Annotated in this window: 43 protein-coding genes and 1 pseudogene; 18 read left to right on the forward strand and 26 right to left on the reverse strand. The window is 62.3% G+C overall.

Translation table 11 applies throughout. The features are described 5' to 3' along the window. Positions 1-153 precede the first annotated feature (153 nt). Entirely contained in the window at positions 154-1,404 is a 1,251-nt protein-coding gene (locus GWG65_RS36190; protein ID WP_275200219.1) for a nucleoside transporter C-terminal domain-containing protein, read from the reverse strand. Positions 1,405-1,563: 159 nt separating this feature from the next. On the opposite strand from GWG65_RS36190, the gene GWG65_RS36195 reads away from it, so the two are divergent. After that, the gene (locus tag GWG65_RS36195; protein ID WP_275200259.1) at positions 1,564-2,802 is read left to right on the forward strand and encodes an MFS transporter; all 1,239 of its coding nucleotides are present in this window, start codon (positions 1,564-1,566) and stop codon (positions 2,800-2,802) included. Positions 2,803-2,930: 128 nt separating this feature from the next. On the opposite strand, the gene GWG65_RS36200 is transcribed toward GWG65_RS36195, so the two are convergent. The 5 genes from GWG65_RS36200 to GWG65_RS36220 form a co-directional block, all read right to left on the reverse strand. Next, complete coding sequence (locus tag GWG65_RS36200; RefSeq protein WP_275200220.1) at positions 2,931-3,689, reverse strand: SDR family oxidoreductase; 759 nt, start codon at positions 3,687-3,689, stop codon at positions 2,931-2,933. Between the two features lie 26 nt (positions 3,690-3,715). Then, the gene (locus GWG65_RS36205) at positions 3,716-4,474 is read right to left on the reverse strand and encodes a proteasome-type protease (RefSeq protein ID WP_275200221.1); all 759 of its coding nucleotides are present in this window, start codon (positions 4,472-4,474) and stop codon (positions 3,716-3,718) included. A 190-nt stretch (positions 4,475-4,664) separates the two neighbouring features. Continuing rightward, entirely contained in the window at positions 4,665-5,513 is an 849-nt protein-coding gene (locus GWG65_RS36210; RefSeq protein ID WP_275200222.1) for a transglutaminase family protein, read from the reverse strand. Positions 5,514-5,682: 169 nt separating this feature from the next. Beyond that, complete coding sequence (locus GWG65_RS36215) at positions 5,683-6,627, reverse strand: alpha-E domain-containing protein (RefSeq protein ID WP_275200223.1); 945 nt, start codon at positions 6,625-6,627, stop codon at positions 5,683-5,685. 4 nt (positions 6,628-6,631) lie between these two features. Further along, positions 6,632-8,050 (reverse strand): circularly permuted type 2 ATP-grasp protein, encoded by a 1,419-nt coding sequence (locus GWG65_RS36220; protein WP_275200224.1) that lies wholly within the window; start codon positions 8,048-8,050, stop codon positions 6,632-6,634. Positions 8,051-8,274: 224 nt separating this feature from the next. Here GWG65_RS36220 and GWG65_RS36225 point away from each other — a divergent pair, with 224 nt between their 5' ends. From GWG65_RS36225 to GWG65_RS36235, 3 genes are all read left to right on the forward strand, one after another. Then, complete coding sequence (locus GWG65_RS36225) at positions 8,275-9,012, forward strand: molybdopterin-binding protein (RefSeq protein ID WP_275200225.1); 738 nt, start codon at positions 8,275-8,277, stop codon at positions 9,010-9,012. A 126-nt stretch (positions 9,013-9,138) separates the two neighbouring features. Continuing rightward, positions 9,139-9,666 (forward strand): xanthine phosphoribosyltransferase, encoded by a 528-nt coding sequence (gene gpt / locus GWG65_RS36230; protein ID WP_148742438.1) that lies wholly within the window; start codon positions 9,139-9,141, stop codon positions 9,664-9,666. A gap of 101 nt (positions 9,667-9,767) precedes the next feature. Continuing rightward, positions 9,768-10,385: a hypothetical protein gene (locus GWG65_RS36235; RefSeq protein WP_275200226.1), complete on the forward strand. Its 618-nt coding sequence runs from the start codon at positions 9,768-9,770 to the stop codon at positions 10,383-10,385. A 45-nt stretch (positions 10,386-10,430) separates the two neighbouring features. Here GWG65_RS36235 and GWG65_RS36240 read toward each other — a convergent pair whose 3' ends face one another. Further along, on the reverse strand, positions 10,431-11,453 hold the full coding sequence (locus GWG65_RS36240; protein ID WP_275200227.1) for a methionine synthase: 1,023 nt from the start codon (positions 11,451-11,453) through the stop codon (positions 10,431-10,433). Positions 11,454-11,556: 103 nt separating this feature from the next. On the opposite strand from GWG65_RS36240, the pseudogene GWG65_RS36245 reads away from it, so the two are divergent. The 3 genes and pseudogenes from GWG65_RS36245 to GWG65_RS36255 form a co-directional block, all read left to right on the forward strand. Then, positions 11,557-11,739, forward strand: a pseudogene (locus GWG65_RS36245) (thiol:disulfide oxidoreductase); the annotation flags it as partial. 127 nt (positions 11,740-11,866) lie between these two features. Further along, the gene (locus GWG65_RS36250; protein WP_275200228.1) at positions 11,867-12,475 is read left to right on the forward strand and encodes a 2-hydroxychromene-2-carboxylate isomerase; all 609 of its coding nucleotides are present in this window, start codon (positions 11,867-11,869) and stop codon (positions 12,473-12,475) included. Then, entirely contained in the window at positions 12,475-13,452 is a 978-nt protein-coding gene (locus GWG65_RS36255) for an NADPH:quinone oxidoreductase family protein (protein WP_275200229.1), read from the forward strand. Before GWG65_RS36250 ends, GWG65_RS36255 begins: the two co-directional genes overlap by 1 nt. A gap of 146 nt (positions 13,453-13,598) precedes the next feature. Here GWG65_RS36255 and GWG65_RS36260 read toward each other — a convergent pair whose 3' ends face one another. The 8 genes from GWG65_RS36260 to GWG65_RS36295 form a co-directional block, all read right to left on the reverse strand. Further along, positions 13,599-14,489, reverse strand: a complete 891-nt coding sequence (locus GWG65_RS36260; RefSeq protein WP_275200230.1) for a crotonase/enoyl-CoA hydratase family protein — start codon at positions 14,487-14,489, stop codon at positions 13,599-13,601. Positions 14,490-14,629: 140 nt separating this feature from the next. Next, positions 14,630-16,051 (reverse strand): amidase, encoded by a 1,422-nt coding sequence (locus GWG65_RS36265; protein WP_275200231.1) that lies wholly within the window; start codon positions 16,049-16,051, stop codon positions 14,630-14,632. After that, a complete protein-coding gene (locus GWG65_RS36270; RefSeq protein ID WP_275200232.1) occupies positions 16,044-17,216 on the reverse strand; it encodes a M20 aminoacylase family protein in 1,173 nt (390 codons plus the stop codon). The genes GWG65_RS36265 and GWG65_RS36270 overlap by 8 nt, the downstream gene beginning before the upstream one ends. Positions 17,217-17,229: 13 nt before the next feature. Next, positions 17,230-18,735 carry a M81 family metallopeptidase gene (locus GWG65_RS36275; protein WP_275200233.1) on the reverse strand — a complete coding sequence of 502 codons (1,506 nt, stop codon included), beginning with the start codon at positions 18,733-18,735 and terminating at the stop codon, positions 17,230-17,232. 206 nt (positions 18,736-18,941) lie between these two features. Further along, positions 18,942-20,591: an ABC transporter ATP-binding protein gene (locus GWG65_RS36280; RefSeq protein ID WP_275200234.1), complete on the reverse strand. Its 1,650-nt coding sequence runs from the start codon at positions 20,589-20,591 to the stop codon at positions 18,942-18,944. Between the two features lie 159 nt (positions 20,592-20,750). Next, entirely contained in the window at positions 20,751-21,638 is an 888-nt protein-coding gene (locus GWG65_RS36285) for an ABC transporter permease (RefSeq protein WP_275200235.1), read from the reverse strand. A 23-nt stretch (positions 21,639-21,661) separates the two neighbouring features. Beyond that, positions 21,662-22,603, reverse strand: a complete 942-nt coding sequence (locus tag GWG65_RS36290) for an ABC transporter permease (RefSeq protein ID WP_275200236.1) — start codon at positions 22,601-22,603, stop codon at positions 21,662-21,664. Positions 22,604-22,798: 195 nt separating this feature from the next. Then, positions 22,799-23,929, reverse strand: coding sequence for a M20/M25/M40 family metallo-hydrolase (locus GWG65_RS36295; RefSeq protein ID WP_275200237.1), 1,131 nt, complete (start codon positions 23,927-23,929; stop codon positions 22,799-22,801). A 271-nt stretch (positions 23,930-24,200) separates the two neighbouring features. Here GWG65_RS36295 and GWG65_RS36300 point away from each other — a divergent pair, with 271 nt between their 5' ends. Both GWG65_RS36300 and GWG65_RS36305 read left to right on the forward strand, forming a co-directional pair. Continuing rightward, the gene (locus GWG65_RS36300) at positions 24,201-25,811 is read left to right on the forward strand and encodes an ABC transporter substrate-binding protein (RefSeq protein ID WP_275200238.1); all 1,611 of its coding nucleotides are present in this window, start codon (positions 24,201-24,203) and stop codon (positions 25,809-25,811) included. 226 nt (positions 25,812-26,037) lie between these two features. Continuing rightward, a complete protein-coding gene (locus tag GWG65_RS36305; RefSeq protein WP_275200260.1) occupies positions 26,038-27,648 on the forward strand; it encodes a glycosyltransferase family 39 protein in 1,611 nt (536 codons plus the stop codon). 192 nt (positions 27,649-27,840) lie between these two features. Here the strand turns inward: GWG65_RS36305 and GWG65_RS36310 are convergent, their stop codons facing one another. Beyond that, on the reverse strand, positions 27,841-29,091 hold the full coding sequence (locus GWG65_RS36310) for a multidrug effflux MFS transporter (protein WP_275200239.1): 1,251 nt from the start codon (positions 29,089-29,091) through the stop codon (positions 27,841-27,843). Positions 29,092-29,452: 361 nt separating this feature from the next. Here GWG65_RS36310 and GWG65_RS36315 point away from each other — a divergent pair, with 361 nt between their 5' ends. Beyond that, positions 29,453-30,751 carry a hypothetical protein gene (locus GWG65_RS36315; RefSeq protein WP_275200240.1) on the forward strand — a complete coding sequence of 433 codons (1,299 nt, stop codon included), beginning with the start codon at positions 29,453-29,455 and terminating at the stop codon, positions 30,749-30,751. A gap of 721 nt (positions 30,752-31,472) precedes the next feature. Here GWG65_RS36315 and GWG65_RS36320 read toward each other — a convergent pair. Then, the gene (locus GWG65_RS36320; RefSeq protein WP_275200241.1) at positions 31,473-31,763 is read right to left on the reverse strand and encodes a nucleotidyltransferase domain-containing protein; all 291 of its coding nucleotides are present in this window, start codon (positions 31,761-31,763) and stop codon (positions 31,473-31,475) included. Positions 31,764-32,014: 251 nt separating this feature from the next. Here GWG65_RS36320 and GWG65_RS36325 point away from each other — a divergent pair, with 251 nt between their 5' ends. From GWG65_RS36325 to GWG65_RS36340, 4 genes are all read left to right on the forward strand, one after another. After that, positions 32,015-32,515: an XRE family transcriptional regulator gene (locus GWG65_RS36325; protein WP_275200242.1), complete on the forward strand. Its 501-nt coding sequence runs from the start codon at positions 32,015-32,017 to the stop codon at positions 32,513-32,515. A 274-nt stretch (positions 32,516-32,789) separates the two neighbouring features. Then, complete coding sequence (locus GWG65_RS36330; protein WP_275200243.1) at positions 32,790-33,080, forward strand: type II toxin-antitoxin system ParD family antitoxin; 291 nt, start codon at positions 32,790-32,792, stop codon at positions 33,078-33,080. Next, positions 33,070-33,381 (forward strand): type II toxin-antitoxin system RelE/ParE family toxin, encoded by a 312-nt coding sequence (locus tag GWG65_RS36335; protein WP_275200244.1) that lies wholly within the window; start codon positions 33,070-33,072, stop codon positions 33,379-33,381. Before GWG65_RS36330 ends, GWG65_RS36335 begins: the two co-directional genes overlap by 11 nt. Positions 33,382-33,420: 39 nt before the next feature. Beyond that, positions 33,421-33,633: a hypothetical protein gene (locus GWG65_RS36340; protein ID WP_275200245.1), complete on the forward strand. Its 213-nt coding sequence runs from the start codon at positions 33,421-33,423 to the stop codon at positions 33,631-33,633. A gap of 53 nt (positions 33,634-33,686) precedes the next feature. Here GWG65_RS36340 and GWG65_RS36345 read toward each other — a convergent pair whose 3' ends face one another. Further along, the gene (locus GWG65_RS36345) at positions 33,687-34,829 is read right to left on the reverse strand and encodes a hypothetical protein (RefSeq protein WP_275200246.1); all 1,143 of its coding nucleotides are present in this window, start codon (positions 34,827-34,829) and stop codon (positions 33,687-33,689) included. Positions 34,830-35,030: 201 nt separating this feature from the next. Then, entirely contained in the window at positions 35,031-36,524 is a 1,494-nt protein-coding gene (locus GWG65_RS36350; RefSeq protein WP_275200247.1) for an SEC-C domain-containing protein, read from the reverse strand. Between the two features lie 614 nt (positions 36,525-37,138). On the opposite strand from GWG65_RS36350, the gene GWG65_RS36355 reads away from it, so the two are divergent. After that, entirely contained in the window at positions 37,139-37,447 is a 309-nt protein-coding gene (locus GWG65_RS36355; protein WP_275200248.1) for a hypothetical protein, read from the forward strand. A gap of 9 nt (positions 37,448-37,456) precedes the next feature. Further along, a complete protein-coding gene (locus tag GWG65_RS36360; protein WP_275200249.1) occupies positions 37,457-37,684 on the forward strand; it encodes a hypothetical protein in 228 nt (75 codons plus the stop codon). Between the two features lie 437 nt (positions 37,685-38,121). Here the strand turns inward: GWG65_RS36360 and GWG65_RS36365 are convergent, their stop codons facing one another. From GWG65_RS36365 to GWG65_RS36375, 3 genes are all read right to left on the reverse strand, one after another. Further along, a complete protein-coding gene (locus GWG65_RS36365) occupies positions 38,122-39,132 on the reverse strand; it encodes a hypothetical protein (RefSeq protein WP_275200250.1) in 1,011 nt (336 codons plus the stop codon). 224 nt (positions 39,133-39,356) lie between these two features. Further along, entirely contained in the window at positions 39,357-39,755 is a 399-nt protein-coding gene (locus GWG65_RS36370; protein WP_275200251.1) for a hypothetical protein, read from the reverse strand. A gap of 199 nt (positions 39,756-39,954) precedes the next feature. Continuing rightward, on the reverse strand, positions 39,955-40,500 hold the full coding sequence (locus GWG65_RS36375; RefSeq protein ID WP_275200252.1) for a hypothetical protein: 546 nt from the start codon (positions 40,498-40,500) through the stop codon (positions 39,955-39,957). 319 nt (positions 40,501-40,819) lie between these two features. Here GWG65_RS36375 and GWG65_RS36380 point away from each other — a divergent pair, with 319 nt between their 5' ends. Together GWG65_RS36380 and GWG65_RS36385 are read left to right on the forward strand one after the other, a co-directional pair. Beyond that, on the forward strand, positions 40,820-41,140 hold the full coding sequence (locus GWG65_RS36380) for a hypothetical protein (RefSeq protein ID WP_275200253.1): 321 nt from the start codon (positions 40,820-40,822) through the stop codon (positions 41,138-41,140). Beyond that, positions 41,140-42,363, forward strand: coding sequence for a hypothetical protein (locus GWG65_RS36385; protein WP_275200254.1), 1,224 nt, complete (start codon positions 41,140-41,142; stop codon positions 42,361-42,363). The genes GWG65_RS36380 and GWG65_RS36385 overlap by 1 nt, the downstream gene beginning before the upstream one ends. A 168-nt stretch (positions 42,364-42,531) precedes the next feature. Here GWG65_RS36385 and GWG65_RS36390 read toward each other — a convergent pair whose 3' ends face one another. The 4 genes from GWG65_RS36390 to GWG65_RS36405 form a co-directional block, all read right to left on the reverse strand. After that, positions 42,532-42,750, reverse strand: coding sequence for a hypothetical protein (locus GWG65_RS36390; protein WP_275200255.1), 219 nt, complete (start codon positions 42,748-42,750; stop codon positions 42,532-42,534). Positions 42,751-42,930: 180 nt separating this feature from the next. Continuing rightward, positions 42,931-43,278 carry a HepT-like ribonuclease domain-containing protein gene (locus GWG65_RS36395; protein ID WP_275200256.1) on the reverse strand — a complete coding sequence of 116 codons (348 nt, stop codon included), beginning with the start codon at positions 43,276-43,278 and terminating at the stop codon, positions 42,931-42,933. Beyond that, positions 43,279-43,575 carry a nucleotidyltransferase family protein gene (locus tag GWG65_RS36400; RefSeq protein ID WP_275200257.1) on the reverse strand — a complete coding sequence of 99 codons (297 nt, stop codon included), beginning with the start codon at positions 43,573-43,575 and terminating at the stop codon, positions 43,279-43,281. Between the two features lie 331 nt (positions 43,576-43,906). Continuing rightward, complete coding sequence (locus GWG65_RS36405; protein ID WP_275200258.1) at positions 43,907-48,127, reverse strand: tail fiber domain-containing protein; 4,221 nt, start codon at positions 48,125-48,127, stop codon at positions 43,907-43,909. Positions 48,128-48,301: the final 174 nt, after the last annotated feature.

A 48,301-nucleotide genomic window follows, 5' to 3' on the forward strand; every position in this document is an offset into this window, starting at 1 on the left:
TAATCGTCCACACGTGGCGGAAGGAAGCTTGGCTGATCCCGGCTGATGCCGGTCTTGAAAGTGCGATTCGCCATGCCGAATCGTACCCTCGTTTGCTCAAATGAAGATGAAATTCTTGCCCAGTCTCTACGCTCCATCCGGGCTACGGGTGCCTTACGTCACCACCCCCACGATCGCTCCCATCAAACACGTCGTCAGCGTGCCCGACACGATCGACTTCAGCCCGAGCGCGTTGATCTCCTCGCGCCGTTCCGGCGCCATCACCCCTAAGCCGCCGATCATGATGCCGAGGCTGGCGAAATTGGCGAAGCCGCACATCGCATAGAGCATGATCAGCCGCGAACGCGCATCGAGTGCGTCCGGTCCGAGTTTTGACAGGTCGACATAGGCGATCAGTTCGTTGAGCACGGTCTTGGTGCCCATCAGGCTGCCGGCCGTCACCGCCTGATCCCAGGGCAGCCCCATCAGCCAGCACACCGGCGCCATCACCAGGCCAAGCAGCCGCTGCAACGAGATCGCGGCGCCGCCGATGTTCGGCAGCAGGCCCAGAATGGCATTGACGAGATAGACCAGCGCCACCAGCACCAGCAGCATGGCGACGATGTTGATCAGCAGCTCGATTCCTGCGCTGGTCCCTTTCACGATCGCATCCATCGTGCCGGAGACGTGCATTTCCGGATCCTCCAACGCGCCGCCGGTACGCTTGTCCGAGGTTTCCGGCACCATGATCAGACTGACGAGGATTGCAGCCGGCGCGCCCAGCACCGAGGCGATGACGAAATGCGCGGCGGCATCTGGAATCAGCGGCGCCAGCAGCGTCGCATAGAGCACCAGCACCGTGCCGGCGATGCCGGCCATGCCGCCGGTCATCACCAGGAACAGCTCGCTGCGCGTCATCTGCGCCAGATATGGCCGAATGAACAGCGGGGCCTCGACCATGCCGAGAAAGATGTTGGCGGCGGTCGATAGACCCACGGCGCCGCCGACCCCGAGCGTGCGTTCGAGCAGCCAGGCCATTCCGCGCACGACCGGCGGCAGCACCCGCCAGTAGAACAGCAGCGTCGTCAGCACGCTCATCACTAGCACGATCGGCAGCGCCTGGAACGCCAGGATGAAATCGGCGCCCGGCGCCTTCAGATCGAACGGCAGGGGGCCGCCGCCGATATAGCCGAACACGAAGGAGGAGCCGGCGCGCGAAGCCGCCGAGATCGCGCCGACCGCATCGTTGATGGCCCCGAAGGCATGCGCGACGACGGGCAGCTTCAACAGGACGAGCGCGGTGACGAAGGTGACGACAAGGCCGATCGCGGCCTGGCGCGCCGAGACCTTGCGGCGATTCTCCGCCAGCGCCCAGGCGATCAGTAGCAATGCGAAAACGCCGAGTGCCGATTGCAGGCGCAGCATGATGTCCCCAAACCCTCAATGATTATGGCCGCGCGTGCGTTGCAAACGCAATGCCGGGAAAGCAGGGAAACGTCCCGCTGTTGACAAGCAGCCCCGTCTCGGCCACGCGGGGCACGTCGATATCAGGAGGCGGATGGTCCGCGCGTGACCAGCGAGGCAATGCCACAGCAGCCAGTTTCAGCGAATCCGCCGGTCAGCGCCCGCATGCTCCTCGCCCACCGCGCCTTCCTGTTCTTCCTGCTTTCGCGCAACCTGTCGCGCTTTTCCAGCCAGATCGCGGCGGTCGCGATCGGCTGGCAGATTTACGAGCTCACCGGCTCGGCCTTCGACCTCGGCATGGTCGGCCTCGTGCAGTTCCTGCCCACCGCGCTGCTGGTGTTCGTCGCCGGCCACGCCGCCGACCACTATGAGCGCAAGCGCGTCGTCCAGCTCTGCCAGCTCGCGAATGCCGCAACCGCGTTCTATCTCGCCGTCAGCACCTATCTGGGCGCAGTCGGCGAGGTGCAGATCTTCGTGGCGAGCTTCGTGCTCGGCGTTGCCGGCGCTTTCGAAAGCCCGACCACCGCGGCGCTGCTGCCGCTGATCGCACCGCAAGGCTCGCTCCAGCGTGCAACCGCCGTCGCGAGCGGCGCGGCGCAGGTCGCGACCATCACCGGGCCGGCACTCGGCGGCATCGCCTATGCCGTCGCGCCGCATCTGGCCTACGCCGTGATGGTGCTGTTCTGGATTGTTGGGATGATCCTGACCGGTTTCATCCGGCCGCGCCCGCAGGCCGTCGCCAAGGGTACGGTGGACGCCGACAATATCTTTGCCGGCGTTCGCTTCATCCGCAGCAATCCGGCGATCCTCGGCACCATCTCGCTCGATCTGTTTGCGGTGCTATTCGGCGGCGTCACCGCGCTGTTGCCGATCTATGCCCGCGACATCCTCCAGACCGGCCCGACCGGGCTCGGCATCCTGCGCGCCGCGCCGGCCGTCGGCGCGCTGGCGATGACCATGGTGCTGGCGCGTCACGCCATTTCGCGTCACGTCGGCCTGCGCATGTTCCAGGCCGTGATCGTCTTCGGGGTTGCCACAATCGTGTTCGCGCTGTCGTCCTGGATGTGGCTGTCGGTGCTCTCGCTCGCCATCCTCGGTGCCGCCGATACGATCAGCGTTGTGATCCGTTTCTCGCTGGTGCAGCTCGCGACACCCGACGAGATGCGCGGCCGCGTCGGCGCGGTCAACTTCCTCTTCATCAACGCCTCGAACCAGCTCGGCCAGTTCGAAAGCGGGGTGGCGGCCGCGCTGCTCGGCGCCATGCCCGCCGCCGTCCTCGGCGGCGTCGCCACCGTCGCGGTGGCGCTGCTGTGGATGAAGCTGTTTCCGAGCCTGCGGAAGGTGGAGAGTTTGGAATAGGGCTACGCCCTCTCCGCCGTCATTGCGAGGAGCTCTTGCGACGAAGCAATCCAGACTGTCTCCGCGGCAAGATTCTGGATTGCTTCGCTGCGCTCGCAGTGACGATTGTGGAGGCGCCGCGTTTTTATCTAGCCCCGTCCCACGAACGGCATCTTGGTCGCCATCACCGTCATGAACAGCACGTTGGCGTCCAGCGGCAGACCGGCCATGTAGGCGACGGCGTCGCCGACCGCCTTGGCGTCCATCCGCGGCTCGTGCTTCATGGTGCCGTCGGCCTGCATCACGCCGGGGCCGGCCACCATGCGGTCGGTCATCGGCGTGGCCGCATTGCCGATGTCGACCTGGCCGACCGCGATGTCGTACATGCGCCCGTCAAGGTTGGAGGCCCTGGTGAGGCCCGTGATGGCGTGCTTGGTCGAGGTGTAGGCTGCCGAGAACGGCCGCGGCGCGTGCGCCGAGATCGAGCCGTTGTTGATGATGCGCCCGCCCCGCGGGGTCTGGTCCTTCATGATGCGGAAGGCGTGCTGGGTGCACAGGAAGGGGCCGGTGAGGTTGGTGTTCACCACCGCCTGCCAATGCTCGAGGCTCAGATCCTCGAAATTCACCGGCGGTGCGCCCATGCCGGCATTGTTGAAGAGCACGTCGAGCCGGCCATAGGTCTGCGCCACCTTGGCGAACAGCGCAGCGATCGAGCCGGGATCGGTCATGTCGGCGGGGACGCAGAGGCTCTTTCCCTCCGGGCCGAGCTTTGCGGTCTCCTCGAGCTTGTCCAGCCGGCGCCCCGCGAGCACCACGGTGAAACCGGTGTTCATCAGCGCCAGTGCTGCCGCCCGCCCGACTCCGGTGCCGGCGCCCGTCACCACTGCGATCTTTTTTGCTTCGCTCATTGTTTCCTGCCTTTTCTCTTATGCTGTCAGGTTTTGGGTTCTTTTTCGTTCTTGTAGGGCGGCCGCGGGATGTTCTGGTGCGCCGCGCGCAGCGCCGCCGACCAGCGCGAGCGCAGATCGTGGAAATAGGGCTCGCCCGCCTCGATGCGGTGGTTGAGATCGGCTTCGCAGGCATCGCTGCGCACCACCAGCACGTCGATCGGCAGGCCGACGCCGAGGTTCGAGCGCATGGTCGAGTCCATCGAGATCAGGCCGGTCTTCAGCGCCTCGTAGAGCTCGACGTCGTAATGCATGGCGCGGTCGAGCACCGGCTTGCCGTATTTGTGCTCGCCGATCTGCAAATAGGGCGTGTCGGTGGTGCACTCGATGAAATTGCCGGCGGTGTAGACCATGAACAAGCGCATCCGCGCGCCCTTGATCTGGCCGCCGAACAGGAAGGAGACGTCGAACGAGACGTCCTCGGATTTCAGCGCCGGGCCTTCGGTGGCATGCACCGCCCGGATCGCCCGCCCGATGCGCTGGGCCGCCTGGAACATGGTCGGCGCGTTCATCAGCGTCTCGATGTCGCCCGTGTCGGGATCTTCGAGGCCTTCGGTGAGCGTGGAGAGCACCGACTGGCTGATGGCAAGGTTGCCGGCGCTGGCGATCGCCATGATGCGGTCGCCGGGCTTGGAGAAGACGTGGAGCTTGCGAAAGGTCGAGACGTTGTCGAGGCCGGCATTGGTGCGGGTGTCGGCGATCATGACGAGCCCGTCCCGAACCAGGATTCCGCAACAATAGGTCATTTCCAGTCCCCGAACGCGAGCGTTTGCGCGGAATTACTAGCCAATTTCAAGGGGCTGGTCCAACCCCAATTCCCGAGGGTGAGGTCGTCATTCCGGGGCGCGACGAAGTCGCGAGCCCGGAATCCATTCGTCCGCTAACTCTGTGGCCTGATGGATTCCAGGCTCGCGCTGTGCGCGTCCCGAAATGACACTAGCTCTGCCGCAGCGATTGAGACTGCGATTGGCCGCCGCGGCCGGCCTGCTCGACCTTGACCGCGACCGTCAGCGTCTCCGTGCCGCCGCCATAGCGGGTGCCGCGCACCGGCGCTGCGCCGAGATAGTCGAGCCCGATCGCGACGCGCACATGGGCGTCGGTGGTGCAGATGCTGTTGGCGGGATCGAAGCCGACCCAACCCAAATCGGGCACGAAGGCTTCGGCCCAGGCGTGCCCCGCCTCCTGGTTGACCGTGCCGTCGGACCGCAGGAAGTGGCCGGAGACGAAGCGCGCCGGCACACCGGCGGTGCGGGCGCAGGCGATGAAGATGTGCGCGTAGTCCTGGCAGACGCCGCGCTTGAGCGTGAACGCTTCGGCTGCCGACGTGCCGCTGTTGGTCGGGTCCTCGTCGAAGGTCATGTGCTCGCTGATCTGGGTCATCAGCGTGTGCAGGAAGCCGAGCGTGTCGCTCTCGGCCTCGCTGCGCAACTGCCGCGCCACCGCCGCCATCGCCGGATTGACCTCGGTAAGTTCGGTCGTGCGCAGGAACATGCCGGCCGGAAAGCGCTCGTCGGCGCCGCGCAGCACCCCGCCGGTGTCGTGGGTCTCGATCAGGCCCTCGGCGGTGATCTTGATGTCGCCGACGGGTCCGCAGGACAAGACATGGGTGACGTTGCCGAACGCGTCCTCATGGGTGTCGAGCTTGGTATCGGTCGAGACGTCGATCTGCCATTCCGCCACGTACTGCCCGTCGTGGCTGCCCGGCGTCATGCGCAGGATCTGGATCACGCCGGTGACCGGCGGTTCGTAGCGATAGGTCGTCGTGTACAGGATTCGCAGGCGCATGGTGGACCGTGCAGCTAGTGGTTAGGCCCGACTGCCTACCGCGAAGGAGCTCGTCATGCCCGGGCGTGTCCCGGGCATCCACGCTCTTCCTCGACGCGTGGAAGCAAGAACGTGGATGGCCGGGACAAGCCCGGCCATGACGATATCCCATTTCGTCAGCCGAGGGACATCAGATCAAATACTGCTTCGTGACGATTTCGCCCAGCCTGGAATTGTCGGCGATGAATTCCTGAATGAATTCATGCACGCCATGCTGGAAAATGTCGTTCATATTGCTGTGCTCGAGCCGGTTGCGGATGCCGCGGGCATGGCGCTGGGCCGGGCCCTGCCGCCCATAGGCGACGCCGATCTGGTCGAGATTGCGCACCAGATTGCCGTAGCAGCTTGCCAGCGACCGCGGCAGCGTGTCGTTGAGGATCAGGAGATCCGCGATGAGCCAGGGTTTCAGCGTCTCGCGATAGACCCAGTGATAGGCAGTCAGCGCCGAGACCGAGCGCAGGATCGAGCTCCACTGATAGAAGTCGAGCGGGCCACCGACGTGCTCCTCCTCGGGCAGCAGCACGTGATACTTCACGTCGAGAATGCGCGCGGTGTTGTCGGCGCGTTCGAGATGGAGACCGAGGCGCGAGAACCAGTAGGCGTCGTTGCGCAGCATGGTCCGGTAGGCCGAGCCGTCGAAGCGCAGCGAAGTCTCCTGAACGAAGCGCAGGAATTTTGCCAGCTCCTCGCGTGTCGAGGTGCCCTTGCTCCAGACTTCCTGCAATTCGATCCAGGCCGAATTGATGGTGTCCCACATCTCGCTGGTCAGCGCCGTGCGCACCGAGCGCGAGTTCAGGCGTGCCGCCTCGATGCAGTTCCGGATCGAGGAGGGATTGCTCGCCGAGAACGAGAGATAGTCGACGACGTTGGCTTCGTTGGCTTCCTGATACTGCTGATAGAAGCTCGCGGCGACGCCGGCGGTCAGCAGCGCCGAGTCCCATTCATTGGTCTTGCCGATATAGGTAGCCGGAAGCGCGGTGACGCGCAGCGTCGCATCGATGGTGCGCGCGAGGTACTCGGCCCGTTCGACGTAGCGGGCGAGCCAGTAGAGGTTTTCGGCGGTGCGCGACAGCATCTCTCTACTCGTCCAGGATCCAGGTGTCTTTGGTGCCGCCGCCCTGGCTCGAATTCACCACCAGGGAGCCTTCCTTCAGCGCCACGCGGGTGAGCCCGCCCGGCACGATGGTGGTGGTCTTGCTGCCGGTGAGCACGAAGGGCCGCAGGTCGACATGGCGCGGCGCGAGGCCGCTTGCCGTGCAGGTCGGGCAGGTCGAGAGCGCCAGCGTCGGTTGGGCGATAAAGCCTTCCGGCTCGCGCTTGAGCTTTTCGCGGAAGGCTTCGATGGTCGCCTTGGTGGCGGCGGGTCCGATCAGCATGCCGTAGCCGCCGGAGCCGTGCACTTCCTTCACGACGAGTTCGCCGAGATTGTCCAGCACATAAGCCAGATCCTTCGGCTCGCGGCAGCGCCAGGTCGGCACGTTCTTCAGGATCGGCTCCTCGCCGAGGTAGAATTTCACGATGTCGGGCATGTAGGAGTAGATCGCCTTGTCGTCGGCGATGCCGGTGCCGACGGCGTTTGCGAGCGTGATGTTGCCGGCCGCATAGGCGGACATCAGCCCGGGTACGCCAAGCACGGAGTCGGGGCGGAAGGTGAGGGGGTCGATGAAATCGTCGTCGACGCGGCGGTAGATCACGTCGACCCGTTTCAGCCCCTCGGTCGTCCGCATGAACACTTCGTTGTTCTTGATGATGAGGTCACGTCCCTCGACAAGCTCGATACCGAGCTTATCGGCGAGGAAAGAGTGCTCGTAATAGGCGGAGTTGTAGACGCCGGGCGTGAGCAGGGCGACCGTCGGCTCGCCCGAGGCGCCTTGCGGCGCCACCGAGCGCAGGGCGGAGAGCAACTCGTCCGGATAGCGCTCCACCGGCGCCACCCTGTGGCGGGCGAACAGATCCGGAAACAGCCGCATCATGATCTCGCGGTTTTCCAGCATGTAGGACACGCCGGACGGCGTGCGTGCGTTGTCCTCGAGAACGATGAAGTCCTCGGCGTCGACCCGGACGATGTCGATGCCGGCGATGTGCACGTAGACGTCGTGCGGCACCTGCTGGCCGTTCATCTCGGGACGGAACACCGGATTCTGGAAGATCAGATCGTCGGGCACGACCTCGGCGCGCAGGATGTCGCGGCCGTGATAGATGTCGCGCAGGAACATGTTGAGCGCGCGCACGCGCTGTTTCAGGCCCTTCTCCAGCAGCGCCCATTCCTTGCCGGACATGATCCGCGGAATCACGTCGAACGGGATCAGGCGCTCGGTCGACTCGGCCTCGCCATAGACGGCGAAGGTAATGCCGATCCGGCGGAACAGGAGCTCGGCCTCCTGACGGCGATATTCGAGCGCCTCGGGAGGCGTCTCCTTGATCCAGCGCGCCAGCTCCTGGTAGGCGGGGCGAAGGTCCCCACCCGGAATGTTCATTTCGTCAAAGGCGACTGCCATAGATCCCGACTTGTCTCCGTGGCCATGCGGCAAGAGTGCATGACTTCCCTAGGTGGTAGCAAGGGCCGGGCCAGCGCGATATGCATGGACTGACGGCATTTGGGCGGGATGGCCGAAAAGCTGCCTGAAAAATTGGCTGAGGACTGCTTATTTCGGCAGCAAAACCGCGTGACTTCAACGCGTTACCCCGGCAAATTCGGCGCGACAGGTGAGGGACTTAAGGCATGAGCGAGATCGTCACGGCGGGCATTCTGGTCATCGGGGATGAAATCCTGTCGGGCCGGACCAAGGACAAGAATATCGGCTTCATCGCCGAATACCTGACCAATATCGGCATCGACCTCAAGGAAGTCCGGGTCGTCTCCGACGACGAGGACGATATCATTGCCGCCCTGAATGCGCTGCGGCAACGCTACACCTATGTCTTCACCACCGGTGGCATCGGGCCGACCCATGACGACATCACCGCCGACAGCGTCGCCAAGGCGTTCGGCGTCGGCATCGACCACCATCCCGAAGTGGTGGCGCGTTTCCGCGAACGCTGGAGCGAGCAGGACCTCAACGAGGCCCGGTTGCGCATGGCCCGCATCCCCGACGGCGCCGAGTTGATCCAGAGCGCGACCATCCTCGCCCCCGGCTTCAAGATCGGCAATGTCATCGTGATGGCGGGCGTGCCGTCGATCATGCAGGCGATGATGGACATCGTCTCGCCCAAGCTGAAATCCGGTGTCCGGATGCTGTCCGAATCGGTCCGCGCCAATGCGCGGGAGGGCGATATCGGCGGCCCGCTGCGGGCGATCGCCGCCGAACACCCCGACACCATCATCGGCAGCTATCCCTTCATGGACGAGGACTCCAAGCCGAACACCAATTTGGTCGTGCGCTCGCGCGATGCGGACAAGCTCGCGGCGGCGATGGCGGCGGTAAAGGAAATGCTGGCGGGATTGAACATCACCCGCTAAAGCGCCCGGCTTGCCGTGCGCTTTAGCTCTTTATTTGAGCATGATCTTGTCGGAAAACCGCTACGCACTTTTCCGGATCATGCTTTGGCAGGAAAGCTGCCGGACGATGATTGGCAGGAGAGGACGATGGGCGGTGAAACACCGGAACTGAGCGCGCAGGAGCGGGCAGGCAAGGCCTTTCCGGTCTCGTGGGACCAATTCCACCGGGATTGCCGGGCGCTGACCTGGCGGCTCAACGAGGTCGGCCCATTTCACGCGGTGATCGCGATCACCCGCGGCGGCCTGGTGCCGGCCGCGATCGTGGCGCGCGAACTCGGCGTGCGCGTGATCGATACCGTCTGCATCGCCAGCTACGACCACACCAAGCAAGGCGACCTTCAGGTTCTCAAGGGCATTTCCGACGCGGCGATGAAGCTCGGCGGCGGCACCGGCAAGGGACTGCTCATCGTCGACGATCTCGTCGACACCGGCAAGACCGGCAAGCTGGTGCGTGAGATGCTGCCCGATGCGCATTTCGCCACCGTCTACGCCAAGCCGAAGGGACGCCCGCTGGTCGACACCTTCATCACTGAAGTTTCGCAGGACACCTGGATCTTCTTCCCCTGGGACACCGCGCTCTCCTACCTCCCGCCGCTCCGCGACGGCGCGGCGTGATCTTCGCTGTCATTGCGAGCGAAGCGAAGCAATCCAGTCTGCTCCCGCGGATGCATTTCTGGATTGCTTCGCTTCGCTCGCAATGACGCGCGGAGGCAGCCATGCCTCTGCAAAACCGCGTCACCCCGACCGGCGACATCATCGCAACGCCGCATCGCGGCCTGTTCACCGGCAATCGCGGCATCATCCATGATCCCGCGACAAAGACGCTCCTGAACAAGCGCTGGTCGTCGCCGGCTTGGATCACCTGCCTCTGCGAATTCCGCGGCTGGCGGCGGCCGGTGATGGCACGGCGGAGCTGGACCGAGCTGTTCTTTCTCGATGAGGCCACGGCTTTTGCCGCGGGCCACCGGCCTTGCTTCTTCTGCCGCCGCGACGATGCCAAGCGCTTTCGTGCCGCATGGGAAGCGGGGAATGGTGCAAGCGACCTCAGCGCGAAAGCGATGGACGCGGTGCTGCATCGCGAGCGACTTGATCGCGGCAAGAAGCGACTGCATGCCCTTCCAATGCCACTGGCAGAATTACCCGACGGCGCGATGGTGCGACAGGGCGAGGAGAGTTTCCTGGTGATGCAGGGCAGGGCGCTGCTGTGGTCGCCGGCAGGTTATGTCGCTGATGTGCGCGCTCCCGCTCGACCGATGTTGCTGACGCCACCGTCGACGCTGCGCGCAATCATCGCCGGATATCGGCCAGTGCTGCATCCGACGGCAGTCAGCTAGCGTAGTTGCTGACCCTGCCGATCCACGATCCGCAGGACGCCGCCATCACCCCAGCTTCTCGCGCGCCAGCGCGGCACCGGCGCCAAGCGCCATCAGCTTGGCTTCGGCGACCTCCCGCCGCATCGGCGCCATCCCGCAATTGGTGGTGGCGATGATGTTGCTCTTGGGTACGAATTTCGACACCGCATCGATCACCTGCACGACATCCTCGGCGGTCTCCACCGTGTCGCTGGCGACGTCGATCACGCCGGCCTGCACGATCTTGTTCTTGAGCAGCGCGAGCAGATCGAGCGGCACCTTCGAATTGCGGCACTCGATCGCGACCTGCTGGATCGGGCTCGCATCGATCGCCGGAAAGATCTGCTCATACTGCCGCCACTGCGCGCCGAGCGTCTCCTTCCAGTCGGTGTTGGCCTTGATGCCGTAGCCGTAGCAGATGTGCACGGCCGTGGCGCAGGTGAGGCCTTGCGCCGCGCGCTCGAGCGCCTTGATGCCCCAGTCGTTGACCTCGTCCATGTAGACGTTGAAGGCGGGCTCGTCGAACTGCACGAGGTCGACGCCATCGGCCTGCAACGCTTTGGCCTCCTCATTCAGGAGCTCGGCGAAAGCGAACGCCATCTTGACGCGATTGTCATAGTAACGGTCTGCGATGGTGTCGATGATGGTCATCGGGCCGGGCAGGGTGAATTTCAGCTTCTTCTTCGTATGCGTGCGTGCGACGCGGGCCTCGTCGGCATGGACGCGGCCCTTGAGCCGGAGCGGCGCGACCACTTGCGGCACCATCGCCTTGTAGCGGTCCTTGCGGATGCCCATCTCGACCTTGTGGGCGAAATCGATGCCCTCGACCTTCTCGAGGAAGCCGTGCACGAAATGCTGCCGCGCCTGCTCGCCCTCGGTGACGATGTCGATGCCGGCGTCCTCCTGGAGCTTCAGCCAGATCAGCGTCGCGTCGCGCTTGGCGCGAGAAAGCTCCTCGCCCTGCGACTTCCAGGGCGCCCAGAGCATGTTCGGCTCGGCGAGCCATTCCGGTTTCGGCAAGGAGCCGGCGATCGTGGTTGAAAACAGCATGGCGGCCCTCCCGGCGGGTTGTGATTGCGCCCCTTCCTGCCATGTCTTAACGTCGAGGTACAGAACAACAAAAGTCGGCTTTAAACCGGCGATAGCGACAGGGAAGGCGCAGGGTTTTACGCTCGACGACTATCCGAACGTGAAACGCTGGTACGCCGAGGTGCGCGCAAGGCCGCAGGTGCAAGCGGGGCTCGCGATCGGCAAGTTCGTCAAGGAACCGTTCGACGAGGAATCACGCAAGATTATGTTCGGCCAGCGTGCCAAGGAGTTGTTGGGGAAGCAGTAAGCTGCCGCTACACCCGTCATTGCGAGCGCAGCGAAGCAATCCAGAATCTTTCCGCAGCGACAGTCTGGATTTGCCTCGCTGCGCTCGCAATGACGAGGAGAGAGCGGAACAAACACAAGGAAACATCATGATCGAATTTTTCTTCGACTGCTCCAGCCCGTGGACCTATCTCGCCTTCCACAACATCCAGCCGCTGGCAAAGGCGCTCGGCGCCGAGATCATTTGGCGGCCGATCCTGGTCGGCGGCATCTTCAACACGGTCAATCCGAGCGTCTATGCGCAGCGCGAGACGCCGGTGCCGCTGAAGGCGCGCTACATGAAGAAGGATCTTGCGGACTGGGCGCGTTCCGCGGGCCTGTCGATCAAGATGCCGCCGACCGTGTTCCCGGTGAACAGCGTCAAGGCGATGCGCGGCTGCATCTGGCTCGGGAAAGACATGGTGCCGTTCGCGACCGCCGCGTTCGAGACCTATTGGGGCGATGATAAGGACATCTCGCAGGACGCGGTGCTCGCCGAGATCTGCAGGAAGGTTGGAATCGACGAGCAGAAATTCATCGCCGGCATTTCGGAACAAGGGATCAAGGACCAGCTCAAGGCCAACACCGAGGAGGTCGTTGCGCGCGGCGGGTTCGGATCGCCGACGATCTTCGTCGGCAAGACCGACATGTATTTCGGCAACGACCGCCTGCCGCTGATCCGCGAGGCGCTGCTGCGCCGCAAGGCGAGTGCGGCCTGATGGTTCGGGCGGTCGTCTGCCGCGAACTCGGCGCGCCCGAGACATTGCGGCTGGAGGAGTTTCCCTCGCGGCCACTGCAGCCGCGCGAGGTGCGCATCGCGATCCGCGCCGCTGGATTGAATTTTCCGGACGTGCTGATGGCGGCCGGCGACTATCAGCTCAAGCCCGATCTGCCGTTCACGCCCGGCATGGAGGCCGCGGGTGACGTGACCGAGGTTGGCGCGGAGGCGACGGGCGTTGCGGTCGGCGACAAGGTCATCGTGAAAATGCGCCACGGCGCCTTCGCCGAAGAAGCCGTGGCGACGCCGTCGCAGCTGACGCCGATGCCGTCAACGTTCGATTATGCGGAAGCTGCAACGTATCTCGCCGGCCATGGTACTGCCTATCACGCGCTGATCGACCGCGGCAGGGTCGAGCCGGGAGAGGTGTTGCTGGTGCACGGCGCCGGCGGCGGCGTCGGCCTTGCCGCTGTCGAGATCGGCAAGATGCTGGGCGCGACCGTGATCGCAACCGCTTCCAGCGATGAGAAGCTCACCATTGCCAAAGCGCGCGGCGCCGATCATCTCGTGCGTTACGACCGCGAGCCGTTTCGCGATGCCGTCAAGCGCATCACCGATGGCCGCGGCGCCGACGTCGTGTTCGATCCCGTCGGCGGCGAGGTGTTCGAGAACTCGTTGCGTTGCATTGGGTGGGGCGCGCGGCTGCTGGTGATCGGCTTCACCGGCGGCATCGGCTCGGCCAGGACAAATCTGCTGCTGATCAAGGGCGCAAGCGTGCTCGGCGTGCGTGCTGGCGAAGCGGTGCGGAAAAATCCCGCGCTTGGCGAGGTGCGACTGAAGGCGTTGCTGAAATGGGCGGAGGAGGGCAAGCTGCGCCCTAACGTGTCGCATCGCCTGCCGCTGGAGGATTACGCCAAGGCAATGCGGCTGCTGATCGACCGCAAGGCGATCGGGCGGGTCGCGCTGGTGATGAATTGACCTTGTCATGCCCCGCGAAGGCGGGGCATCCAGTAATCACCAGCGGTCGCGATATTCACGCTGGTGGAATACTGGATCACCCGCCCTAGTTGCGCAATTGCGCACAAAGCGGGTGATGACGGCGGAGCAAGGAAGCCCCATTCGCCTCACTTGTACTCCCGCTCGCTCCACCACGGGAAATAGTCCGGCATATCGCTGGACACCGTGTTCTTGAACTGCGCGGGGCGCTTCTCCAGGAACGACACCACGCCTTCCTTGACATCATCAGAGCGGCCGCGGGCGTAGATGCCGCGGCTGTCGATCTTGTGGGCCTCCATGGGATCGTCGGCGCCCATCATGCGCCACATCATCTGGCGTATCAGCGCCACCGACACCGGCGCGGTCTTTGCGCAAAATTCCCTGGCGAGCGCGCGCGCGGTCGGCAGCAGGTCATCCGGCGCCACGACCTTGCTGACGAGGCGGCCGGCGAGGGCTTCCTGCGCCGGGAAGACGCGGCCCGAATAGCACCATTCCAGCGCCTGCGAGATGCCCACGATGCGCGGCAGGAACCAGCTCGAGGCGGCCTCCGGCACGATGCCGCGCTGGGAGAACACGAAGCCGAAGCGTGCGGCCTCGGACGCGATGCGGATATCCATCGCGAGCTGCATGGTGACGCCGATGCCCACGGCGGGACCGTTCACCGCGGCAATGACGGGCTTGAGGCATTTGAAGATGCGCAGCGTCACCTGGCCGCCGCCGTCGCGCACCTGCGGATCGCTGTAATCCACCTTGCCGTCGGCGAAGCGTTTCACCGGCCCGCGCCGCGCATCGCGATCGAAGGTGTCGGCGCCGGAGGAAAGATCGGCGCCCGCGCAAAAGCCGCGGCCGGCACCGGTGACGATGATGGCGCGGACGTTGTCGTCCTTGTCGGCGGCGTCGAACGCGTCGATCAGCTCGGCCTGCATCTGCGCGTTGAAGGCGTTGAGCTTGTCGGGCCGGTTCAGCGTGATGGTGAGGATCTGCTCGGCGACCTCGTACTTGATCGTCTCATAAGCCATGGTGGTTTCCTTCCTTTCTTTGTTCTTTACGCAGGCTGTTGTCATGCCCGGGCTTGTCCCGGGCATCCACGTACTTGCTTCAGCGCAAGCGTATAGACGTGGATGGCCGGGACAAGCCCGGCCATGACGGAGTGTTCAGACTACTCCGCTGGCGGCTTGGGCCACGGCCGCTGCGGGCCGCGCAGGCCTTCGAACGCCTTGGCTATGCCGAGCACGCCGATATCGTCGAAACGGCGGCCGACGATCTGCACGCCGATCGGGAAACCCTTGGCGTCGAAGCCGCCGTTGATGGAGATCGCGGGATTCTCCGACATATTCCACGGCACGGTATAGGCGATGTGCTCGAACGGCTTCATGGGATCGTTGGTCGGCGATGCCCACTCCGCCGGATAATTGACGTTCGGCGCGGTCGGCGAGATCACATAGTCGAGCTCGCAGAACAGTTTTGACGCTGCGGCGCGGATCGCCATGGTCTGGTTGAAGCCGCGGATCACGTCGACGCCGGACAGCTTTGCGCCGGATTGACCCCATTTGAAGATGTAGGGCAGCACCTTGGCCTGCTCGGCGGGGGTGAGCTTCGACAGATCGTCCCACATCCGCGCGCGCCAGAAATTGTCGAGGCCGTCGAGCATCTCGCGCGTGAGGATGCCGTCGACTTCGGTGATCACCGCGCCGGCGGATTCGAATGCTCTCGCGGCCTTCACTGCGACGTCGCGCACCGGCTTCTCCAGCTTCTGGCCGACGCCGGGATCGAGCATCAGCCCGATGCGCAATTTGCGCGGAGACTTCTCCAACCCCTTCCAGTTGAGAGGTTCGGCGGGCAGGCTCATGCCGTCGCGCCGGTCGGGCTTTGCGATCACGCTCATCATCAGCGCGCAATCGTCGACCGTGCGGGTCATGGGTCCGGCGACGCGGCCGACATAGACGGGTTCGATCGGCACGCGCCCAAAACTCGGCTTCAATCCGACCAGGCCGCACCAGCCGGCGGGCAGGCGCACCGAGCCGCCGATGTCGGTGCCGAGATGCAAGGGTCCATAACCGGCAGCAGCGGCAGCGCCTGCACCGGCACTGGAGCCGCCGGGATTCTTGGTGAGATCCCAGGGGTTGCGCGCGAGCGCGTGGAAGCTGGAGAGGCCAGATGACAGCATGCCGTAATCGGGCATGGTGGTCTTGGCGAAGATGATCGCGCCGGCCTCGCGCAGGCGCGCGGCGGGCGGTGCATCCTTCTCGGCCGGCACCAGCTTGACGCTGGCTGCGCCCAGCGGCAACGGCACGCCCTTGGTCGCGATGTTGTCCTTGACCGTGACCGGCACGCCGTCGAGCGGGCCGCACGGCTCGCCACCGGTCCAGCGTGCGGTCGAGGCCTTTGCGGCCTCGCGCGCGGCGTCGGGGTCGAACGCATAGAGCGCCTTGAGATGCGGCTCCCACGCGGCGACGTGCTCGAGCACGTCCTCCAGCACCTCGCTCGGCGAGAACTGCTTTGCGCGATAGCCCGCGATCAGATCGACCGCAGAGAGATCGTGCAGCGGGGTGACCGCCTCTTCGACGCTCTTTTTATGCATGGGCACCTACCGGCATACGGGTCTCGATGATGCGGGCGAACACGCTGGCGCCGATCGGCAGGATCTTGTCGTCGAGCACATAGCCGGGATTATGCACCGGCACCGAGCCGTCATGGCCGACCCAGAAATAGGCGCCGGGAATGGTTTGCAGCATGTCGGCAAAATCCTCGCTGCCCATCTTCGGCTGGGTGCGGGTGATCACCTTGGCGGGATCGACGACGGTGCGCGCGGCCGCCTCGACCACCTGGGACTGCTCGACCTGGTTGACCAGCACGCCGAAAGTGTCGCGAATGTCGGCTTCGATCTCGCATTGGAAGGCGCTTGCGATACCGGCACAGATCGTGCGCATGCGTTCGCGGATCAGCGCGCGGACCTCATCCGAGAAGGCGCGGATGGTGCCGCAGAGATGCGCTTCGCCAGGAATAACGTTGTAGGCGGACCCGGCGTGGATCTGGGTGATCGAGATGACGGCGGACTGCAGCGGCTCGACGTTGCGGCTGACGATGGTCTGGATCGCCTGCGCCAGCGTGGTCGCGATCACCACCGCGTCCTTCGAGCGCTCGGGCATGGCGCCATGCGCACCATAGCCGGTGATACGAAGGTCGAAGAAGTCGGCGCCGGCCATCGCCGGGCCCGGCAGGATCGCGATCTCGCCGAGATTGAGGTCGGGCGCGTTGTGCAGGCCGTAGAGCTCGTCGCACGGAAACTTCTCGAACAGCCCGTCCTTGATCATCGCACGGGCACCGCCGAGGCCTTCCTCGGCCGGTTGGAAGATCAGATGCACGGTGCCGTCAAAGTTTTTGGTCTCGGCGAGATAGCGCGCGGTGCCGAGCAGCATGGTGGTGTGGCCGTCATGGCCGCAGCCGTGGAAGCGGCCGGGAATGGTCGAACGCCAGCGCAGATTGGTGTTCTCTTCCATCGGCAGCGCATCCATGTCGGCGCGAAGCCCAATGCGCTTGCCGCCCGAACCGCTGCCCTTGATGACGCCGATCACGCCGGTGCCGCCGAGCCCGCGATGCACCTCGATGCCCCAGCTCTTCAGCTTGTCGGCGACGATGCCGGAGGTGCGCACCTCCTCGAAGCCGATTTCCGGATGGGCGTGGAGGTCGCGGCGGATGGCGGTGAGTTCGTCGGCGTAGCCGTCGATACGGTCGATCGTGGGCATGTGTTCTGTCCGGTTAGCGTGATGGGGGATTGAAGACGGGGCCGTTCGGCTTGATGCGGATGCCGGGACGCAGGCGCGTCCAGGGCAGGGATGCGGTATCCGCCGGCATCGCGCCGGGCGCGGCGCAGATCATCAGCTTTGCCGCGATCGGCTCGAAATCGGCGCGGAAATGCACCGAGCTCTTGTTGACCAAAATCTTCTGTGTCGTCGGCTCGATGCCGACATAGCGGTACATCGCCTGGTCGGCGAGCTGCGCCTTGTGCGAGGAGACGACCACGCGGACGTCGCCGATGCGAAGGCAGGCGGACGGGCCCATCTCCATCTCGCGGCCGCCATAATAGGGACCGGGTGCGATGAAGCGGCCGTCGGAGAGTTGTTCGACGACGAAGGTCTCGCGATAGGGCTCGTCGCCGGGAATGCCGGACTTGCCGCCGAGCGACAGCGTCACGCTGGCGCCGACGCCAGCCGCATGCGCGGCCTTGGCGGATTCCGGATCGTAAATCGCGCCGGTCGCCGCGCTGGCCCTGTTGCGCACCAGCGCGCGCAACATGCCCGTGGTGTCGGAATCGCCGCCGGCGCCGGGATTGTCCTGGGTGTCGGCGATGATGATTGGCTTGCTGGCGTCCTTCGCGAGTTCCATGGCGTGACGTACGCCTTCGTCGGGCGACCAGATCTTGCCGTCGAAATCGTCCTCGCGGCTCTCGATCAGCTTCACGATCGCATCCGCCGCGCGGTCGGCATCCGCTTGCGTCTTGCCATAGGCGAACACGCTCGGCCCGCAATCGCGGAAATCGGCGGCGGGGAAGCCGGGGGCGAAGGACAGCGTCGGCACGGCGCCGTTTTCGAGGGCGGCGAGCTTCTCGTAGATGCCCTTGGTGGGCGGGTCGCTGGTGCATTGCCAGCTGATCGGGATCAGGAACGGCACTTGCCGGAACGCCTTTGTGAAGCGCTGCTTCGTGTTCAGAAGCAGTGCGAGATGTTTTGCACAGGCGCGTCCGGTCTCGGCCATGTCGACATGCGGATAGGTGCGGTAGGCGATCAGCGCGTCCGCATGTTCCATCATTTCGGGCGTGACGTTGGCGTGGAGGTCGAGGCTCGTGACCAGTGGAACGTCTTTGCCGATGACGCGGCGCACCCGCGCCAGAATCTCGCCTTCGCCGTCGTCGAGATGCTCGGTCACCATCGCGCCGTGCAGGTCGAGATAAACGGCATCGAGCGTGCCGGCGGCTGCGATGCCGTCGACCATCACCTCGACGATGCGCTCGAACGCATCCTTGGTGACGTGTGCCGACGGGCTTGCACCGCAGGCGATCGTCGGAACGAGTTCCCAGTCATTGGCTTCGGCGCTCTCGACGAAGCCGGCGAGGCCGACATTGATGCGCCGCATCACCTTGAGCACGTCGGCGCCTTGCGTCATCGCCGGCCAGCCGCCGCCATGCTGGAAGTCAGCGAAGGTCGCCTTGGTCGGCGCAAAAGTGTTGGTCTCGTGCAGAAAGCCGCCGACGGCGATACGTGTCATCTATTCAGTCCCACGCAAATGATGCGCGCGACGTTACCCGCCTTGGCGGCAAGAGCAAGCGAGGCAGACAATCGCGCCGCGCATGGGGTCAAGCCGTTTTGGGAATGCTTGCCACAATCACCGTCATTGCGAGCGAAGCAATCCAGAGTCTCTCCGCAGAGACGGTCTGGATTGCTTCGCTGCGCTCGCAATGACGAAGGAAAGGGCTATGCGCTTGCCGCCACACCTTCCGCCACCGGCCGGAAATTCGCAAAATCCCAGTCGCGACCGGGCGCTGCCTCGAGCAAGGCCTTGGTGTACGCCTCCTTCGGATGGGTCAGCACTTCGGCCGCCGGGCCCTGCTCGACGACGCGGCCGTGCTGCATCACCACGACCTCGTCGCAGATTTGCGCTGCGACGCGCAGATCATGGGTAATGAACAGGATCGCGATGCCGAGCCGCTTCTGGATCTCGTCGAAGAGTTCCAGCACCTGCGCCTGCACGGAGACGTCGAGCGCGGAGACCGCTTCGTCCGCGACCAGCACGTCGGGATCGAGCGCGAGCGCGCGGGCAATGGCGATGCGCTGGCGCTGGCCGCCGGAGAACTGGTGCGGATAGCGCGACACCGCGTCCGCGGGCAGGCCGACGAGCTCGAGCAGCTCGCGGGCGCGCTTCATCGCATCGGCGTGCGAGACGCCATAGTTGATCGGGCCTTCCGCGATGCTCTCGCCGACGGTGACGCGCGGGTTGAGCGAGCGGTAGGGATCCTGGAACACGATCTGGATCTTCTTCCGATGCGGTTGCAACAGCCGACGCGAGATGTCGGAGATCTCGCGGCCGGCAAGGCGTACGCCGCCGGAGGTCGGATCGATCAGGCGGACGATGCATCGCGCCACCGTCGATTTGCCCGAGCCGCTTTCGCCGACGATGCCGAGCGTGCGGCCCTTGCGCAGGGTGAGGGTGACCTTGTCGGCCGCGACGACCTCGCGGCCTTTGCCGAAGAACGCGCGCTCGCGATAGACCTTGCTGAGATCGTTGGCCTCCAGCACCACCGGTTCCTTGGTCTCCTCGCGTGGAGCGCGCGGCACCAGGCTCGGCACCGCGGCGAGCAGGTTGCGGGTGTACTCCATGGTCGGATTGCGCAGGATGGAATCGAGCGTGCCGGTCTCGACCAGCCGGCCCTGCCGCATCACCGCGACGCGGTCGGCGATCTCGGCCACCACGCCCATGTCATGGGTGATGAACAACACCGCGGTGCCGTGATCGCGCTGGAGGTCGCGGATCAGGGTCAGGATCTGCTTCTGGGTGGTGACGTCGAGCGCGGTGGTCGGCTCGTCGGCGATGAGGAGCTTCGGCTCCAGCACCAGCGCCATCGCGATCATGATGCGCTGGCGCTGGCCGCCCGAGAGGCGGTGCGGGTAGGAGGCGAAGATGCGCTCGACCTGGGGCAGGCGCACCTGCTCCATCATGTCGAGGATGCGCTTCTTCCGCGCTTTCGCGTCGAGATCGGTGTGGGCCCGCAAGACCTCGTCGATCTGGCGGCCGACCGGCACCACCGGATTGAGCGCGGTCATCGGCTCCTGGAAGATCATCGCCATCTGCGTGGCGCGCAGCTGCCGCAGCCGGCGGTCGGTGGCGGTCAGCAACTCCTCGCCGACCAGCTTGACGCTGCCGGCGGTCGGAACCAGCGTGCCCTTCGGCAACAGGCCCATCGTGGTGAGCGATGTCACCGACTTGCCCGAGCCGCTTTCGCCGACCAGGCACAGCGTCTCGCGCTCGTGGACCTGGATCGAGATGCCGTCGAGGATGCTCGCACCCTTCGGCTTCTTGCCAATGGAAACGACGAGCTTGTTGATGTCGAGGATAGGGTTGGTCATCAGGTCACTCCGTCGTCATTGCGAGGAGCCCGCGACAAAATTGCAAAGCAATTTTGCGCTGTAGCGACGAAGCAATCCAGAAATCTGTCCGCGGATGCAGACTGGATTGCTTCGCTTCGCTCGCAATGACGGAACAAGGGGAAAGGTCGGCGCGCCAAATCACTTCCCCTCCCGCTGCTTCATGCGGGGATCGAGGGCGTCGCGGGCGGCGTCGCCGATCAGGTTGATGCTGAGGATCGCGATCGACAGCAACAGGCCCGGCCAGAAGATCAGCGTCGGCTTGAGCTGGAAGTACTGGCGGCCCTCGGCCATGATGTTGCCCCAGGTCGGCGTCTCCGGCGAGATGCCGGCGCCGAGGAAGGAGAGGATGGCCTCGGTGAGGATCGCGGACGCGCAGACGTAGCTGCCCTGCACGATCAGGGGCGCGATCGTGTTCGGCATCAAATGCCGCCACATGATCTTCGGCAGGGACGAGCCGACCGAGATCGCCGCTTCAACATAGGGCTCCTCGCGCGCCGACAGCACGACCGAGCGCACCAGGCGGGCCACGCGCGGAACTTCGGGGATCGTGATCGCGATCAGCACGGTCCAGATGCTGGCGCCGGACAGCGACACCACGGCGATCGCCAGCAGAATGCTCGGCATCGCCATCAGGCCGTCCATGACGCGCATCATGACGGCATCGACCAGCTTGAAGAAGCCGGAGACGAGGCCGATCGCCAGGCCGATGACGATCGCCATGACCGCCGAGCCGATGCCGATCAGGAGCGAGATGCGGCCGCCATATATGACACGCGATAGGAGGTCCCGGCCATAGGCGTCGGTACCGAGCAGGAATTGCGCGGAGGAGGGTTTCAACCGCTGCGACGGCGCAAGCTGGATCGGATCGTGCGGCGCGATCAGCGGCGCCAGGATCGAGACCAGCACGATCAGCGCGAGGCAGACCGTTGCCGCGGCGATGATCGGCGTCGAGGTGAGGAATCCGAAGCGCGGCCGCAGCGGCGACGTGATCGGAATGGACGACTGGGGAAGGGTATCGACCGACATTTTTGTCCTTGGTTGTCCTTGCCTCAGTACCGGATCCGCGGATCCAGCAGGGTGTAGGCGACGTCGATCAAGAGATTGACGACGACGTAGATCAGCGACGTCAGCAAGATCATCGCCTGGATCACCGGGTAATCACGCGCCAGCACCGCATCCACCGTGAGGCGGCCGATGCCGGGAATGTTGAACACGCTCTCGGTGACGACGACACCGGAGATCAGAAGCGCAAAGCCGGTGCCGATCACGGTGATCACGGGCACGGCGGCGTTGCGCAGCGCGTGCCGCATCATCACGGCGACTTCGTTGATGCCTTTGGCGCGCGCGGTGCGGACATAATCCTCGCCGAGGACATCGAGCATCGCAGCGCGCGTCATGCGGGCGATCAGCGCGATATAGATGAAGGACAGCGCGCAGGTCGGCAGGATGATGCGCTCGAAGAACGGCCCAAAGCCGTTCGAGATGCTGCGGAAGCCCTGCACCGGCACCCAGCGCAGATCGATGGCGAAGACTTCGATCAGGACGTAGCCGACCACGAACACCGGGACCGAGAAGCCGAGCACGGACAGCCCCATCACGAAGCGGTCGATCCAGGTGCCGTGCTTCCACGCCGCGATCACGCCCAAGGGTACGGCGACGACGACGGCGAGGATGATGGTCGACAGCGCGATCGAGATCGACGGCTCGACGCGCTGGCCGATCATCTTCATGACGGGCAGATTGGAGATCAGCGAAGTCCCGAGATCACCGTGCAGGAGCTTGCCCACCCAGGTGACGAATTGGACGATCAGGGGATCGTTGAGGCCGAGCGAGGTGCGGATGCGCTCCAGCCGCTCCGGCGTCGCGTTGTCGCCGGCGAGAATGGCGGCGGGATCGCCGGGGGTGAGTCGGAGCAGAAGGAAGACGAACAGAGCGACCACGCCCATCACAGGCACGGCGGCGAAAATTCGGCGAAGGAGATATCCGAGCAAGTTGGATCCGTCAGATTAGAGTCAAATCGGCAGCAGCAGTCTTTGGCTGTTCTGCCACCAGCCTAACATTTCAGCAATTCCCGTGCCATTGGGGCCACAGGTTTTGCAGTGCGGCTAGTCGTTTGGGGGACGCCTCATTCAGCCATTCCCGAGGTCGATGCCGTCGCATCGCCTCGGACTCGCATAATGACTTGATTACTCCAGCGTCGCCAGCAACCCCGCCATCAGCCGACCGCGTTCGGCCAGGCTGTCGACCTCGATATACTCCTCAAGCGTGTGGACGTTGCCTCCGCGCACGCCCAGGCCGTCGAGAGTCGGGATGCCCATCGCACCGGTAAAGTTGCCATCGGAGCCGCCGCCGGCGCTTGCATGCGGCAGTTCCGCGCCGAGAGAGTTGGCGATATCGCGGGCTTTTTCATAAAGCGCCATGGTGCCGGCATTCGGTTCCCACACCGGTCGCGTCACACCGCGGGTGACCTTGAAGCTGACATCATTGGTTGTGCCCGACAGCGCCAGCATCCTCTCGACGCCGCGGTCGAGATCGGCCTGGCGCTTGGCCATTGAAAGGGCTTCGCCGGTAGCGGTCGTAGCAACGCAATTGACCCATTGTCCACCGTGCACGACGCCGACCGAGAACGTGCAGTCCTCGCTCGTCATTGCATCGATGGCGAGGATCTGCCGCGCCATCTCGCGGATGGCCGAGCGTCCCGCCGACAGCGTCGCGCCGGCGTGGCTCGGCCGTCCGGTTGCCTCGAGATTGAAGCGGGCGATCGCATAGCGCCCCGTGGTGACGCCGTTGTCGGGGCGGCCAGGCTCGGGCACTAGCACGTATTTATTGCGCGCGGCCTCCGCCTCGATGATGTCGCGCGTCGAGGGCGTGCCGACTTCCTCGTCCGGCGTGAACAGCACGGTGACCGGCAGCGGCGTCGTGAAAGAGGCGCGCGCCAACTGCCGGATCGCCTCCAGCGAGAGATAATTGCCGCCCTTCATGTCATAGATGCCGGGGCCGTAGCACCTGTTGCCCTCACGCCGCCATTTCAGCTTCTCGATCGTGCCGACGGGATGGACGGTATCCATGTGCCCGGCGATCAGGATGCCCGGCTCGCCCTGCTTCGGATGCGGGAAACGCGCGCGGACAACACCGCCAAAACCCTGACGGCCGGCGATGCGCTCGATCGTCGCACCCATGACCGCCATATCCCGCGCTGCGAGATCGAGCATGCGGTTCACGGCGTTGGCGTCCCAGGTCGGGCTTTCGCATTCCACCCAGCTGCGCAGGCCCTCGAGCATTGCCTCGGAATCAAAGGGAAGATTGGCTGGATTCATCTGGGTCTCTTCGGCTTAGAACGATGGATTTGCGCGTGCAGCGCGCGATGGGGGAAGGATCGGCGGACAGCGTTGTAGAGTGAAAGCGATCATTGTGGAGCCCGTGCGAGGGCCCCCATGGGCATGCACTGAATGCGGATTGACGGGCTCGATGCTCTCTGCAAGTCTCGAAAAGATAAAGGCATTGCATGAGGTTAGTTCGCCTAAAGAACGATCCGATTGCTCAACCAATAACCTGCCTTTGACCAGTTTCATGTCAGGAGAAACTTCAATGTTCCAACTCATGCGCCGGGGGCGTCGCGCGTTCGCCTCCAAACTTGCGCTGTCGGTGGTCGCGCTTTCGACGGCATTGGCCTCGCCCGTGCTTGCGGCCGGCAAGACCATCACGGCGGTGATGCATTCGGATCTGCGCATCATCGATCCAATCTTCACCACGGCCTACATCACGCGTGACCACGGCTATATGGTTTACGACACGTTGATCGCGACTGATTCGAATTTCAAGATCCAGCCGCAGATGGCGGACTGGAAGATCTCCGACGACAAGCTCACCTACACCTTTACGCTGCGCGATGGCCTGAAGTGGCATGACGGCGCGCCGGTGACGGCGGAGGATTGCGTCGCCTCGCTGAAGCGCTGGGGTGCGGTCGACGGCATGGGCCAGAAGCTGATGGACTTCACCGCGAGCATCGAGGCGACCGACGCCAAGACGATCACGCTGAAGCTGAAGGAGCCTTACAGCCTGGTGCTTGAGTCGATCGGCAAGCCGTCCTCGCGCGTTGCCTTCATGATGCCGAAGCGCCTCGCGGAGACGCCGCCGGACAAGCAGATCCCCGAACAGATCGGCTCCGGCCCCTTCAAGTTCGTGCAGTCGGAATTCCAGCCCGGTGTGAAGGCGGTCTATGCCAAGAACACCGACTATGTCCCGCGCAAGGAGCCGTCGAGCTGGACCTCCGGCGGCAAGGTGGTGAAGGTCGACCGTGTCGAATGGATCACCATGCCGGACTCGCAGACCGCAGTGAACGCGCTGCAGTCGGGCGACATCGATTTCATGGAAAATCTGCCGTACGACATGCTTCCGGTGCTGGAGGCGAACAAGGAGCTCACGCTCGAGGTCTCGAACAAGTTCGGATTCCAGACGCTCGGGCGAATGAACTTCCTCCATCCGCCGTTCGATAACGTCAAGGTGCGCCGCGCTGCCTTGCTGGCGATGAACCAGAAGGACGTTCTCGACGCGCTCGTCGGCAACCCCAAATATCAGAAGATCTGCGGCGCGTTCTTCGTGTGCGACACACCGTTTGCGAGCGACGCCGGCTCCGAGAGCCTGATCAAGGGCAGTGGCATGGCGGAAGCCAAGAAGCTGCTCGCCGAGTCCGGCTATGACGGCACGCCGGTGGTGGTCATGGCTCCGGGCGATGTCACCACGCTGAAGGCGCAGCCGATCGTCGCGGCCCAGCTCTTGCGCGAAGCCGGCTTCAAGGTGGACCTGCAGGCAACCGACTGGCAGACGGTGGTGAGCCGTCGCGCCAGCCAGAAGCCGCCGAAGGAGGGCGGCTGGAATATGTTCTTCACCAACTGGGTCGCGGCCGACGTGTCCAATCCGATCGCCAATCTTTCGATCGGCGGCCAGGGCAAGAAGGGCGGCTGGTTCGGCTGGGCGGAAGACGCCAAGATCGAGCAGCTCAAGGACGCCTTCGTCCGCGCGCCCTCGCTCGACGAGCAGAAGAAGATCGCGACCGAGATCCAGAAGGAAGCCTATGAGCAAGTGATCTACGTTCCGCTCGGTCAGTATCTTCTGCCGAGCGGCTGGCGCAAGTCGCTCACCGGCTTGCTTGACGGCCCGGCAACCCCGGTGTTCTGGAACGTCGACAAGAGCGAGTGAGGCGAGCGCGCGCTCCGCGGCCTTCGTCCCCATCATCACGCGGCGCCGCTGTCATCAGCGGCGCCGTTCTCTTTTGCTGGCTTGTTCCGCAAAGGCGGCGGGCCTTTAACTGTTCCAGTCTCCAATTGTTGCTATTTGTTTCCAATCTGAAATAGATGATTCGTCTTCGGACTACTTTTCCTCCCGCGATTTGAAGCACGTGCCGATCGATTTTGCATTCCAGGCGATGGCCGAACGGTCGGATCGCGCGCCGGCGCGGTGGCGCCGGCCGTTGCTACGCTGGCTTGATGCTGTGGAGGCGGGCTGGGCCGTTCCGCTACTCCTGGTCTGCTTCGTCGCGGTCTGGACTCTGTATCTGGCCATCGCCTATGCGGGCAGCGGCCTGCATCCCGACACGCTCGAGGCCTGGACGCTGGGGCGGCATTTCGCCTGGGGCTATCACAAGCATCCGCCGCTGATGGGCTGGGTCGCCGCGGCCTGGACCGCCGTCTTCCCGGTCAGCGACTGGTCGCTGCAACTGATGGCGATGGTCAATGCCGGGTTTGCGCTGTACTTCGTCGACCTGATTTCGCGGCAGTTCGCCGCCGGGGACAAGCGCATCCTGGTGCTGTTGCTCCTGATGCTGACGCCGGCCTATCAGTTCCACGCCCAGCGCTTCAATGCCAATGCCGTGCTGCTCGCGACCTGGCCGCTGGCGACCTGGTGTTTTCTGCGCGCGTTCGAAACCCGCAGCGCCTTCTGGGCGGTCGCGGTGGGATGCGCAACGGCGCTGGCGATGGTCGGCAAGTACTATTCGGTCTTCCTTGTCGCGAGTTTTGCGTTGGCCGCGTTGGTCCATCCGGCGCGGCGCGCCTATTTCACCTGTGCTTCGCCCTGGATCTCGTTGGTCACCGGGCTCGCGGTGCTGTCGCCGCACATCTACTGGCTCGCAACCACGGGCGCGTCGACCTTCACCTATGCGCTGGCCCACGCCAACGGCGATGCCGTGAGTTCGCTCGGCGAAGTGAAGAACTTCCTTCTGGGACTTGTGGCGGCCATGAGCGCAGTCGCGGTCTCCTGGGTGTTCATCGCTGGCAGGCGGCTCAAGCAGTTTCCGGCCGACTTCGCCGCGATGAATCCGGGCCTGCGGCTTCTCTTCTACATCGCGATCGGCACGATCGTGCTGCCGGTCCTGACGTCGGTTGCGGTGGGGACCGATCTGCCGTCGCTTTGGGCGTTGCAGGGACTATTCCTGTTCGTCGTGCTCATCGTCTGCGGCACCCGCTACCCGATCGAGCGATTCTACACCGTCAACGTCACGGTGATCGCGGCCGGCATTGCGCTCGCCGCCGTTCTGGTCGCAGCACCGATCCATGCCGTCTATCGCAACAGCTACGGCTACGAGGAGGGCCGGAATTTTTACGCGCAGGCGGCAGTTGAATTGACCCGCGAGTGGCGCGAACTGACCGGCAAGCCGCTCAGCGCCGTGAGTGGCGATGAGGCGCTGGCCTTCGCGGCGGCGTTCTACAGCTCCGACCACCCGCACGCGCGGCCGCTCGACTATCAATCCACCTGGGGTCTACCGCGCAAGGCGACTCCCAAGCCCGGCTGGGCGGCGCTTTGTTTCCGCGACCAGGACTCTTGCAACCGGTGGATGGAGTGGGTGGCCGCCCAGGAGGGGCACGTCGTCAGGCGCGAGTTTACCGTGCAGGCGTCGTTGTGGGGCTGGCCCGGTCTGACGCGGGAAGTAATCGTGCTGATGGCGCCGCCGGGTGGTAGCGGCGCGGTGCCCGAGAGCGCTGCGGATGATTTCAGCGCCAGCCGGCGACCGACCGAACAGTCTCGCGCTCAGCAGTGATTGTCTCGCACCTGCAGTCCTTCGCTCGCGAAGGGCGCTGTGAACGTGGCCTGCTCAGCCTTCGGCTCCGGACGTTCCTTCGTCTGCCGTTCTGTCTGCGGCTCCGGCTTGTGGCTGTCTTCGCGGTGTTCCGGTTTCATCAGAAGGCCTTTCGATTGCTGCAATACAACATCGAGGCGGCCAGGAAGTTCCTCACGCGATCGGGCGATGATGCGGCTTGAACAGCCGTCCCTTCTCCACCACCAGCACGATCGCGAGCGCTGCGAGCGTCGAGAGGAAGAAGCCGACCGAGAACGGCAGCAGCGTGCCGTCAAAGCTCTGGCCGATGGCCATGCCGACGACAATGCCGATCAGTGTCGTGATCGAGCCGTAGAGCGAGGAGGCGGTGCCGGCGATATGGCCCTGCGGCTCCATCGCGAGCGCGGTGAAGTTGGCGACCATCATGCCGAACGAGAACATCATCAGGGCAGACAGCGCCATGAACAAGGCAAGCGGCAGCGCGCCCAGGCTTTCCGTCAGCAGCATCACGCCCGCCACCGCCGTGTAGAGCGTCAGCGCACCGTGCGAGATCACGCGCATGCCGAGCCGTCCGACCAGTTTTGCGTTGAGGAAGCCGGCGATGGCGGTGCCGGCCGCGATCGCGGCAAAGGCGAGGGGGAAATAGTGCCCGAGATGGTAGATGCCGGTGAAGACCTGCTGGGCCGAGAACACGTAGGCGAACAGCGCGCCCATGACGCTGCCGGCGGCGGTGGCGTAGCCGATGGTCTGGCGGTTGGTGACGGTCTGGCGGAAGGCCGCGAGCACGTCGGCGGGCGCGAGCGACCTGCGCTCCGATTCGGGCAGCGTCTCCGGCAACCGCCACACGCTCCACGCCAGCGCGAGCAGACCGTAGAGCATCAGCACCACGAAGATGCCGCGCCATTGCGTCACCAGCAGCACCGCCTGTCCGAACGAGGGCGCGATCACGGGTACCGCGATGAACACCATCATGGCGAGCGACATCACGCTGGCCATGCGGCGCCCGACATAGCAATCGCGCACAATGGAGGTTGCGATCACGCGCGTCGCCGAGGTGCCGAGCCCCTGCAGCGCCCGCGCCAGCAGCAATGTTTCGAACGAGGGTGCGGCGACCGCCAGCACGCTCGCCACCGCATAGACCGCCATGCCGCCCAGCAGCACCGGGCGCCGGCCGAAGCGGTCGGACAGCGGGCCCATGACGAACTGGCCCACGCCGAAGCCGATCAGGAACGTCGACAGCACGAGCTGGAGATGGTTGGCGTTGGGAATCGTGAAGGCCGCCCCGATATTGGGCAGCGCCGGCAGCATCATGTCCATGGCGAGTGGATTCAGCGCCATGATCGACGCCACCACGATGACGAATTCGGGAAAGCCCATCGGGCGGTGTCCCGAGGACACCCAACTGTCGGCGTTAACGTCGGACAAGGAAGCTCACCTCTGATTTCAGAGGCTTATCTACCCCTCATGCTGCGTTGCACAACCCTTGTTTCGAGATGGCTGTCAGGCGGGGCAGGGGCGGACAAGAATTGGTGAGAGAGTCGCAGATTCGGTGGATGGGAGCGCCCTGGCTGCCGGCCCGAAACCAGCGATTTACCATGTGCGTCCAAAGATCGGCGCCCCGGCAGCGTCTATCGACACGGCAGGATGAAATGAAAACCCATCCTGTTCACTGTGGTGGCTGATCGATGAAGCGCAGCGTTGGCGGCGCTGAGGGGAGCCCAGGCAAAGGTATCTACTTGTGTCCGACGTCACCGGAACAACACGATGGTTGGGGCCGTCGGCCGACATGGCTGAGCGGCGGAACGTTTGGCTTGTCCGCCTGATCGTGCTGGTGGCGCTGCTGGTGCTCGGCAATCTCGTCAACGACGCCAGGCTCGACATGAAATATGGCTGGGATGTTCGCGTCAATTGCGCGGCAGTCGATGCCCATGTCGATGGGCTCGATCCCTACTTCGTCAAGAATCTGAAGGGCACCAAGCTTTCCTATCCCTATCTGCCGGTGACGTTGGACGCCTTCCGCCCTCTGTGCGCGGGCGGCTTTCTCGTCGGTCACTACAGAGGCCTCTATCTCGGCCTCGCCGTGCTCTGCGGCCTGTTGCTGCCCGGTCTTGGCCGGACGCGCAATTTGCCTGACGTCGCGCTCAGGGTTCTCTGGGTGCTCGGCGCATTCATCGGCTTCGAATGGGTTGTGGCCTCGGGGAATTTTGCGATCCTGAGTGGCGCACTGACCGCCGCCGCGCTTGCGCTGCTGCTTCGCCCCGCCGCGCCTGCGGCGCACGACGATCGACATGTCGTGCCTCGTGTCGTGGGGGCGGCATTGCTCGGGCTTGTCCTTTCGCTCAAGCTGGTGTTCTGCCCGGTGCTGGCGGCGCTCTATTTCCTGCCGCTGACGCGTCGGCGGAAACTCGTCCTGATGATGGTGGGTGCCGCCGGCCTCGTGCTCCCGCTCCTGCTCTCGATCGCCTTCTATCCACAGCTGTCATCGAGCTGGTTGCTCGCGATCACGGGAGGGATTCCCGACCAGCATTCGGTCCAGCTGGACGAAATCAATCCGTCGCTGCTCCTGTTGGCCCGAAGCGTCATGGACCGCGTCGGCCTGGCCGACAGCAAGCCGATCGTGTTCGCCGTCTATGCGTTGGCGGCGTCCGCGCTGGTATTGGCGCCGCTCGGCTGGTCGGTGCTGCGCACGATCGGCAATGGTGAGGGATCGCTGCCGGCGCGCCTCGACCGCTGGCTGATCGATCATCCGCATGCAGCCATGCGCTTCAGCGTGCTTGCGATGTACGGACTTTATCTCTGTTCGCCGCGCCTCAAGGAATATGCCTTTCTTGAATTGGCGGTCTACGCCGCCGTGCTGATCGTCGATCTTCCGGCCGCGGCGCTTGCGGCCGTGCTGAGCATCGGCGTCGCCATCCCAACTCTTATCTCGCTCACGGGGGAGACGATCGACGGCAGTTTCGTCCAGATCGCGGTCGCGCTCGCCTGCTTCTGGATCATGCTGTTGGCGCGGCCGGCGCCGTCGGCTCAGATGGTGCGGGCAGCCGGGGTCGAACCGGCACAGCGCTTGCGCACCGAGGGATTTTAAGTCCAATATGGTCTGGATTAACTATTGATAATTATTGAGTTTTTCCAGACAAAGGCCAGGTGTGTAAGTCTCTGTGGAAGAGAATGAATCCCACCTTGGGGAAAATGTCCGACAATGTGTAAGTGGAAAATCCCTGAGTAGGCCGGGTGCACAACCCCTTGACGGGTCGCCTGGGAGGGCTGCATTTTCGTTATCGTCCCCCGCAAGACGAATTCCCGAACTACGGCCATGACCGTACGAGCGAGTGCTTAATGAACCCTTGCTCGGTGTCAGGCCCGTCGGCCAAGATGAAAGTCCGCCCTATGAACCCTGACGATAACGCCACAACGCTTCCGAATGGCGAGGCTGCGGCCTGGTGGGCAGAGACGGTTTGTCGATGTAAAGATGCGGCAAAGCATCCTGAACGTATGCTGGGTGCGGGTACGTTCTTTTTGGATGTTCGTCGGGAGGTCGAGTCCTTCGGGCGGCATGCTGGCCGGCCTACGGCCTGACTAGTCTCGTCTCGCTGGGGGGTCTCGTCATCCTTTGCAGAGATTAGCGCTGCTAATCTCGTCATTACCAAGCCCATCAGACAACGCTGAAACGGGTGGCAGAACTCTTGACAAGGCACCCATCTGGGCCGGAGGTTTGTTAGCGTCGTCCGGAGGGACGCAATGCCGAAGACTGCACCCTGATTCCAGGCGCGCCTCCCTCATAGACGATTGAGATCGGATATATCCGGTCAGAAGATGCGAACGGCTTCCCGCTCGACGTCTTTCCGGATGAACTTCGAAAGCCCTTCGCGCGTCCCGTAGTCGACCTTGACCGGCAGGGCGGCCTTCAGAACCTCATACGCACCCATGAAACCCTCGAGGCCGAACGTGCGGGGTTTGTCGATGAAGACATCGACATCGGAACGGGGCCCGGCCTCGTTGCGCGCATAGGAGCCGAAAAGGTAAAGGCCGGTCACGCCCAGGGCCCGCAATTGCGGTTCGGTGGCCTTCAGTCGGGCGATAACCTCGGTGGTTTGCATGGCCGTTATCGTACCACAATCGCCACTGCTCTTTCGGGGAATTGACCGGCGATCAACCCTGCGCCAGCGTAGGCAGCTTGGTTTAGCAAACAAAGGGCCTGCGCAAGGGGCCCTTTTGTTTTGCCGGTTAGCGATGGCAGAGCATTGAGTGCGTCAGGAAGAATGCCGATCGCCCCAGGAGCACCGAATAGCCCACCGAGCTCCGCTTCAACCAACTTGGCAGAGTCAGCGTGCGGTCTTATCCTGCCCAGATGGCACTCACACGAGATTTCAAGAAGGTCGTTAAAGCACGCGCCACGCGCGATTCCGCCTTTGGCAACGCCTTGGTGGAGGAAGCCACCGTCACTCTTGGCAGCGGCAATATTTTCGCAGACCTCGGCCTGCCGGATGCTGATAGATTGCTCCTCAAGGCAAATCTTGTCCGAGAACTGCAACAGCTGATCACGACACACAAGCTGACCGGCACCGCTGCGGCAAAGCACCTGGGCGTCACACCGAGCGATCTTTCTCTGCCCCTCAAAGGCCATACGCACACCTATTCCATCGCGCGGTTACGGAAGTTGGTTGCCACGATATCTGCAGCCACTTCCGGGTTTGTTATCGGCAGAGAAAACTTTGAGAAGATCTGTGCGGTTGAGGGGATCAAAATCACTACGGCGATGAAGAAGCGGTTTGCTGAGTTCGATCGCAAAGGGCTTTCGCCGGCCGAGCGGCGGCGGGAGATCATCAAGCTCTACGGGAAAAAGAAGTAGTTTTTTGCCGGTTGTGATTTGGCAATAAGCTACTGAAGAGAAGCGGATTAGACCACTATTCGAGCTGATGTTTGCCGGTTCTTTTGCCGGATGAGCTATAGAACCGATTTCTATAACTCATCGCCATGACGAGATTAGCCCCTCCAATCTCGTCATTCGTTCTTATTCAATAACTTAGATGACACCAACCTGCCTGACGCGGGCAGACGGCGCGCTATTGTCGGTGGTGTCAAGAAGTAGTAATATCTACTACCATAAGGAAACGGAGGTCTTGATGGCATCAGTCGAGAAAGTAAGCGTAGCACTCACCAACGAGCAGGTTTCGGCGCTCAAGGCTGCAGTCGACGCCGGTGAGTACGCCACCACCAGCGAAATCGTGCGCGAGGCCGTGCGTGATTGGCAGTTGAAGCGTGAACTGCGTCAGGAAGACATTCAGCGGCTGCGCCAGATGTGGGATGAAGGCATTGCCAGTGGCCCGGCCGGGAAGCTGGATATGAAGAAGCTGCGCAAACAGGCGCGCGAGCGGCTGCAGGGTGCGAAGAAAGCCTCTGGGAATGCCGACTGAACTGGTCTGGTCGAACCTGGCGCGTACCGACCTATTGGACATCTACGTGATGATCGGGCTCGAGCAGCCCGCAGCCGCAGAGCGGTATTTCGATCGCATCGAAGCCAAGGCGGAGCTGTTGAGATCGCAACCGCGGATGGGCGTCCGCCGGTCCGATGTGCGCCCCTCGATGCGCATGCTGGTCGAGGCGCCTTATCTTCTGCTGTACCGCACCGATCCCGACACCGATGAAGGCCCAATCGACGCAGTCGAAATCATCCGTATTGTCGACGGTCGGCGGGACCTGCACGGCATATTTTAATCGCCACACAGAAAACCAATACACGGGAGCAATGGCGCTATGAAAAACGTTAAGGCACGCGCCATCCTGGTTGACGGCAAGCCCTATCAAAAGAAAGCAGATGGCAGCCTGGTGCCTCTGTCGGGCAAGACCGACTGGAAGCGCCTCGATCGCATGACCTCCAAGCAGGTTGAGGCTATTGCTGCGGCCGATAAAGACGGCGCGCCGATGAGCGATGAAGAATGGGCCAAGGCTGAGATTACGACCCCGTAGAAGGTAGCTTGCGGTTGAGTTTCTTGCTCATTGCTCCGACCGTTCGTTCGCCCTCATAGATCGGAAGAGCGTGCAAATGAGTATGCGCGGTCAATGACTCTCAGGCTGCCAAAGAAGCGCTTGCCAGCCACTATCTCTTCTTCGGTTGGGACCGATGCGGACTCAATCATTGACACTTCGAAGCCGCTTCCATCGCGATCAACGATCAACATGGCGCGAGACTTCTCATAATGTGCCATCGCGGCCCGCGTAAGTACAAGGCCGCGCTCCAATACCTCGCGTCGCGCAACACCTTTGCTAGATGCCAAAACGAAAACAAGATCAGGCCGAGTATCGAAGTAGAGTGCTCTATAAACGTATCCTTCTAACTGACTCTTCAGCGCCTCAACAGACTGGCTGAAAGCGCGCCCAAGTTCAGCGCGTTCCCGCAAACGAAGGTTCGCTAGAATGTCTTGCATCTGGATATACTGCTTTCGATCACCCGGATCATCAAAAGCAGCGAGGATATCAGCCGGGAGGCCGGACGCGTAATCCGCGAGGCGTGTGGCTAATTGATCAGCGATGTACTCGATCAACTTACTAAAGCGGTCCGATTCGGCTTTGGCCGCTCTGGCCATCTTCAATTGATCCCCATTGTTGGTAGCGAACTCTTTCGCAGAGACATGGTCCACGCACTCCTGGAAAGAGCCATCATTGCCGAGGTAGTACTCATAGAGGGTCTTATCGTCACCAACAGTGCGCAGCGCAGTCTTCGATAGCGAGCGTCTGGCTTCCAGATACTCCGACATCTCGGGAAGGGTACGCAGCTCCTGAGCCAGATTGAGAAAGTCATTGACCGAAAGATATGTGACTGGGATCCCGTTTAAGGCCAACGGGAAATCGCTCTCCGGCCCGAGCTCAACCCGCTCAAACACCTCCACGATTACGATTGCATGATTGATGAACGGCAGGCCGTCCGGAAACTCAACTCGTCCGCGTCTGCGATGGTCACACCAAACGCTTCTCTTAGCTTCAACCCCGCGCAGGGCCCCACGAAGCTGTGAAAAAGCTTTTTTGGCCTGCTTGGTAGCCCACGCCGTCGTCTTTTCAGCACTGCGGCTAAAGGGATCCTCCTGGCATTTTTGCGAAATCAGAATGCTCATCCCGCTATGAGAAACCAGGAGGTCAACGACTTCCTTTTGACTGGTGTCGATCATCTGCGGGCTTCGAAACACGAACTCGGAAATGAAGGGTGACGAGATGAACTCTTCGACCCATCTTTCGGATTCTTGCGTGCGGCTGTTTGATTGTGGCTTCGTCATAGCTGCGTGACACTTTCACTTAATCTTGGTGCGGGCGCCCGGACTCGAACCGGGACAGCGATTGCCAGATAAGGCGAATAGCCGTTCAATGTGCTTTCAGTTGGCCGCATCGCCGTGGCACCGCTTGTATTTCTTTCCCGAACCGCAGGGGCACAACTGATTCCTGCCAATCCTTGAAATGTTGCTGCCGGTACGGGGGAGAGGGAATTCACTCACCTGCATGCGCCGCTCGGTCATGTTGCCGGTCTGAAAGAAGCGAAGCTCCTGGTTGGCCTCTTCGTAATACTCCTGGTTTTGCTGCGTCCAGTTCGCGCAGTCCATCAGGATAAAATCCTCCGAATTCGCGCGGGAATATTTCGGCGCATCGATCGCGATGCCGATGACTTTCTGCAGATGGGGAGATTTCAGCTTCGCGGCTCCGCAGGCAAATTCGAGCATTGTCCGCCTGGCCGGGCGATATTCGGTCTCGTAGTCACCTGCATCCGGATAGTACAATTGCAGGAATACGTATGCGCGATCGGGAAAGAACGAGGGCAGGTATGACAGGTACCGCATACCGCTCTGTGCGTTGTCCGGAAAATTCCTGATCGCGCTCGCCATCATTTCGGAGAGCGCGCGCCGGGACATCCGAGGCTCCTTCGCCATCTCGTGGATCGCGCTCTGTCCCTGAAAAACGTTGGAGTTGCCGCCAAGCACGCCGTTCAGCGCGTTGGTGGCAGTCTTCTGGATCAGTCTGTCCCAAGCATATGATATCCGGTTCTCGGCCTTTCGCCGCTGGTAAGGCCCGGTTTCTACAAAATCACGCCATTCTCCTTCGCCAATGGCAATGCCGTTGTAGTCGCCGTCGACACCGATCCGATAACGGTTTGAAGCGGGGTCGTAGTTGAGGAAGTAGTGAGCGAGCAAGTCTTCCTCGCCGCAATAGGTCAGGTAATCGTAACGCGCGATGGCCGCTTCCTTGGCAAGCAGATAGGCCTGGAAGTCGAACAGCGTGTCGAGCTCGCCAAGGATAAGCGCGAGGTTATGGCTGTCGAGGACATGGACCGGATCAATGCGGTCTAGCGGAACGATAAAGGGGAGAGCTGACCCGGCCTCGCTGGTCTCTGCCCGGTAGGTGACGCCAAGACTGCCGTAGATGTTCGCGGAAGAGAAACGTTCGCATGCCTCCTTGGCGCCATGGGCCACGACGATCTTGTGAATGATCAGGTCGCCAGCCGGAATGGCAAGCGGCAAAGGTCTGGTGGCGCCAACGTCGAGAAAAATCCGGTCCCGATTGGCCAGCAGGTATCGTTTAGCGCCGGCAGCAGTCTTGATCTGCTTGGTGATGGCCTCCTTTTTCCATCGCTCCCAGGTGAGAAGGACATCGCCTTCGTGATCAAACTTTCGGCTCTCGCGGTCAAAGAAGAGGAATACGTTGTTTTCAAACACCGCGATGAGATCGCACAGCTCCTTGCCATCCGCCTTGTAGGGATTGGAATAAGCCCACGCATTCAGGAAAGTGCGGTCACAGAGCTGTGACAGGTACTGCTCGGAGGGAGTCTGTCCCAATGATTTTTCGACAATCGAATCTTTCTTCTCTTCGCGCATCATCGAACAATCTGTAATTTTGGTGCGGGCGCCCGGACTCGAACCGGGACAGGCAATTGCCCTACGGATTTTCGTACCCTCTACGGCTTTCGCCGCCGCAATAGAATGCGTTTGTGGTCTGGACTATCCCTTCACCTTAGCTGAGTCGCCTTAGGTGCTGCCCGTCTAGTCTCTACACCTTCCCCAGGGGGCTTGGCTCGGGATTGCCAGTGAAGGTTTCCCCGAATTTGAGCAGTTCTACTTCCTGGGTTTCCCCAAGAGCACTCAGGTCGATCGCTTAAGTCCGATGCGTCTACCAATTTCGCCACGCCCGCACAGGATGCATGACCGGCATGGTTATACCAAGGATTTTGTCGCCAAGCTACGGCAGAACAAGGGGAGTTCGTGCTAGGAGAGGATTGAGGGACCATGTCCCGGCACCGATGCCGAGTCTCCGGCATTGGTGATGCCGAGCCACCTGCGTCGGGTCCGATCCGCGTCAAGGGCGGCCTGCCGCTCGTCTTGGACCCTTGATGCGGGTTGGGCGCGGCGCAATTCAGACGGATCGATCCCTTAGTCGTCTTGACTCTATGTTCATGTTTCGTTCTTATGCTGCACGTCCAGCCAAGGAGTGAGCCATGGACAACCGTATCAGTGAAATCCGCAGATTAATCAGAGCCTTGCGTGTCAGCATGCGTGAGGCTGAGGCCGTGATGCACGAGCAGATCAACCGGGACGAGGACTGCACCTTCGTGGCGGAAGAAATCCTCAAGATGCGGTCGGTCATGAGCGGCCTGGCTCAGGAGAGAGCCGCGCTGGGTGATACTGATCCCATCATCGTTGCCAGCCTGTTCATCCCGCGTCGGCTGCCAACACCGCCGCGACCGCGTCCGGTGAAGCGCCGTCTTGTGCCCCCTGGATCAGGACTTCGGCTGCTCGCGAGATAGCCGGATGCCATGGATAACCTCCGGCGCTTTCCCGCCCCCTGGACGGTGGTGGAGGAAGAGGAGTGCTTCCGCGTGAAGGACGGTAACGGCTTCACCGTCTGCTGCATCTTGCATCGGGAAGACCTGCATGCCTGGGGCTACCAGTACGCCAACGAATTCCTCTCACGGGATGAGGCGAGGCGGATAGCGAAGGCGATCTCACGGTTGCCCGATTTGCTGAAGCGCCCGCAGTATTGAGGGCGCTCTTCGGAAAAGGATCGAGTACAACCCGCATCAACGCATACAACTTGAAGTTCTATGATCTTTGAGGTATATATGCCTTGCTCGCTAACGCACGAGCTTGGTTTAGCTAGGAAGGCCCCACTGCAATGGGGCCTTTCCTTTTCCTAGAGCCTGATGGTGAAGCTGAACGCGAGTTCAAGCCCCTTCCATGCGAGCCTTAGGAAGGCGCTCGCTGTACGCATCGCGACCTCCTTTTCTTCTTGGTTTAGCACGGAGGTGCATTGCCCTTGCGAGCAGGCGCAGTGTGGCGGAGCCGCCTCCCGCCAGCAATCTGCCGGTCGGGAGAGAGATCACTCAAAGCAGCAGTTTACGAGGGTAGAACTCGTTGTAAGCGGTTTCGTTGAACCAGGCGCACTTGATATTGAACAGCCGCAGGCCGGGCGCCAGCCTGGTCAACGCCAGCGCATAGGCCGTGAGCTGGGCGAACGGCTGGTTGGTGCGCGCGCGTCGGGCTTGTAATCCAGAATATGCAGGCAGCCGTTGCGCACCTGCAGAAAGTCGATGTGTCCGGTGACCTGCCTCGGGGCGTGGCCACCGTCCGGGTTGACCTGTTTTGGTACCAGCTCGATGCCATGTTCGGCCTCCAGGCTGGCGATGCCCGCTTCATCCAGCCAGATCGGCACCTCGACGGCGATGGTCGCGGCATCGTTGACCAGCATGAAACGCTGCAGCCGGGCGTGCCTCTGGTGATTGCTGCCGACTCCCGGAATGATCAATGCCGCGATATCAGTGGCGGCATTCTGGCGTTCGATGACCTGCAGGCTGCCGGTATCGATGAAGCCAGCCCCGAGCTGCGAGCCGCGCACGCCGTCTTCACGGGTGAAGAGCGCGTGCGGGCAGGCCGACGGAATACTTTCAATGAAGTTTGCAAGTGTCTGAAAAGGTTGCGATGCCCGGCTTTGGATGAAGGGGTCGAGCATCCCCTTGCGCAGCAGGTCAAGCTTGGCGCGGTGATACGCGAACTCGTAGACCTGGCGATGGTAGAGCTTGCTGGTGCGGATGATACGGCGAGGGCTGTAGAGCCGTCTGCCGGCCGCGCGCAGGCGTGCGTAAGTGGTGAGCGCCGGATGCTGGTTTGCCCAGCGGGATATGGTGGCGGTGCTTACGCGATGGCCGTAGCGCGAGGAGAGCTGGCCGGCGGTCTCGACCAGGCTATAGCCGCGGTTGTAGGTGGTGATGGCCTCGATGATTTCGGCGAGCGGATAGGTTTTGCTGCGCAATGCGCGCGGGCCGGGCGTGAAGGTGCGGCCGCAGGCCTTGCACTTCATCATCGCCACCGTCTCCAGCTTCTTGGTGCGAGTGCCCTTCTTGATGAGCCGCGTGCTGTTGCAGTGAGGGCAACGCTCCGGCGCCTTGATGCCTGAAGGCTTCGGTGTGGCTGGTCTTGCGGTAGCGGCGGCCATGTCCAAGCGTGGCGCGCGCGTGTTGCCGTGTCACGGATTTGCAAGAAGGTTTGGCGTCGGCGGGTGACGGATTTGCAACGGCTTCGCTGTGCGGGCGCGGGCTGGGCGAGGCGACAGATTTGCAAGGCGTGGCGGGCAGGAATGGCGGATTTCTCGTAAATCCGTGGTTTTGACCGTTCACCTGGTGGGCGCGGCGTTGGTCGGCGTGATCCAGGGTGCTGCGGTTAAGCCATCGGCATGTTGCCGCGCGCGTCGCGCACGACCTGCGAGGGATTCTTTACGGGCGTGGGCGTGAAGCGCCGCTTGCCCGGGAGTCCTGGACCGGCGAGTTGTGCAAGGTGTTTGTTCTTCGCCCAGGCATCCAGGGCCCATGGTGACGTGAAGCACTTGTAGATGAGGAGGCAATACGGGTTATTCTCGATGGCGTAGGACGAGATGAGCTTCACTGCATCGAGCTGCTTGCGCGACGGGCCGTGGTTGCCCCGTTTTTCGATCCTTACCACACATGACCGCCGACGCAGGAACGGCAGCCCGTGCTCCTTCCATGTGCCGTCGGCAAAGACGGTCATCGTGGGCTTCTGAAAGTCCTCGTCGTGATAGAAGAAGGTGATTGATGTGGGCATGGGCCGCCTCCGCGGCGATTCTAGCGTGCGACTTGCGTAATGGAAGCGGCGGATGAAATAAAAATGTGGTGCTCTCGCGGTGTTCGGTGGACGCGTCGCCGCGCGGGCGTGTTTAGCGCGGGACGATGGTTTAGTTCTGCAAGCGGGACACTCAAGCAGAAGCACCCCGACGCTTGCGCGCGGGGTGTCTGTTCGCATTTCAGGCTGACGCCTTCAGCCTGTAGATTTCACCGCCCACCTTGAGCCCTTGCGGAATCGTCTTGATGGCCGTGCCGCTGAGATAGAAATTGCCGCCGACGTTCAGGTTCTCCGGCAGGGCCGTGATGGCCGTGTCGTTGAGATAGAGACTGCCGCCGACGCGCAGGTTGTCCGGCAGGGCCGTGATGGCGGTGTCGTTGAGATAGAGATCGCCGCCGACGCTCAGGTTGTCCGGCAGGGCCGTGATGGCCGTGCCGCTGAGATCGAGACTGCCGCCGACGCGCAGGTTGTCCGGCAGGGCCGTGATGGCCGTGCCCCTGAGATCGAGACTGCCGCCGACGTTCAGGTTCTCCGGCAACAACAACTTGCCGCTGTCATCCAATGGCACATTGATTGTGACTTTCACGAACCTAGTCATGGATTTTTCCCTCGGGATGGCCTCCGTCACGCCCGGAGGCGGTGACAAAAAGCCGTTTGCCCAAAGGCGAAACGGGATGCGTGATTGCAGGTTCAGTATGGGACGAAGGTTCTGTTCTGCAAGCGGCACCGAATCCGCGGCTACTCAACCAGGGCGGCGGGACGTTTCGATCGCTTGAGGTTGATTGTATAAACATTTGAAAATAATTGAAAAGATTGTCTCGTCTGCTGCGATCGCGTAGCCGGCTCATCTGAATCGCTGGCGGTTATTTCCCAAGGCATGCGGCTCGGCTGCCTGACAGACAGACCTGCATGTGGCCGGTGGGGGGTTGTAGCGGTTGTTGCCAGTCTTAAAAGCAATGGCAAAGCCTGGCCTTGTGCAGTAGCATGCGGCTTTGCCGTTCTTTGGAAGTGTTGATGGCCTATTGTTACTTTGGGAGGCCCTGGCAATGCTGGAAATCGAAATTTCCGGGAGCAAGATGGCCATCGACCCGGCCAAGGCCGAACTCGGAGGCCTTTTACAAGATGTCCGACAATTTCAACATCGAGGCTTTGCCGGAGAGGCGGGCCTCATTGGCCTGATCGGAAAGATTGTGCCTACGGCCTTGCCGGGGCTCTTCACTCTGCTGAAATCGCTGCTCGTCAAGGACCGCGATCTAAAAGTCTCGGTCAATGGAAATGAGTTTGTCGTTCGGGACGTTCCAGAACTTCAGACGCTTCTGGACATGCTCTCTGCCCGCGGGGTGGTGATACAAAAAGAGCAGAAATAATGGCAGACGGACAGGTGAATCTGTCGGGAATTCCAGCCTACGAAACGTTTGTAAGATTAGTGACGCAGAACATCGGGGTGATGCCAGAAATCAAGCTGGACGAGAACGGGACTGCGCACCGCATACAAATTTTCGATGGACCAGACGCCATTCCGCGGGTGCTGTTCAGCAAACGGGCGCTAGCGAGATATAAATGCTGCAAAGATGTGCTTGGCTATGTGCTCGGGAAGAAATCTCCTGAAAGCCTATGCAACATGGCATGCCTTCTGCTGGGCAAGGATCTCCTTCTCAACAACCGCTTCGCAGGTGCCGCCCTCATTGCACATGCATTTACGAAGCTCCGCAGCAAGTACACGTGCGACAGCGAAGTCTTTGACTACATGCTGGCCGGGGTCCGCGAAGACAATCAGGCTGCAACCATCAACTTCTTCCATCCCCTCGCTCATGAAATCGGGCATTTGGAGAGAGCCCAGGCACTGGCGCCAGCCCCCATCCACAGTGACAAATTCCTCGATACGTATCGCATCAACTACGATGCGATCTGGCCCATAGTGGGCGACCTCGACTATCAGGCTTGTCAAAAAGACGAGCAGAGCCCTTTATACTTGCCTCTCCTGAGAGAAGAGGTGATCTCCGACTGGTTCGCAGTCAATGCGGTTATGTATTTGGTGTGCCATAGAACGCGAGACCGCAAGTTTGAGATGACGGAAGCCTTTGCCAGTCTCGTCATGTTTCCGCTTATAGCGGCGTTCGAGGAAACTTGTCTGAAAGAGTGGCGTTCTACGCGGTTTACGCAGCAGGTCCTTCTTGCAACTCAGTGCAGGTTCTCGATTTTGATCGACAGCATGAGGGCAACCGGCAAGAAGCTGTTTCCAAATCACCATGCTGACGTCGATGAATCGATGCGCGACATGAACACTCTTTACGACGAAGCTCTGCGTATAATTTGGCAAGGAGCCGTCCAGTTCATGTCGCTATCTGGCGATTTGATGAAGCTAACGGATTTCGAAGTGGCGGAGTACATCCGTAAGGAGACGCACAAGGAGCAATGGTTCGATCTCCATTCCTACCTTGCCGCTATACTCGACGATTCCAAGGGTTATCCGATCTTCGAGAGCAACCGCGCTGCACTGCGCAAGGCGTTCGATACCATGATCACCTTTGAGGCCTTGGTCATAATGGATAACGGTGTGGTTATTATTCCGAAGAAGGGCGGCTCATAATCGACTATAGACCGCCGTAAAGTATGAAGTCGCGGGCCGAACGATACGGCGTGTCCGGTCACCTGCGGTACAGGCGCTGGCGGATTTCGTAGCGGCGTTCCCTGGTGATCTTCCGCAGTAGCCCAGCTCCTCAAGCTTGGCGGGGAAGGCTGGAGTGTGGCCGCGCAATTACAGAATGTGGTCTATGGGAATGGAGCAGATTGACTCTCCATCGGGCGTGGTCACGGAGATCGAGCAGTTGCGGCCGACGAGCTCGGGCCTAGCTTCCCTAATTGACCGGGCAAGCCTGATGGCTTCCATCTGCGCGGCGGCGCCATCCTTCAGGTCATGTGAGCCATGATCCGCCACGATGGAATGGTCGCTGAGCTTGAAATGAAACTTCGGCATCACTGCGCCTAACGCCGCGACCTATCGCTTCGTTGCGGAGTGGGACAAAAATCTGCGGCTCAAATGTTGGGCAGACGATTGGCGCGCGGGCGTGATTGCGTGCCTTCACGGGGTGGCTGGTGGCGGCCGGTTTGGCGTCGGGGCCCCTTCTCTTCCAGCGCCGCGCGGGTCCCGGGCGCTCTATCGCTCATGCGCCGCCTTCATCTCCAGCAGGGCGACCTTGAGTGCCGGCAGGCCGTTCTTTACCGCGCGCCAGATGATGCGACGGTCGACGTTCTGATATTCGTGCCTCAGGAAATTCCCTATGCCCGCGATTTCCTTCCAGCGTACGTCCCTATGCGGCGCCTTCAGATCCTCGGTCAAATGCCGGCTGGCTTCCGAGATCACTTCAATTCCCCGTTCCACGGCGGAGCGCAGCAGCCACGAGCGCTGGTAATCGCGGAAAGTCTTCCCCTTGATCGCGCGTTCAATCCCGCGAATGGCCTCCAGCATGTCGTGGATGCGCAGCAGGGGCGTGCGGGCAAGCATTCAGAAGACCCGGGTGGCCTCCATCTCAATCTTCCTGCGGATCAGCGGATGCAGGCCGCCCCTGGTGGTGAGGTCCACCTCGACGCCGAGCTCTTCCTCAAGGAAGTGCTTTGCGGCCACCAGGTCGAAGGCGTTGAAGCGGCCGCGCGGGTCGTAGTCGATGAAGAGATCGAGGTCGCTGCCAGCAGTGGCCTGGTTGCGGGCGGTGGAGCCGAACAGGTAGAGCGACGTCGCGCCCTGCGCCCTTAGCGCGCCTGCGAGCGCGCGAAGCTTCTTCAGAGCATCAGTCCGTTTCATGGTGTCTTATCGTACCACAGGCTTATGGAGTACGGCAAAAGCGAAATGCGCAGGCAACGGATTTGCAAAGTTTGTTCGGGCTTTTCGAGGCGACGGATTTGCAAGGTTTTGTGGATGGGAATGGCGGATTTCTTGCAAATCCGTTGCTTCCGTCGTTCACGCGGTGGGGCGCTGTGAAGTGTGCTGCGCTGGGGCGTGTTGTCGCGCCTTCACGCGGTTGGTTCTGGTGCCTTTCTTCGACGCTTTCGGCGTGAGGGTGGGGTGGGGTGGCCGTGGCCGGTTTGGTGGTAGGCCCCTTCTCTCCTCGCTGCGCGCGGGGGGCATCGTCCGGCTAGCGCATTCCCGCACGTTGCTTCGGCGCGTCGATGTCGCGTTGCTTCGGCGCGTCGATGTCGCGTTGCTTCAGCGCGTCGATGTCGTGCTGCTGGCTATCGAGGCGGGCCTCAAGGTTATCGTTGGCGGCCTTCAGGCTCCTGACCTGCGCTCTCAGGTCATCGTTGTCGGCCTTCAGTTCCTGGATAGCCCGCACCATCGGGGGGAACAGGCCGAGGTAGCTGACGCTCTTGGTGCCGCTGGGGTCACCCGCGGTTGTCACCAGTTGCGGGAACTGCCGCTCGACATCCTGCGCGATGAAGCCCCACTCGAGGCGGCCCGGCACGGCTTTACGTTCATACTGCACCGGTTTTAGCAGCATCATGCGGTCCAGCACCGTTGCATAGGGCAGCGGCTGGATGTTGGTCTTGAGGCGGCGGTCGGAGGTGTCGTTGAGCGTGCCTGAGTAGTGGATGTCTCCGCTTATCCAAAGAGATGTCGCGCTGACGGGGCCGGTGGCGGAGACGCCGGGGATGATGAAGTTACCGGAGGTGTCCATGTAGCCGGTGGTGGTGCCGCCAGTGGTGAAAGAGACGTAGCCGGTGGTGTTGGCGGTGACCTTGGTGGTGCCGGAGGTGATGTTGTCGCCGTTCGACGCGCCGACGATGCCGGTGAGGCCGGAGCCGTCGCCGACGAAGTGGGTGGCGGAGACGGTGCCGGAGACTTCGAGTTCAGTGGTGGGGACGCTGAGGTTGACGCCTGTTTTGCCGCCAGTGCTGCCCGGCAGAATCAACACATTGTTGGTGGAGCCGCTGTTGATGGAGAGGGAGCCGTTGCCGCTGGAAAGGCCGCTTTCATTGAGTTGGGCGTAACGGGTGGCAGTGCTAACGCGGAGATTGGGGTTGCTGGCGGCATAGACATGCAGGGTAGTGCTTGGGGTGGAGGTGCCGATGCCGACGTTTCCGGCAAGGTAGTTTGACCCGCTCCCGCCCACATATAGCCCGTAACCCGCACTGTTTCTGTTGAATACGTAGAGCCCGGAGGAGTTTGTGTATCCCTCAATGTGGACGGTGTCGCCTGCATTGGAAAGCGTGCTGCTGACTTGGAGGGTGGCGGTGGGGGCTGAGGTGCCGATGCCGACGTAGCCGGTGCTGACGATGCGCATGGCTTCGGTGCCGGAGGTGGTGAAGGCGATGTAGTTGCTGGGACTATTGCCGGTCACTTTTGTGTTTCCCGCACCCCAGGCAAGGCCCGTGGTATCGCCCGCGTAGAACGTGCTAGCCGCGATATTTCCTACGACATACAGACCATTATTGCCCACGTTTACAGGCGACGCACCGATACCGACGCTGCCGGTGGTGGCGCTGATGAGGAAGGTGTTCCTGGCGGTGAGGTTGCCGGTGGCGTCGCGGAAGACGATGCTGCCACTAACGCCGTCGGTGACGCTGCCCACCGGCAGGTTGGTGAGGCCGGAGCCGTCGCCGACGAAGCGGGTGGCGCTTACTGTGCCGGAGACTTCGAGGCCGGAAGTCTGCGTAGGAGTGATTCCAATCCCCACCGCGCCGTTGCTGTCGATGCGCATGCGCTCGGTGGGGGTAACACTGCTCGCGGCGGTCGTGGAGAACACCAGCCGGCCCGGCATCGAGGAGGTGGTGCCGGTGCCTTCCATGGCGGCGCTGATGCGAGCTGCATTGCGGGCCGAGTAGTTGTAGTCGCTTTGGAAGTTCAGTGCGCCGATATTCTGGTTGGCAGTAGCGCCGCCGCTAATATCGTTTGAGCGAAGGGAGAGGATATAGCCGGAGCCTCCAGACGCGGCGCCCGCATTGTTGTAAAGCGTAGCACCGTAAGTGCTGATATTGGTTCCATTGTACTGGTTCGCCTGAGTGAAGTAGAGGGTGCCCAGGGTCACCGCATTGGTCACGGAAACGTTGTTGAAAAACCCGAGGGTGGCCGAAGCCGTCCCGGCAACTTCCAGCTTCGCGTTAGGCGCAGTGGTGCCGATGCCGACGTAGCCAGTGCTGACGATGCGCATGGCTTCGGTGCTGGAGGTGGTGAATGCTAGATATTTGGCTGCATTGCCAAGGATGCTTGAAGTGTTGTCATTTGCAAAAAGATACCCAGTGCTGCCCACCTTATAGCCGGTGGACTGAGTTATGCCGTTGACGGATAGTTGATTTCCACCAGGGGCACCGCCGATGCCGACGTTGCCGCTGTAGTAGCCGTCTGTGGCTGAAACTGTACCGGTGGTAGATATACCGGGGAGGACGAAGACGCCTGCGGTGTTCATGTAGCCGGTGGTGGTGCCGCCGGTGGTGAAGCTGATGTAGCCGGTGGTGTTGGCGGTGACTTTGGTGGTGCCGCTGGTGATGTTGTCGCCGCTGGAGGCGCCGACAATGCCGGTGAGCAGAGAGCCGTCGCCGACGAAATGGGTGGCGCTTACGGTGCCGGAGACTTCGAGGGGCGTTGTAGGGGTACTGATACCGATGCCAACGTAGCCGGTGCTGACGATGCGCATGGCTTCGACGTATGCGGTTGCATTGTTACGGGTGACGGCGAAGCTGAGAGCGCTGGGCATGGAGGTGTTGGTTTGGGTGCCGTCAGCCAGGCCGCGAATGGAAGCTACGCCAAAGCGCTGGTAGCTATCGTCGTTAGCGGCGAAGAGAAGTTCACCCAAAATAGCTCCGCTTGGCAGGTTGGTGGCTCCATTGCCGTTGCGCATGAGTATGGTGGGCGGATTGGCTGCGCTGTAGCCGTTGTACTTATACATCTGCAGTGTGGTGGAGGTGAGGGTGCTGGTTGCGCCGGTGGGGTCATAGATCCTCAGCCAAGGTGTGTAAACGTAACTGCTGGCGAAGATGGAGCCGCTGACGTGAAGATTGTAGGTGGGGGTGGCGGTGCCGATGCCGACAAGGGCGCTTGAGGTGATGCGCATGGCTTCGGGTCCGCCAAATCCGTTGGCGCCGAAGGAGAGATCTTGGCCGACGTTGGCAGTGCGGATGAGCGGGACGCTGTTAGAGACAACGAGATAGGGACCGTTCGTCACGCCAGCGGTTGCGCCACCTATAACACCAGAAGGTGCGTAGAGGCTGGCGTTCGCGGTGTTGTAATAAAAGCCGCTGGCCGCGGACAGAACACCGTTGGCGTCGCGGTAAATCACACTGCCAGTGGCGCCGATGTTTCCTGCGTACATTGAGGTGGCGGAGATGGGGCCGGTGGTGCTGACGCCGGGGAGAATGAATTTACCGGCGGTATCCATGTAGCCGGTGGTGGTGCCGCCAGTGGTGAAAGAGACGTAGCCGGTTGTGTTGGCGGTGACTTTGGTGGTGCCGGAGGCGATGTTGTCGCCGCTAGATGCACCGCTGATGCCGGTAAGGCCGGAGCCGTCGCCTACAAATCTCGTGGCGCTTACGGTACCGGAGACTTCGAGCGATTGCGTGGGGCTGGTGATGTTGATACCGATGAGGTTCCTGTTGCCGGTGCCGGAGCCGACGTTGCCCCAGATGGCGTTGACGAGGTTGAGCTGATAATTGCCGGTGTTGCTGTAGGGCGAGATGTTGGTGCCGATGACGGTATTGGAGTTGCCGGTGGTGATGCCCGCACCCGCATTGTAGCCGATGAGGATGTTGCCCTGCGAGCTGCTGACAGCCGTGCCGGCGTAAGCGCCAAGGAAGACCGAGTTGCTGACGGTGACATTGCGCATATAGCTCAATATAGAGTTGGGGCCTGTATAAGCACCCAATGCCACGTTTGCATACTGGTGGGCGCTGCCGCCGAGAGCATAGGCCCCGACCGCGGTACTGAGGCTGGTTTCGCTATATAATAAAGCGCTGACCCCTATTCCGGTATTATAGGAGCCATCGGAATTGAAGGACAATGTCGATGCACCAAAGGCAGAATTTCCGGTGGCATTGATTTGCGTTCCAGCGGCGCCTAAGCCCACCGCAGTATTGTAACCCCCATCCTGATTCGACTGTAATGCGCTGTTGCCAACTGCGACGTTCTGATCGCCGGTGGTGTTGGCATTGAGGGCGTTGCTGCCAATGGCGACATTGTAAGTGCCGGTGGCGGTTGTGGACGTGAGTGCACCTATACCATAAGCGGTATTATGGGTGTTGCCATCGGCCGCCCCGGAAAGGCTGCCGGGGCCGTAGAGATTATATGCCACTGCGCTGTAGCTGATATCGGTAAGGCTGGCAAAGGTGGAGGCGCCGCCGGTGCCGGTGATGACAATGCCGTTCACGGTGAGGGAGGTGGCGGAGATGGTGCCGGAGACTTCGAGCTCGGTGGTCGGCGTTACGTTGATGCCGAGCCTGCGGGTGTAAATGCCGGCCGAGGTATCCGCGTGGCTGATAGCTGCGAGTGAGGTGAAGAGGAGGATAAGGAGTGAGGTGGGGGCTGATGCAGGGGCGATAGA

The organism is Bradyrhizobium sp. CSA207 (assembly GCF_029051685.1).
GTDB lineage: Bacteria > Pseudomonadota > Alphaproteobacteria > Rhizobiales > Xanthobacteraceae > Bradyrhizobium.

Bases quoted from the DNA above. Each gene is read 5' to 3' on its own strand.
- GWG65_RS36305 (WP_275200260.1), top strand. From the start codon at position 26,038: ATGGCCGAACGGTCGGATCGCGCGCCGGCGCGGTGGCGCCGGCCGTTG.
- GWG65_RS36335 (WP_275200244.1), top strand. From the start codon at position 33,070: ATGCCGACTGAACTGGTCTGGTCGAACCTGGCGCGTACCGACCTATTG.
- GWG65_RS36220 (WP_275200224.1), bottom strand. From the start codon at position 8,050: ATGGCAGTCGCCTTTGACGAAATGAACATTCCGGGTGGGGACCTTCGC.
- GWG65_RS36235 (WP_275200226.1), top strand. From the start codon at position 9,768: ATGCCTCTGCAAAACCGCGTCACCCCGACCGGCGACATCATCGCAACG.
- GWG65_RS36195 (WP_275200259.1), top strand. From the start codon at position 1,564: ATGCCACAGCAGCCAGTTTCAGCGAATCCGCCGGTCAGCGCCCGCATG.
- GWG65_RS36400 (WP_275200257.1), bottom strand. From the start codon at position 43,575: ATGAAACGGACTGATGCTCTGAAGAAGCTTCGCGCGCTCGCAGGCGCG.
- gpt (WP_148742438.1), top strand. From the start codon at position 9,139: ATGGGCGGTGAAACACCGGAACTGAGCGCGCAGGAGCGGGCAGGCAAG.
- GWG65_RS36285 (WP_275200235.1), bottom strand. From the start codon at position 21,638: ATGTCGGTCGATACCCTTCCCCAGTCGTCCATTCCGATCACGTCGCCG.
- GWG65_RS36315 (WP_275200240.1), top strand. From the start codon at position 29,453: ATGGCTGAGCGGCGGAACGTTTGGCTTGTCCGCCTGATCGTGCTGGTG.
- GWG65_RS36370 (WP_275200251.1), bottom strand. From the start codon at position 39,755: ATGCCCACATCAATCACCTTCTTCTATCACGACGAGGACTTTCAGAAG.
- GWG65_RS36250 (WP_275200228.1), top strand. From the start codon at position 11,867: ATGATCGAATTTTTCTTCGACTGCTCCAGCCCGTGGACCTATCTCGCC.
- GWG65_RS36295 (WP_275200237.1), bottom strand. From the start codon at position 23,929: ATGAATCCAGCCAATCTTCCCTTTGATTCCGAGGCAATGCTCGAGGGC.
- GWG65_RS36320 (WP_275200241.1), bottom strand. From the start codon at position 31,763: ATGCAAACCACCGAGGTTATCGCCCGACTGAAGGCCACCGAACCGCAA.
- GWG65_RS36275 (WP_275200233.1), bottom strand. From the start codon at position 18,735: ATGACACGTATCGCCGTCGGCGGCTTTCTGCACGAGACCAACACTTTT.
- GWG65_RS36215 (WP_275200223.1), bottom strand. From the start codon at position 6,627: ATGCTGTCGCGCACCGCCGAAAACCTCTACTGGCTCGCCCGCTACGTC.
- GWG65_RS36190 (WP_275200219.1), bottom strand. From the start codon at position 1,404: ATGCTGCGCCTGCAATCGGCACTCGGCGTTTTCGCATTGCTACTGATC.
- GWG65_RS36365 (WP_275200250.1), bottom strand. From the start codon at position 39,132: ATGGCCGCCGCTACCGCAAGACCAGCCACACCGAAGCCTTCAGGCATC.
- GWG65_RS36200 (WP_275200220.1), bottom strand. From the start codon at position 3,689: ATGAGCGAAGCAAAAAAGATCGCAGTGGTGACGGGCGCCGGCACCGGA.
- GWG65_RS36340 (WP_275200245.1), top strand. From the start codon at position 33,421: ATGAAAAACGTTAAGGCACGCGCCATCCTGGTTGACGGCAAGCCCTAT.
- GWG65_RS36260 (WP_275200230.1), bottom strand. From the start codon at position 14,489: ATGGCTTATGAGACGATCAAGTACGAGGTCGCCGAGCAGATCCTCACC.
- GWG65_RS36390 (WP_275200255.1), bottom strand. From the start codon at position 42,750: ATGCCGAAGTTTCATTTCAAGCTCAGCGACCATTCCATCGTGGCGGAT.
- GWG65_RS36380 (WP_275200253.1), top strand. From the start codon at position 40,820: ATGCTGGAAATCGAAATTTCCGGGAGCAAGATGGCCATCGACCCGGCC.
- GWG65_RS36350 (WP_275200247.1), bottom strand. From the start codon at position 36,524: ATGATGCGCGAAGAGAAGAAAGATTCGATTGTCGAAAAATCATTGGGA.
- GWG65_RS36255 (WP_275200229.1), top strand. From the start codon at position 12,475: ATGGTTCGGGCGGTCGTCTGCCGCGAACTCGGCGCGCCCGAGACATTG.
- GWG65_RS36325 (WP_275200242.1), top strand. From the start codon at position 32,015: ATGGCACTCACACGAGATTTCAAGAAGGTCGTTAAAGCACGCGCCACG.
- GWG65_RS36225 (WP_275200225.1), top strand. From the start codon at position 8,275: ATGAGCGAGATCGTCACGGCGGGCATTCTGGTCATCGGGGATGAAATC.
- GWG65_RS36330 (WP_275200243.1), top strand. From the start codon at position 32,790: ATGGCATCAGTCGAGAAAGTAAGCGTAGCACTCACCAACGAGCAGGTT.
- GWG65_RS36300 (WP_275200238.1), top strand. From the start codon at position 24,201: ATGTTCCAACTCATGCGCCGGGGGCGTCGCGCGTTCGCCTCCAAACTT.
- GWG65_RS36205 (WP_275200221.1), bottom strand. From the start codon at position 4,474: ATGACCTATTGTTGCGGAATCCTGGTTCGGGACGGGCTCGTCATGATC.
- GWG65_RS36210 (WP_275200222.1), bottom strand. From the start codon at position 5,513: ATGCGCCTGCGAATCCTGTACACGACGACCTATCGCTACGAACCGCCG.
- GWG65_RS36395 (WP_275200256.1), bottom strand. From the start codon at position 43,278: ATGCTTGCCCGCACGCCCCTGCTGCGCATCCACGACATGCTGGAGGCC.
- GWG65_RS36360 (WP_275200249.1), top strand. From the start codon at position 37,457: ATGGATAACCTCCGGCGCTTTCCCGCCCCCTGGACGGTGGTGGAGGAA.
- GWG65_RS36385 (WP_275200254.1), top strand. From the start codon at position 41,140: ATGGCAGACGGACAGGTGAATCTGTCGGGAATTCCAGCCTACGAAACG.
- GWG65_RS36270 (WP_275200232.1), bottom strand. From the start codon at position 17,216: ATGCCCACGATCGACCGTATCGACGGCTACGCCGACGAACTCACCGCC.
- GWG65_RS36265 (WP_275200231.1), bottom strand. From the start codon at position 16,051: ATGCATAAAAAGAGCGTCGAAGAGGCGGTCACCCCGCTGCACGATCTC.
- GWG65_RS36345 (WP_275200246.1), bottom strand. From the start codon at position 34,829: ATGATCGACACCAGTCAAAAGGAAGTCGTTGACCTCCTGGTTTCTCAT.
- GWG65_RS36280 (WP_275200234.1), bottom strand. From the start codon at position 20,591: ATGACCAACCCTATCCTCGACATCAACAAGCTCGTCGTTTCCATTGGC.
- GWG65_RS36355 (WP_275200248.1), top strand. From the start codon at position 37,139: ATGGACAACCGTATCAGTGAAATCCGCAGATTAATCAGAGCCTTGCGT.
- GWG65_RS36240 (WP_275200227.1), bottom strand. From the start codon at position 11,453: ATGCTGTTTTCAACCACGATCGCCGGCTCCTTGCCGAAACCGGAATGG.